We start from the raw sequence: 57127 nt of genomic DNA on the forward strand, positions 1-57127 counted from the left end.
TGCTCGACGACAGGCCTCCCTCGACCTCGAGGAGCGGCTGGCCGGACGGCGGTTCCGGGGTGGTCGACAGCGCGACGCCCGCGGCATCGACCAGCGTGTAACCGGCCTCGCCCTGCACGGCGCCGACCGGTGTCCGCTCGACGATGCGAACCACGAGCTCGTGCGGCGGACGCGCTTCGAGGCTGTACGACTCGACCAGCGGGAAGGAGACGAGTGCTGCCTTCACAGCGCTCTCGTCGACGAGGGGCATCGGCGTCCCGATCTGACCCTCGAGCGCTGTCTCGACCGCGCCGGCGTCGAGTTGCGAGGTTCCCACGATCGTGACGCGTTCGACCGCGAACAAGGGGCTGTAGGCGGCACCGATAGACCCGAGCACGAGAGCCGCCAGAACGCCGGCGGATATCAGCCAGATACGTCTGCGCCGACGCTGACGTGCCGTGAAGCGCCGCACCTCGCGACGCAGCGCCCGCCGCCTCGCACGCGCCGCGCCCCACAGATCGCGCGCCGTGAGCGGCCGGTCGGGCTCGCCGACATCCGAGACGTCGGATGCGGGCGGCGCCGCCGACTCTCCGCGGGCGGGCGGATCGAACGGGATGATCGGCGCTATCCCGTAGTCGCGGCCGCGCTGGTGCCACAGCTCCTCGACGGGCTGGGTCTCGGTGGCGTCCGGCGAGACGCTTTCCGCCACGCCCGCACTCCGCTCATCGGCGTCGCGCCGCGGTGGGTCCACCCGCCGCGGAGCCGACGTGGGACGGTCGGCCGGCGCACTGGCGCCGTCCTGCCCGCCGCGCGGCCGCGGGGACGGTGGCAGCGGACTCGGGCGACGCACCGGCTACCCCTCCGCCCGGGCGAGCGACTCGAGCACCTGCGGGATGATCAGGTTGACGTTGCCGCAACCGAGGGTGACGATGAAGTCGCCCTCGCGCGCGACGCCCGCCGCGTAGTCGGCGGCCTCCTGCCAATCGGCGACGAAGTGCACGTGCCCGGGGTCGGTGAACGCGCCGCTGACCAACTCGCCCGTCACTCCCGGCACCGGATCTTCGCGCGCTCCGTACACATCCAGGACGACCGTGTGGTCGGCATGGGTCTCGAGCACGTCGGCGAACTCGCGGAACATCTCCTGCGTGCGCGAGTACGTGTGCGGCTGGTGCAGGGCGATGATCCGCCCGCCGCCCACGACGGTCCGCGCTGCGGAGAGCGCCGCAGCCACCTCGGTCGGGTGGTGCGCATAGTCGTCGTAGACGCTGACGCCCCGGGTGACGCCGTGGAGCTCGAACCGTCGGGCCGTGCCGCCGAATCCTTCCACCGCTCGGAGGGCGCGCTCGAGCTCGTATCCGAGGGCGACGAGCACGGCGACGGCGCCCGCCGCGTTGATCGCGTTGTGGGCGCCCGGCACCGAGAGCCGGCCGTGGGCCGTCTCTCCCCCGGCGGTGAGCGAGAACGACACCGGCCCGTCCGTCACGATGTCGGAGACGCGGACGTCGGCGTCGGCGGCCTCACCGAAGGTGACGACGCGGCGGTGGCTGAGGGCGGCCGCGACGCGTGCTGCACCCGGGTCGTCGGCGGAGATGACGACGGCCTCGCGCGCGCCATCTGCGAAGCGGACGAAGCCGTCGTAGAACGCCTCTCGGGTCTGCCAGTGATCGAGGTGATCCGGATCGACGTTCGTGATGAGGGCGATGGAGGTGTCGTAGAGCAGGAAGGTGCCGTCGGACTCGTCGGCTTCGATGACGAAGACATCGTCGTCTCCGGTCGCGCTCGAGACACCCAGGTCGGCGATGACACCGCCGTTGACGAAGGTCGGCCGCGTCCCGAGACCACGGAGCGCCGTGACGATCATGCCCGTGGAGGTCGTCTTGCCGTGCGCACCCGCCACCGACACGAGTCGGCGGCCGCCGACGAGCCAGTGCAGGGCCTGCGAGCGGTGGATGACGTGCAGGCCGCGCTCCTTGGCGAGGAGGAACTCGGGGTTCTCGGGCCAGATCGCCCCGGTGTGGACGACCGTGTCGGCGTCGTCGGGAAGATGCGCCGCGTCGTGTCCGATGTGGACGTCGGCGCCGCGGGCGGCCAGCGCGCGCATCGCAGGGCTGTCGGCCCGGTCGGATCCCGAGACGCGGATGCCGCGGTCGAGGAACATCCCGGCGAGGCCGGACATGCCCGATCCACCAATGCCGATGAAGTGCGCGGCGGTGATGTCGGCGGGGATCGGGAGGCTCAAGTCGGGTCTGATCATGACCCGTCAAGTCTAGGTCGCCCGGCTGACAGCACCGCCCGCCACGCCCTCAGCGTCGCTGGGCGGCATCCAGGAGGGCCACCACGTTCGCCGCCCCCTCGCGTGTGCCGACGGCGCCGGCTGCGCGCCGCATCCGCTCCAGTTCGTCGCCGTCGCTCAGCAGGGGCACGACCTCGGAGCGGACGCGCTCGGGCGTGAAGTCGGCGTCGTCGATGATGCGCGCGGCTCCGGCGCGCACGGCTCCCGCGGCGTTCAGCGCCTGCTCGCCGTTGCCCACCGCGTAGGGCACGTAGACGGCGGGGATGCCGAGCGCGCTGATCTCGCTCACCGTCGCCGCCCCCGAGCGCGAGACGACGACGTCGGCGAGGGCGAACGCCAGGTCCATTCGATCGAGATAGGGCACGACCCGGTAGTCCGGCGACGCGGCCTCGGAGACCTCGTTGCGCTCGCCCGACGCGTGCAGCACCTGCCAGCCGGCATCGACGATGTCTCGCCACGAGCCCGCGAGCGCCTCGTTCAGCCGACGAGCGCCCAGCGAGCCTCCGAAGACCAGCACGACGGGGCGCGCGGGGTCGAGACCGAAGGCCGCCGCAGCCTCGGCACGACGCGCCGCCCGGTCGAGGTCGACGATCTCGCGGCGAAGCGGCATTCCGACCACCTGCGCACCGCGCAGCGGGGTGCCGTCGAACACGATGCCCGTCGCGGCCGCGCGTCGGGCGCCGAGCACGTTCGCGAGCCCGGGACGGGCGTTCGCCTCGTGGACGACGTAGGGCACGCCCTCGCGGCGCGCCGCGACGTAGGCCGGAGCGGCGGCGTAGCCACCGAAACCGGCGACGACGTCGACTCCTCGCTCGCGGATATATGTGCGCACCTGCGCGACCGCACGCAGCCAACGGGCCGGGAAACGGATCGCGGCACCGTTCGGACGCCGGGGGAAGGGCACCTTGTCGACGATCAGCAGTTCGTAGCCCCGTTCGGGGACCAGCCGGGACTCGAGCCCCTCGCGGGTTCCGAGTACCAGAACCGTGTCGTCGGGTCGTCGGTCGCGCAGGGCATCGGCCACGGCGAGAAGCGGATTGACATGGCCCGCCGTGCCGCCGCCTGCCAGAAGGTAGGTCGTCACTGCACCGAGCCTACCGGCGGGCCGAGCGTGCCTCGGCGCCCGCGGGACGCACCGGTCGCGCCCCTGAGGCGGCCTCGAGCGCCGGAGCGCGAACGGGCAGCGTCCGCGCGAACGAGAGCAGAACCCCGGTCGCCAGCAGACCCGACACGAGAGAGGTCCCGCCCTGCGACATGAAGGGCAGCGGCACGCCCAGGACCGGGAAGATGCGCAGGACGACGCCGATGTTCACGAGCGCCTGACCCACGATCCAGATCGTGATGCCGCCCGAGACGATCCGCACGAACGGATCGTGGGTCTTGCGCACGATGTGGAAAGCCCCGACGGCGTAGAGCGCGAAGAGAGCGAGGACGACGGCGCAGCCGATGAGGCCGAGCTCCTCCCCCACGATCGCGAAGATGTAGTCATTCGCGGCGGCGGGCAGCCACTGGTACTTCTCGCGCGAGTTGCCGAGCCCCAGACCGAAGATGCCGCCGCTCGCGAGCGCCCAGATCCCGTGGAGGGGCTGGTAGCACGAACCCGCATCGGCGAAGTAGCAGTCGGTCGAGTCGACGTTGAGGAAGCTCATGATGCGCGCCATGCGGTTCGGGCTCGTGACCGCGAACACCGCAGCAGCAGCCACGACCAGGATCAACGGGATCACGAAGAGCCGAAGCTTGACGCCGGAGAAGAAGAGGCAGCCGAGGAGGATCGCCATGAGGATCATCGCCGTGCCCAGATCGTGACCGCCCATGACGGTGCCGATCACCAGAGCGCCGACGGGAACGACCGGGATGAACACGTGCTGCCACTTCGACAGGAGCGTCTGCTTCCGGTAGAGCACGAAGCCCAACCACACGGCGAGGGCGAGTTTGAGGAACTCCGACGGCTGCGCCTGGAACCCGAAGACCGAGATCCAGTTGGTGTTTCCATCGTTGCGGACGCCGAGGCCGGGCACGAAGACGAGCAGCTGCAGAAGGATGCCGGCGACGAGGGCCGGCCACGCGATGCGTTTCCAGAACCGCAGCGGCATCCGGCTCGCGATGAACATCAGCGGGATGCCGAGCAGCGCGAACACCGCTTGCTTCAGCACCGTCTCGAAGGGGCTCGCGTTGGCCGTCGCCATCGTCGCCGACAGCACCATCACGAGGCCGAAGCCGGTCAGGATGAGGGCGGTCGAGGCGAGCAGCAGGAATTCGCTGGGCACCGGCGCGAACACGCGCCCCAGCGACACACGCGCCGCGAAGCCGCTCCGCGTCTGACCGTCGTCAGCGAGCTTCGTCGGCGGGGGCGTCGGGCGGCTCGGCGTCGTGGTCACCGTCTCCCCTTCCGATCCGTTCGCGCACGGCCTCCGCGAAGCGACGACCGCGGTCTGCGTAGGAGGCGAACTGATCGAACGACGCCGCAGCGGGTGCGAGGAGCACGACATCCCCGTCACCGGCGACGCCGGCCGCCAGTTCGACGACCCGTGCCATGACATCCTCAGTCTGAGTCGCCTCGACCTCGATCACCGGAACCGCGGGGGCGTGTCGCGCGAACGCGGCGAGCACGGCGGTGCGGTCCTCGCCGATGACGATGGCCGCTTTGGTCGCCGCACCTCGTCCCGCGACGAGTTCGGAGATGTCGACGCCCTTGAGGAGCCCGCCCACGACCCAGATCGCGCCCGGGAAGGCGGCGAGCGACGAGGCCGCCGCGTGCGGGTTGGTCGCCTTCGAGTCATCCACCCAGGTCACGCCCGACACGCGAGCGACCACTTCGATCCGGTGCGGGTCGAGGCGGAACGCCAGCACCGCCTCGCGGATGGCGGCGGGCTCGACATCGAGCGAGCGAGCGAGGGCCGCCGCGGCGAGAATGTTCGCGACGATGTGAGGAGCCGCGAGGCCGCGCGCCGCGAGCTCGACGACCGTCGTCAGTTCGAGAGCCGACGAACGCCGGTCCTCATGGAAGGCGCGATCGACGAGGATGCCGTCGACGACCCCGAGATCGCTCGGGCCCGGAACCCCCAGGTCGAACCCGATGGCGCGGCAGCCCTCGACGACCTCGGCCTCCTCGACCATTTCGCGGGTGGCTGCATCCGACTTGTTGTAGACGCACGCGACGCGGGTGTTCTCGTACACGACGGCCTTCGCGTCGCGGTACGCCTCGAATGAACCATGCCACTCGAGGTGATCGTCCGCGAGGTTCAAGCACACGCTCGCGTGAGGCGAAAGCCGGTCGGGGCCCTCGGCCAGGCCGAGGTACCAGAGCTGATGGCTCGACACCTCGACGACGAGGACGTCGAAACCACCCGGATCGCGGACGGCGTCGAGTACCGGGACGCCGATGTTGCCGCACGGGGCGGCCCGCAGCCCGCCGGCGGCGAGCATGGCCGCGCTGAGCTGCGTCGTGGTCGTCTTGCCGTTCGTGCCCGTGATGAGCACCCAGTCAGCCGGGCTGCCGTCAGGACGGACGACCTTGTCGCGCACGCGCCACCCGAGCTCGATGTCGCCCCAGACGGCGATCCCGTTCTCGCGTGCCCAGCGGATCACCGGGTGGTGCGGGGGGAACCCGGGGGATGCGATCACGACCTCCGGCGCGTGCGCGACGACCGTCTCCGGCACGCTCTGCAAGGAGCCGTCATGGAGCGAGACGCCGATGACGGGCAGAAGCCGCGCGTACTCGGCATCCGCGCCCTCGGTGGCAACCAGCACATCGGCGCCGAGCTCGGCGAGGGTGTCAGCGACGGAGAAGCCGGTGACCGACAGCCCGAGGACGACGACGCGGAGTCCGCGCCAGTCAGCGTGCCAGCTCGTGAGGCTGTCCAGACGGGCGGTCATACCGCTGCCAGCCATGCGACGTAGAAGAGACCGACGCCGCCGACCGCCAGCATTCCGGCGATGATCCACATCCGGACGACGATCGTCACCTCGGGCCACCCCCGCATCTCGAGGTGGTGGTGGAACGGGCTCATGAGGAACAGGCGCTTACCGCCGGTGGCCTTGAAGTAGTAGCGCTGGAGGATCACCGAGCCGGGCGCGATGATGAACACGCCGGCGATGATGACCGCGAGCAGCTCGGTGCGCGAGAGCACGGCCATAGCGACGATGACCCCGCCGATCGCCATCGATCCGACGTCACCCATGAAGATCTTGGCCTTGGGCGCGTTCCACCAGAGGAACCCGACGAGCGCGCCGACGAAGGATGCCGAGATGATGGTGAGATCCATCGGGTCGTTGGTCGTGTAGCAGGCGGACTCGTACGCCGGCACGAGAGCACCGCTCGCGCAGCGCTGCTGGAACTGCCAGAAGGTGACGAGGCTGTAGGCCGACACGGTGAAGATGCCCGCGCCGGTCGCGAGCCCGTCGAGTCCATCGGTCAGGTTCGTCGCGTTCGACCAGGCCACCGCCTGGAACGAGATCCACGCGAGGTAGAGAAGCCAGCCGGCGACACCGCCGAGCGCCATGAACGACAACCAGTCGATGTCGCGGAACAGCGAGATGAAGGGGCGCCCGACCGGCTCGCCGCCGTCGTTGGGCACGAGCAGGGCGAGGATGCCGAAAGAGACTGCCACGATCACCTGGCCGGCGACCTTGCGCCATCCGGACAGCCCCAGGCTGCGCTGCGAGCGCACCTTCATGTAGTCGTCGATGAACCCGACGATCCCCAGCCCGACCATCATCCAGATGACCAGGAGACCCGACATCGATGGCGGCGCCCCGCCGGTCAGCGTCCCCACGAGGTAGCCGACGATCGTGCCGCAGATGAAGATGATTCCGCCCATCGTGGGCGTTCCACGCTTGGCGTGGTGACTCGGGTTCGTCGCGTCGTCCGGCGTGCGGATGACCTGGCCCCAGCCGAGCTTCTCGAAGATCCGGATGAACAGGGGCGTCAGGAAGAGTGTGAACGCGAGCGAGATCGTCGCGGCCGTCAGCAGAGATCTCACGAGAAGAATTCTCCCAGACGATCACCGAGGTGCCGCAGCCCCGCGGAGTTCGACGACTTCACCAGCACGCGATCGCCCGCCCGCAGCTCCTCGATGAGGTAGTCGTACGCGGCATCGGCGTCGGCGAAGAACACCGCCTCGCCGTCCCACGACCCCTCGCCGATCGCAGCGAGGTACAGGCGTCGCGCCTCGGCGCCGACGACCACGATCCGCTCGATGCGGAGGCGGACGGCCTGGAGGCCGACGCGATCATGCTCGTCACCGGCGAACTCACCGAGCTCGCTCATCGCACCGAGCACGGCCACCTTGCGCTCGCCGGGCTGCGTGATCTGCGCGAGAGTGCGCAGAGCTGCGGCCATCGAGTCGGGGCTCGCGTTGTAGGCGTCGTTGATGATGCGCACGGACTCCGACCCGAGCGGCTGCATCCGCCAGCGCTCTGCGAGCTCGACCGTCTCGAGCCGCGCGATGGCGTCTTCGAGCGCGACCCCGAGCTCGAGAGCCGCGGTGATCGCGGCCAACGCGTTCATGACGTGATGCTCGCCGAGGACCCGCAACCGCAACGGCATCCGCTGGTCGCCGACCACGACGACGCACGAGGTCCCCGATGCATCCACCTCGACGTCGTCCGCACGCACCTCTGCCGCGGCGCCCCGCCCGAACCAGCGGACGCGGACGTCGCGAGCCTCCGCGACCGCAGCCATCGTCGCGACGCGCGCGTCGTCGGCGTTGAGGACGGCCACGCCGCCGGGACGGACCGCCTCGACCAGCTCGGTCTTCGCCTTCAGCGTCGCCTCGACGCCGCCGAACCCGCCCGCGTGCGCCATGCCGACCATGAGGACCACTCCGACGTCGGGGGTCACGAGACCGGCCAGACGTGCGATCTGACCCGAGCCGTCCGCACCGAACTCGCTGACGAGGAAACGCGTGTCGTCAGCGACACGAAGCATGGTCAACGGCGCACCGACGGCGTTGTTGAACGACGCCCGCGGCGCGACCGTCGGCCCCTCCCCCTCGAGGATGCGCGCGAGGAGGTTCTTCGTCGTGGTCTTGCCGTTGGAGCCGGTGATCCCCACGACGCGGAGATCACCCGTCGCGCGCACGCGTCCGACGACCTCGCGAGCGAGGTCAGCCAGCGCCGTCACGGCGTCGGCGACGACGATCTGCGTGATCTCGGCGTCGACGAGGTGCTCGACGACCGCCAGCGCGGCTCCGGCCTCGGCGGCCGCCGGCACGAAGAGGTGCCCGTCGGTCGCCTCGCCCGGCTTGGCCACGAAGACGTCGCCCGGACCGATGTTCCGCGAGTCCGTGTCGACCATCCCTTCGACCCGGGTGTCGGGAGCGTCGCTCCCGGCGAGGTGGAGGGTGCCGGAGAGCACTCGAGCGATGTCGGACAACGGAAGGGAGATCATGTTCAATCCTCGGACGCGCTGATGCGCATCACTGGGTCACGGGGAGCAGTGGCGTCTGTGAGTCGGACGGCATGATCCGGTAGTGCTTGAGCACCTGGGTCATCGCCTTCTGGAACGCCGGCCGGTTCGCTGCCGAAAGGCGCAGGGTCTTCGGCTCGTCGAACGCCGTCAGGACAACATACTTCGGATCGTCGGCGGGTGCGTAGCCGACCAGCGACGTGTAGTACAGGTTGTCCTTGTACGCGCCGGTGTTCGGATCGACCTTCTGAGCGGTTCCCGTCTTGCCCGCCATACGGTACCCGGGGATCGCGATGTCGTCCGCGAGGGTCCCCTGAGCGAAGACGTTCTCGAGCATCTCGCTCACCTGGCTGGCGGTGCTCTCCTTGATCACGCGCACCGGCTCGGGAAGATCCGGCTCGGTCACTGTTCCGTCCGACGCCGTGCAGGACTCGACGAGGCTCAGCGGCTCGCGCACACCGCCGTTGGCGATCGTCTGATACACCGATGCCACCTGCGGCGCCGTCACGGTGAAGGCCTGGCCGAAGGTCGTCGTGTAGTAGGTCTGGTTGTCCCACTGGTCGGTCGGGATGTACGTGCCCTTGGGTTCACCCGACCAGTTGAGCGCGGTGCCCTCTCCGACACCGAACTTCTTGAGGTACTCCAGCCGGGTCTCGGGGTCGACCTGCGAACCGAACTGCGACAGGGCGACGTTGGACGACGTGACGAGCCCTCCCGTGAGCGTCAGGTTCTGGGCCTCGTGGTGCTCCGAGTCGTTGACGACGGCTCCGTTGGGGAATTCCATCCGATCGGGTGACCATGCGGTCGAGAGCGGGGTCAGCCCCGCCGCTTCGATGGCGGTCGCGGCCGTCACCGGCTTGAAGGTCGATCCCGGCTCGTACGAGTCGCGGAAGAGGCGGCTGCCCCGGTCCGCGGGATCGGATGCCGCGATGTCATTGAGGTCGACGCTGGGGTACTCGGCAGCGGCGCGGATCTTCCCCGTGGCGACCTCGACCACGAGGATCGAGCCGCTCTCGGCGCCGAGGTTCTGCGTCTGCTCGGCGATGAGCTGCTGCATGTACCACTGCAGGTCGCGGTCGATCGTGAGACGGAGCGTCCCGCCGTTCACCGGGGCGGGGTCTTCGATCTCCGTCCCGGGGATGACGACGCCGTCGAGGCTGCGCATGTAGCGGACCTTGCCGTCGCTGCTCTGCAGGCACGAGTTCTGCAGAGCCTCCATGCCCTCGAGCGGCGCTTCGTCCGAGCCGACGAAACCGATGACGTTGCCCGCCACCGCCCCGTCGGGGTAGGTCCGGTGGGGGTGGGGGTCGAACCCGACGAACGGGAGCTTCAGATCGGCGAGAGCGCGGTACTGGGCCGTCGAGATCCCCCGCTCGAGGTACGCGAATCGCGACTCCGGGTCGGCGGCGACGGCCGTCGTGACGATGCCCTCGACCTCGGCGGCATCCTGCCCGGTCACGGCGGCGATCTCGGCGGCCAGCTCGGGCCAGGTGACCGTGACCGTCTGACCGTCGTCGTTCTTGCGCTTGATCCCCTCGATCGCCAGCTTCGGGTCGATCTTCGCGTCGTAGACGGAGGTCGTCGTGGCGAGGGTCGCGCCGTTGGTGTCGGTGATGTCGCCGCGCGTCCCGAACAGGTCGGTCCCGGCCTCCATCGCGAGGTTGCGGGCGTCGGCCTCGTGCTCCTCGGCGTTGACGACCTGGATGTCGACGAGCCGGACGATGAACGCGACGAGGACGGTGAGGACGACGAGGAGTGCGACGACCGTACGGCGGCGCGGACTGCGGGTGGCTCGTGTCGTCATGTGTCTCAGTGTGTGGTCGGGGCGGGCAATCCGTCGGCGATGGGCGGGGGTGTCGCTCGATCGGCACCGACCAGCTCGTCGGTGCTCGTGCCGGTCTCGAGGCTGGCAGCGGGATCGGTGACCAGCGGGACGCCGGCGACGAGCGAATTGGCGACGGCGGCGCGGCCGAGGGCGTCGACGTTCGAGTGCGCGCCCGCGGCGCTGGCGGATCCGAGCACGGCGCCGTCGCTGAGTCGCAGATAGTTCGGAGACTCGGCGATCACCATGCCCAGGGCGGTCGCATTGGCCGCGAGGTACTGAGGTGAGGCGAGTCCCGCGAGATCATCCTCGATGATCTGCTTCTGCCAGGTGAGCTGCCGCTGCTGCTGCGAGAGCGAGGAGATCTCATACGAGGTCTGGGTCGTGAGGATCGACAACCCCATCTGCACCGCCCCGATGAGCACCGCGCCCGACACGGCGATGACGCCGTAGAGCATGCGCGGGCGACGCCGACGGGAAGCGCCGGCGACGAGGCGCAGATCGCGCTGACGCTCCCGCTCCCCCTCGCGCGGCAGGCGACCGGGAACGCTCGCGAAGAAGTCGTCGCCGAGCGGCGATGGGATGCGGGCGGTGTTGTCGGCAGTCACGAGGCCTCCCTCATCCGTTCCGCCGCACGCAGCCGGACCGGCGTCGCGCGGGGATTGCGTTCACGTTCTTCCGCGGACGCCAGTTCCGCGCCGCGGACCAGCAGCCGGAACCGCGGCGCATGCTCGGGGAGCTCGACGGGCAGGCCGCTGGGGGCAGTCGATGACGACGCCTCGGCGAGCACGCGCTTGACCGCGCGGTCTTCGAGCGACTGGTACGACATCACGACGATGCGTCCACCGAGGGCCAGCGCGTCGAGCGCCGCCGGCAGCGCGCGCTCGAGCACGGCGAGCTCGGCATTGACCTCGATGCGCAGGGCCTGGAACACGCGCTTCGCGGGGTGCCCGGAACGGTCGCGCTGCACGGCGACCGGGGTCGCGGCGATGAGGACGTCGACGAGCTGACCTGATCGTGTCAGCGGCGCCCGGCCCCGCGCCTCGATGATGGCCCGCGCATACCGCCCTGCCAGCTTCTCCTCGCCGTAGCGCTCGAAGATGCGCCGCAGGTTGCCCTCGCTGTAGGTCGCGAGGATCTCTGCCGCGGTCGTGCCCGCAGTCTGATCCATACGCATGTCTAGAGGAGCATCCTGGGCGTAGGCGAACCCTCGCTCTGCCTCATCGAGCTGGAGGGACGAGACACCCAGATCGAACAGGATGCCGTCCACGCGCCGGATGCCGAGCGAATCGAGGGCCTCGCGGATGCCGTCGTAGACGGTGTGGACGAGGTCGACGCGGTCTCCGAACCGGGCGAGGCGCTCTCCCGCGATGCGCAGGGCGTCGGTGTCACGGTCGAGCCCGACGAGCCGAACGCCGGGGAACCTCTCGAGAAGCGCTTCTGAGTGACCGCCCATGCCTTCGGTCGCGTCGACGACGACGGCGCCCTCGCGGTCGAGCGCGGGCGAGAGCAGCTCGACGCAGCGGTCGAGCAGGACGGGGGTGTGGATGTCGTCGTTCGTCATGGTCGTGGCGGGACGGGTCCCGGAGCCCTGATCCCCCTCCGCTGCGACCTGACACCGGGGAAGTGCGTCAGGGCCAGCGGCTGAGGATCACGGCCACGGGTCAGAAGAGTCCCGGGATCACCTCCTGCTCCATGTCGGAGTAGGCGTCTTCGTTGCCTGCGGCGTAGGCGTTCCAGGCATCTGCGTCCCAGATCTCGGCGTGCGCGCCGACACCGGTCATGACCAGTTCGCGCCCCAGCCCGGCGTAGGTGCGCAGGTGCGGCGGAACGGTGATGCGGTTCTGGCTGTCGGGCTTCTCCGCGCTCGCGCCGGAGAGGAACATCCGCTGGAAGTCACGCGCCTGCTTGTTCGTGAGAGGCGCTTCGCGGATGCGCTCGTAGACACGCTCGAACTCCACCGTGCTGAACACGTAGAGGCACCGCTCCTGTCCGCGCGTGACGACGACACCGGGGCCGAGGTCGTCGCGGAATTTGGCGGGGAGGATGACGCGGCCCTTCTCGTCGAGCTTGGGGGTGTGCGTGCCGAGAAGCATGGTGCTCCACCACCCCCTCCCGGCCCGTCGGTGGCCACCACTTTACTCCACTTTCCTCCACTTCACTATGGCCACAGCACCCATTCCTCCCCCAGGGCACAAAAAAGAGCACCGACCCGAAGGTCGGTGCTCTGAGAAGAAGCGGGATGCGTCAGCGTTCGCCGTTGCGGCGGTCCCAGCGGTCGTTCATCCGGTCCATGAAATTCGAGGACCGGGCGGCGGGCTTTCGCGTGCCGGTGGTCGCCGTCGGTCGGCTCGCTGTTCCGTTGCGAGAGGGCGTCAGCGCCAGCACGACCCCGCCCACCATGACGAGGAAGGCCACGACGCCGATCGCGATGATGCTGCTCGAGACGCCGGCGATGAGACCGCCGAGACCGAGGAGGACGAGCACCGCACCGTAGACGATGTTGCGGTAGCTGAGGGACTGACCTTCGCGCGGAGCACTGACGACGTCTGCTTCATTGCGCATGAGATGGCGTTCCATCTCGTCAAGCAGCCGCTGCTCCTGTTCTGACAGTGGCATGCATCCCCCTCTGTTCGGGTACCGATGCGCCCGATTCTACGCGCGCTGATGAGAACTAGGCTAGGCCTGTGACGAGCTCCGCCGACCCGATCTCGACCGTTTCCCAGCGACTGGAAAGCTTCGCGGCGGAACGGCGGGCCGAGGCCGCCGATCTCGGGGCCGAAGCGGTCGATTTCGTCGACCGCGCCTTCGCCGCCGTCGCCGGCGGCAAACGCCTCCGCGCGCGGTTCCTCACGGCTGGGCACGCGGTGGCCGGGGTCTCTTCCGACGACGCCGACATCGCAGGTGTCGCCGCTTCCCTGGAGATCTTCCATGCGGCCGCGCTCGTGCACGACGATCTGGTCGACAACTCGGACACGCGACGAGGACGCCCCGCCGCCCATCGCGCCCTCGAGGAGGCGCATCGCCGATCCGGCTGGCTCGGTGACGCCGACGCGTTCGGACGGGCCGCCGCGATCCTGCTCGGCGACCTGCTCATCGCCTGGAGCGACGACCTCCTCGAAGAGGCCGTCGACGGACACCGCTTCGCGTCGGACGTCCGCCGCCAGTACGCGACGATGCGGCGCGATGTCACGGTCGGGCAGTATCTGGACGTGGCCGAAGAGGCCGCGTGGGCCACGGCACCCGACCACGAGCACGCCGCCCGAGCACTGCGGGTCGCGTCCTACAAGTCCGCTCGATACAGCGTGCAGCAGCCCCTCCTGATCGGCGCGGCACTCGGCGGCGCCACCGCGGCCCAGCGCGAGGCCCTCGCTGAGTTCGGCCACTCCGTCGGTCTCGCCTTCCAGCTGCGCGATGACGTATTGGGCGTCTTCGGCGACCCCGCGGTGACGGGCAAGCCGTCCGGCGACGATCTCCGCGAGGGCAAGCGGACCGTCCTCATCGCTTACGCGCGCGAAGCGATGGACGCCGACGGCCGCGCCGACCTCGATGCTGCGCTCGGCGACCGGGCACTCGACGAGGCGACCATCCGACGCCTGCAGCGGGTCATCGACGAGAGCGGCGCCGTCCAGCGCCTCGAACAGGAGATCGCGCAGCTCGCCGCCGCAGCCGATGCGGCGCTCGATGACGCGCCGATCGGTGGTGCCGAGATCGCAACGCTCCGAGAGATCGGACAGGCCGCGATCCAGCGGACCGCCTGAGCGTCCGGAGCCTCTGCTCCGGTCAGGCGAGCGTCTGCGCGACCCTGCGGACCTCGGTCTTCCGTCCTGCGCGCAGGGCGGCGATGGGAGCGGCGCCGATGGAGTCCTCGGTGGCGAACAGCCAGTCGATCGCCTCGTCGTCCGAGAACCCGGCGTCGTGCAGCACGGTGATAGTGCCCCGGAGCGACGACAGCGGCGCGCCGTCGAGGAAGAAGGCCTCCGGCACGCGAAGCGTTCCGTCCCGACGCGAGCCGATGAGGTGATTCTCATCCAGCAGTCGCCGGACGCGGCTGAGCGTCTCGCCCGTCAGCTCGACGACCTCGGGCAGTGTCAGCCAGGACAGGGGAACGGCGGGGTAATCGGGAGTGCTCACCCCTTCACTATGTCACTTCCGATCGGCGTCCTGGCCCGCCTCCGGGTCGGCTTTCACAGGAGTCACAGCAGTCACTTCGGTTGACACCTCTCACAGCAACATGTCAGCGTTTCCGAGACCTCCGAGAAGGGACCCTCCGTGCGCCGCGACTCGAACTCTCCCCCGCACCGCCCGCGACCACGCCTGCGTGGCGCCGTCGCGCCCGCCGTCGTCGGTTCCATCGCGCTCAGCCTGACCGCGCAGCCGGCGACGGCAGCGCCGATGACCGAGACCGCCCAGCGCGACGCGGTCCCCGGCGCGTCGCTCCGAGCCGCCACGGTCGGCACCGCGAGCCCGGTGCGCCCGCTCTCGGCACGTCCCGCAGAGCACACTGTCGTGCTCGGCGACACCGTCAGCCGTATCGCGTCCGCTTACGGACTCCGCACGGTCGATCTCCTGGCCTGGAACGGCCTGGACTGGTCGTCGGTCATCCGCCCCGGCGACCGCATCCGGTTGAGCGCGGAGCCGGGCGCCTCCGCGACGCCGGCTGCGGCCCCCGTAGCCCAGACCACCTCGACGGGACTCACCCATACCGTCGCGAGCGGCGACACCCCGTGGTCGGTCGCTCAGGCGCACGGCGTCGACGTCGCCGCACTCCTGGCGGCGAACGGGCTCGCGGACGGCGCCGTGATCTTCCCCGGTCAGACGCTCGCGGTGCCGGGGTCGCCCTCGGCCGCCCCGACGCCGGCGCCCGCAGCCGCGGACGCCTCGCAGTCCGTGCCGATCGCCGCCGCGGCGCACACCGTGTCGGCAGGCGACTCGCTGTCGGCGATCGCCGCCGCTCACGGTCTCGGCCTCGACGCCGTACTCGCGGCGAACGGGCTCGACCGCTCCTCGATCATCTATCCCGGCCAGCAGCTCGTGATCCCGGCAGCCGCCGCAGCACCCGCCGTCCAGACCGCCGCTCTCCCCGACCTCGGCCTCGACGCGGAGCAGATCGCCAACGCGCGGCTGATCATCCAGGTCGGTCGGGAACGCGGTGTGCCCGACCGCGGGATCGCGATCGCCCTGGCGACTGCGATGGTCGAGTCGTGGATCCGCAACCTCGACTGGGGCGACCGCGACTCGCTCGGCCTCTTCCAGCAGCGTCCGAGCACCGGGTGGGGCACCCCCGATCAGGTGCGCGATCCCGCTCGCTCCATCGCCACGTTCTACGGCGGCGCGGCCGATCCCAACGGCACCGCGACGCGCGGACTGCTCGATATCCCGGGGTGGGAGAGCCTCGCCTTCACCGACGCCGCGCAGGCCGTGCAGATCTCCGCCTACCCCGAGCGGTACGGCGAGTGGGAACAGCAGGCCTATCGCTGGCTCGCCGCACTCGGCTGACTCCGAGAACGCTCGGAAGCCATGTCGCCGACGCACGAGGGTGAGCCGTTGCCCGGGCTCGCAGCATCCGCTCCGTAGAATCGCTCCGTGAGCATGAGCCAGCAGACCGACCCGCTGATCGGCCGACTGGTCGACCAGCGGTATCGCGTCCGCGCTCGCATTGCCCGTGGCGGCATGGCCACGGTCTACGTCGCGACCGACCTCAGACTCGAGCGACGCGTGGCACTCAAGGTCATGCACGGGCATCTGTCGGACGACTCGGTCTTCCAGAGCCGCTTCATCCAGGAGGCCCGCTCTGCGGCGCGTCTGGCCGATCCGCACGTGGTCAACGTCTTCGACCAGGGCCAGGACGGCGAGATGGCCTACCTGGTGATGGAGTACCTCCCGGGCATCACTCTGCGTGAGCTGCTGCGCGAGCAGAAGCGTCTGACGATCCCTCAGACGATCACCATCATGGATGCGATCCTGTCCGGTCTCGCCGCCGCCCACCGCGCCGGGATCGTGCATCGCGACGTCAAACCGGAGAACGTCCTGCTGGCCGAGGACGGTCGCATCAAGATCGGCGACTTCGGCCTCGCTCGGGCCACGACGGCGAACACCGCGACCGGGCAGATGCTGCTCGGCACGATCGCCTACCTGGCACCTGAACTCGTCACCCGGGGCACGGCCGACGCCCGCAGCGACATCTACGCCCTGGGCATCATGCTCTACGAGATGCTCGCCGGCGAGCAGCCCTACAAGGGCGAGCAACCGATGCAGATCGCCTACCAGCACGCGACCGACTCGGTCCCGCGCCCGAGCGCGAAGAACCCGGGGGTGCCCGAGCAGCTCGACGAGCTGGTGCTGTGGGCGACCGAACGCGAGCCCGACGAGCGTCCCCTCGACGCCAAGGTCATGCTCGATCGGCTGCGAGAGATCGAGCGTGAACTCGGGGTGTTCCCCCAGGTCGTGCGCACGGCGCCGTCCGGCGCGCCGGTGGTGGTCATCGACGACGACGGCGAAGGTTCCGGCGAGCTCACGAAGGTGATGCCCGGGACGTTCACGGCGCCCCCCGTCACGACGGATGTCGACAACGCGACCCGGCTGCGCCGACACGCACGTCGCAACCGGACGAAGGGCGCCTGGCTCGTCACGATCGTGCTTCTGCTGGCGGCTCTCGCCGGCGGCACGGGATGGTGGTTCGGCTCGGGGCCGGGCTCGCTGGTCGCCGTTCCCGATGTGCGCGGAACGAGCTTCGCCGATGCGCAAGCCGCCATCATGGCACAGGGACTCCAGGCCCAGGAGACCGGCGAGAACAGCCTCGACGTCGCAGAGGGGCTCGCCATCCGCACCGACCCCGACCCCGGCTCCCGGCTCGATCGAGAGGCGGTCGTGACGGTCGTGATCTCGCGGGGCCCGGCGGAAGTCTCCATACCCGCGTTGTCGGGTCAGACCGAAGACGCAGCGCGCGAGATCCTCCGCCAGAACGTCATCGCCGTCTCGGACGATGCCGACGCGGAGTTCGATCCGGATGTCGCCGACGGCACCGTCATCCGCGCTTCCGGCACGCCTGCGGGGGGTGGCGAACCGGTCGACTGCTCCGGTGGATGCACGCTGCGCCAGGGCGATTCAGCCGCACTGCTGGTCTCTCGGGGTGCCGTGCCCGACGTCGCGGGCCAGAGCGTCAACCGTGCCACCGGAATCCTGACGGACGCCGGACTCGAGGTGTCGGGCGAGACCCGCACCGAGGCGAGCGAGCGCATCGCGAAGGGCGATGTGATCGGCATCGCCGACCGCGGTGAAGAAGGCAACTGGCGGCCGGGCGACGTCGTCACGCTCATCGTCTCGAGCGGCCCCCCGCTGTTCGAGGTGCCGAGCGTCGTCGGACAGACCCGCGATGCGGCCGCACAGACGCTCCGCGACGCCGGCTTCGAGGTCAGCTTCTCGGCGCTGTGGAACATCTGGCCGGACGGACTGACGAAGGTCACCGCTCAGGACCCCGCCGGTGGCAGCAAGCACGTGCGCGGCACCACGATCACGCTGCAGATCACCGCGACCGGCTGACCCTCTCCGCCGCCGCGCGCCGATGACCCGGTACCCGGCATCCTCGAACAGCTGAACGCGCGTGAGGTCGTCGAGCCACCGTCGCCGCAAGGTGCGGTGCTCGACCCCCTGGTACTCGAGGGGCAGCCGGTGCGCGACGCGCAACAGCGACTCGCGGGCGGGAGCAGGCCTCGCCGACCCAGCGCTCTCCACAGCCGGGAACGGCGAGAGCGCACATCTGCACGGTGGGGAGACCCCACAACCGTGCGGATGTGCGCTCTCGCGCGGCCGCGGAGCCCGGAGCTCAGCGCTTCTCGAGCTCCTCGGCGACCAGGAAGGCCAGTTCGAGGCTCTGCATGTGGTTCAAACGCGGGTCGCACAGGCTCTCGTACCGCGTGGCGAGCGTCGCCTCGTCGATCATCTCGGAGCCGCCGAGGCACTCCGTGACGTCGTCACCCGTGAGCTCGACGTGGATGCCGCCCGGGAAGGTGCCCACCGCGCGGTGCGCCTCGAAGAAGCCGCGCACCTCGTCGACGACGTCGTCGAAGCGACGCGTCTTGTAGCCGGTGGGCGTCGTGATGCCGTTGCCGTGCATCGGGTCGGTGACCCACAGCGGCGTCGCGCCCGAGTCCTTCACGGCCTCGAGCAGCGGCGGCAGCGCATCGCGGATCTTGCCCGCCCCCATACGAGTGATGAAGGTGAGGCGACCCGGCTCGCGCTCGGGGTCGAGCTTGTCGATCAGCGCCAGCGCGGTGTCGGTCGACGTCGTGGGGCCGAGCTTCACCCCGATGGGGTTGCGGATCTTCGAGAAGTAGTCGACGTGGGCGCCGTCGAGCTCGCGCGTGCGCTCGCCGATCCAGAGGAAGTGCGACGACGTGTTGTACGGCGTGTTCGTCCGCGAATCGATGCGCGTCATCGGGCGCTCGTAGTCCATCAGCAGGCCCTCGTGGCCCGTGTAGAACTCGACGCCGCGCAGCTCGTCGAAGTTGGCCCCGGCCGCCTCCATGAACTTGATGGCCCGGTCGATCTCTCCCGCGAGGCCCTCGTAACGGGCATTCGCCGGGTTCGACGCGAAGCCCTTGTTCCACGAGTGAACCTCGCGCAGGTCGGCGAACCCACCCTGCGTGAACGCGCGGATGAGGTTCAGCGTCGACGCGGCCGTGTGGTAGCCCTTGAGCAGCCGGGCGGGGTCGGGCTGACGCGAGGCGGCGGTGAAGTCGTAGCCGTTGACGATGTCGCCGCGGTACGCCGGCAGCGTGACGTCGCCGCGCGTCTCGGTGTCGCTCGAGCGGGGCTTGGCGAACTGCCCGGCCATGCGACCCATCTTGACGACGGGCATCGAGGCGCCATAGGTCAGCACGACCGCCATCTGCAGCACCGTCTTGATGCGGTTGCGGATCTTCTCCGCGGTCGCGCCGGCGAACGTCTCGGCGCAGTCACCGCCCTGCAGGAGGAAGGCTTCTCCGGATGCCGCGCGCGCGAGGCGCTCGCGGAGGATGTCCACCTCACCGGCGAAGACGAGGGGCGGGAGCGTCGCGATCTCGGCCGACACCGCAGCCACGGCGTCGGGGTCGTTCCACGCCGGCTGCTGCTTGATGGGAAGATCGCGCCACGAGTCGAGTGAATCCAGCGTAGGCACGCGCCAAGTCTAGTGCTCGGCCGACACCCCGCCGGCCGTGTGACGATCAGGCCTGCTGCTGCGCTGCGCGCTCCTTGACCGACGATGCGTACACGTCTTCGTACTCCTGCTCGCCCAGCCGCTGCAGCGCGACCATGATCTCGTCGGTCACCGAGCGCAGCACGTACCGGTCGCTCTCCATCCCCTGGAAACGAGAGAAGTCCAGCGGCTCGCCGATGACCATTCCCACCCGTCCGACCCGGGGGATGCTGCGCCCGATGGGCATGACCGCGTCGGTGTCGACCATGACGACGGGGATCACGGGCACGCGGGCCTCGAGCGCCATGCGCGCCAATCCCGTGCGTCCGCGGTAGAGCTTGCCATCGGGGCTCCGCGTGCCCTCGGGGTAGATCCCGAGCAGATCGCCGCGGCCCAGCACCTGGAGTCCCGTGTTGAGCGAGGCTTCGGACGCCTTGCCGCCCGTCCGGTCGATGGCGATCTGACCCGTCGCCTTCATGAACACCCGAGTGGCCCAGCCCTTGAGGCCCGTTCCGGTGAAGTAGTCGCTCTTGGCGAGGAACGACATGGGCCGGTCGATCATGAGCGGCAGGAAGATCGAGTCGCTCACGGAGAGGTGGTTACTGGCGAAGATCGCCGCACCGGATGCCGGGACGTTACGGCGCCCCACGATCCAGGGCCGGAAGATCGCCTTCACGACGGGTCCGATGAAGATGTACTTCATCAGCCAGTAGAACACCGGTCACCGCCCCCCGGCCAGATCGGCGACGCCGATCAGGCCCGCGTCGTTGCCGAGCGTCGCGATCGCGAAGTCGGCGGGGGCCGCGTTCTCGCCGCCCGGGAGCGCGTCACGGTAGGCCGCCCGGACCGGCGCGAGGAGCGTCTCGCCGAGCTGGGCGACGCCGCCGCCGATGACGAAGATCTCGGGGTCGAGCGTCGCCTGGAACCCGCCCGCGGTCTCACCGAGCGCCGTCGCGACCCGGTGGAGCGCCTCGAGCGCTCCGGGATCGTCGGCGAGGATCAGGCGCGAGATCGCGTCGCCCGGGATCGAACCGTGCTCGTCGCGCACCTGCGCGAGCCCGGCACCGAGCTCGGGGTCGTCAGCGATGGCCACCGCCTCGCGCTGCAGCGCGCGTCCCGAGGCGTACTGCTCGAGGCATCCCTTCAGGCCGCACCCGCACGGGCGCCCGCCGCGCTCGAACCGCACGTGGCCGAGCTCGCCCGCCGCTCCTCGACCGCCGATGAGGAGCTGCCCGTCGATGATGACCGCTCCCCCGACGCCGGTGCCGAGGGTCAGCATCACCATGTTGGAGCTGCCGCGGCCGGCGCCGAAGCGGTACTCGGCCCACCCCGCGGCGTTGGCATCGTTCTCGAGCACGACGGCGACGCCGACGCGCGCCTCGAGCTCGGCTCGCAGCGGGTGCTCCACCCAGTCGATGTTCGGGGCGTGGCGCATGATCGACCGGGTGCGATCGAGGAACCCCGCAGCAGCGACGCCGACAGCGGTGACCTCGTGCGATGCGCGGAAGTGCCGCACCATGTCGGCGACGGCGTCGGCCAGCGCGTCGGTGTCGGCGGGGGTGTCGACGCGGATGCGGTCGACGATCGTCCCGTCGGCGGAGACGACACCTCCGGCGATCTTGGTTCCGCCGATGTCGATGCCGATGTTGAGCACGCGTGGTCCTTTCCGTCGGCCGTCCGGCGGCGACCCGCAAAGTCTAATGGGGCACCGCGTTCGCGCGCGGGCTCGGCGGCCGGGCGGCCGATAGAGTGTCTGTACCCTGCCAGACGCTTCCGGTACCGAAGGAGTTGCCGCCCATGAGCGCCGTCCAGTTCGAAGTCCCCGCTGTCGTTCCAGCCGACCCTGACGCGAACATCACCGATCTCCTCGTCGACCGGGTCGCCGCGACCCCGTCGCGAGCGCTCTTCGCCGTGCCGCACGACGGTGGTTGGCGAGACATCTCCGCGGCCGAGTTCCAACGCGAGGTCATCGCGCTGGCGAAGGGTCTCGTCGCCGCCGGTGTCGAGCCCGGCGACAAGGTGGCGTTCATCGCCCGCACCACGTACGACTGGACGCTCGTCGATTTCGCGATCTTCTTCGCCGGCGCCGTGATGGTCCCCGTCTACGAGACGAGCTCGGCGTCGCAGATCGCCTGGATCCTCGGCGACTCGGGCGCGACGTTCGCGATCGCGGAGTCGGCCGACCACGCGGGTCGCATCGACGCGATCCGGTCGACCGTGCCCCTCGTCCGCGAGGTGTGGGTCATGGCTTCGGGACATCTCGACAAGCTGCGCTCGAGCGGGGGCGGCGTGTCCGACGAGGAGATCGAGCGGCGACGGAACCTCGCCGTCGGCTCGGACATTGCGACGCTCATCTACACCTCGGGATCGACCGGGCGCCCGAAGGGCTGTGTGCTGACCCACAGCAACTTCGTCGAGCTCGCCCGAAACTCCGGCGAAGCGCTCAAAGAGGTCGTCAACCACCCCGGCGGCGCATCGACGCTGCTGTTCATCACCACGGCCCACGTCTTCGCTCGCTTCATCTCGATCCTCAATGTCCATGCCGGGGTCAAGACCGGGCATCAGCCCGACACCAAGCAGCTGCTGCCTGCTCTCGGCACGTTCCAGCCGACCTTCCTGCTCGCGGTCCCGCGCGTGTTCGAGAAGGTCTACAACTCGGCGGAGCAGAAGGCCGAAGCCGGCGGCAAGGGCAAGATCTTCCGCGCCGCCGCGCAGGTCGCGATCGATCACTCGCGGCTGAAGCAGGAGGGCAAGAGCATCCCGCTGCTGACCAAGCTCAAGTTCCGTGTCTTCGACAAGCTGGTCTACGGCAAGCTCCGGGCCGCCATGGGCGGCCGCGTCACCTACGCCGTCTCGGGATCCGCTCCCCTGGGCCCGCGCCTCGGCCACTTCTTCCACAGCCTCGGCGTCACGATCCTCGAGGGCTACGGACTCACCGAGACGACGGCTCCCGCGACGGTCAACCTCGCGACGAAGTCCAAGATCGGCACGGTCGGGCCGGTCCTGCCCGGCGTCGGAGTCCGCCTCGGTGAGGACGGCGAAGTCGAGGTGCGCGGCATCAACGTGTTCGCGGAGTACTGGCGCAACCCCGAGGCCACCGAGGCGGCGTTCAACGACGGCTGGTTCAAGACCGGCGACATCGGATCGTTCGACGACGAGGGCTTCCTCACGATCACCGGACGCAAGAAGGAGATCATCGTCACCGCCGGCGGCAAGAACGTCGCCCCCGCCGTGCTGGAAGATCCCATCCGCGCCAATCCGATCGTGGGCCAGGTCGTCGTCGTGGGCGATCAGAAGCCCTTCATCTCCGCGCTCGTCACGCTCGACCCGGAGATGCTGCCGACCTGGCTGACGAATAACGGCCTCTCCGGAGACATGTCCCTCGCCGACGCGGCGAAGAACGCCGAGGTCCGCGCCGAGGTCCAGCGCGCGATCGACGAGGCGAACCGCAACGTCTCGCGCGCAGAGTCGATCCGCAAGTTCACGATCCTCGACACGGAGTGGACCGAGGCGAGCGGCCACCTGACGCCCAAGATGAGCATCAAGCGCAACGTCATCCTCACCGACTTCTCGGACGCCATCTCCGACATCTACGACGAGCCGGTGAAGACGAGCAACGTCCCGCTCGGATGATCGGATGACGCAGAAGCGGGGCCCGGCTGGTGATCACCGGCCGGGCCCCGCTTCTGCGTGACGGATCAGAACCAGGACGACTCGCGCACCTCGCGCATGGCGATCCGACGCTCGGCGGGCGAGAGCCGGTCGAGGTACAGGATGCCATCGAGATGATCGCACTCGTGCTGCAGGGCCTGCGCCATCAGCCCCTCGCCCTCGAGGACGATCTCTTCGCCATCGAGATCGATGCCCACGGCGCGCGCGTACGGGTGCCGGAGCGTGTCATGCCACAGGTTGGGTACCGAGAGGCATCCCTCGCCGATCAGAGACGGTTCACCGGAGACCTCGACGAGACGCGGATTGAGGATGTAGCCGATGACGCCGTCCACGTTGTAGCTGAACGCGCGCAGGCCCACGCCGATCTGCGGAGCGGCGACGCCCGCACGACCGGGCAGCTCGACGGTGTCGAGGAGGTCCTGGACGAGCGAGCGCACACCGTCGTCGATCGTCTCGATCGGAGCTGCCGGCGACTTCAGGACCGGGTCGCCGAAGAAGCGGATCGCGCGAACCGTCATGTCAGGCCGCCCCTCCCAGACGCAGACCTTCGACCACGCTCGCCGCGAGTTTGCGCGCCGCTTCGCGGGTCGCCGGCTCGAGGTCGCGGAACGAGACCGCGCTCCCCGCCGCCAGGTGCGGGTCGTACGGAACGCGCAGGACGGAGCGCACGCGCGTGGCGAAGTGCGTCTCCAACTCTTCCGCGCGAACCATCGGCGTTCCCGGACGGGATGTGTTGAGCACCACGACGGCGTTCTTCACGGCGTCGGCGAAACCGTTGGATTCGAGCCACGTCAACGTCTCGGAGGCCAGCCGGGCCTCGTCGACCGAGAGACCGGCGACGACGACGATCTGGTCGGACAGTCCGAGAGTCGCGCCCATCACGGAATGCACGATCCCGGTGCCCGTGTCGGTGAGGACGATGGAGTAATAGTGCGCCGCGATCGCGGCCACATCCTCGTAATCGTGATCGCTGAACGCTTCGGATACGTGCGGATCGGCGTCGGAGGCCAGCACGTCGAGCCGGGTTTCGTCGCGCGCGACGATGGCGGAGAGGTCGTTGAAGCCGACTACCTCACCGCGTGCACGCGCCAGATCGCGCACGGTCTTCCCGCTCGTTCGGCCGATGCGATCGGCCAGCGTGCCACGGTCGGGATTGGCGTCGATGGCGATCACGCGGTCATCGCGGGCATCTGCGAGAGCCATGCCGAGGAGGGTCGTCACCGTCGTCTTGCCGACGCCGCCCTTGCGCGAGAGCACGGGGACGAACTTCGCGCCACCGACCAGCGGCGCGGCGATGCGTCGGTCGAGCTCCTTCCGCGCCCGCGCGCGCTTTCCGTCGCCGAGGTTGATGCGATGGCCGGAGACGCTGTACAGCAGCCGCTGCCAACGGCCTTCCGGCTCGGCTCGCACGACCTGCGAGGGGTCGAGCAGACGTTCGGCCGTGAGGAGGTCGGCGGACTCGCGCCCGGGCTCGAGGTCGCCGATACGTCGCGATTGGAGGACGGGCTCGGTCGTACGTGCCACGGACACGCGCTCGCTGGCGTGACGCACCTGCTCGGCGGCCTGGTGCGCTTGCCGGCGCGTCGTCGGCACGGTCCCGGTGATCGGGGTGGAGGTCGGCACGACCGTCGCGACGACGGCACCGCCCTCGAGCGTTTCTCCGACGTCGGGCCTCGGGGCGTCGTGCTCGACGGCGGCGTCCGTCGCGTCGCCGGACTCATCACGCACGTCCAGAGCCTCGCCGGCTGCACCCGCGGTCATCGGTTCCGAGTCGTCCTGACCGTCGGTCTCCGCGTCCTCGTCGTCGATCGTGGCGGTGACGACCTCGTCGGCCGGCTCGGCTGCGTCGTCATCGGTCGCGACGTCGTCGTCGGTCGCGACGTCCTCATCGGTCGCGACGTCGATGTCGTCGTCGTCGACGACGAGGTCGGCTGCTTCGGCCTCCGTCACCTCGTCGTCCGGCTCGCCGTCGCTCGACCGATCCGGCGCCGCGAGGTCGTCGTCGTGGTCTGGAGTCGCGTGCTCGCCGACGCCCGCCTCGTCGTCGGAAGCACGCGATGTGTCATCCTCTGACGCGTCGGCATCGTCGTACGGCTCGCCCGGTCCCGCCCCGAGGGGGATGTCGCCGGTCGTCAGCTGCTCGTCGCCGACCTCGCCGTCGATGACGTCGTCGTCATCGAGGTCGTCTTCCGCGACGGGAAGCGCGACGTCGACCTGCGCGGTGCCGCCGATGATCCCGATCGCCGTCGTGTGAATGCTCTCGCTGTCGGCGAGGACCGCGGGATCGGTCTCTTCGGGCTGATTCTCGTTGCGCTCAGGCATGTTTTGCTGCGTCCACTCCCAGGTCTCGAGCTCGCGCCCGACCCCTTAGGCTACCCGCCGGGCCGGACGACGACCAAAAGGTCACCGGCTTCGACCGCTGCGGTCGGATCGACGACGAGCCGCTCGACGACGCCCGCCACGGGCGCCGTGATGCCCGCTTCCATCTTCATCGCCTCGATCGACGCGACGGGCGCCCCGGCCTCGACGGCATCGCCGACGGCCACCTTGAGCGTGACGACGCCCGAGAACGGAGCCGCGACCTGACCGGGAATCGCGGTATCGGCCTTCTCTGCTTGGCGGGCCTCGACGCTGATCCCGCGGTCGCGGACGAAGACCGGCCGCAGCTGCCCGTTCAGGGTCGCCATGACCGTGCGCATGCCCTTGTCATCGGCCTCGCCGATGGCCTCGAGCCCGACGTAGAGCTGGACGCCCTTCTCGATCTCGACGACGTGCTCGGCGCCGGGAACGAGCCCGTACAGATAGTCCGCGGTGTCGAGCACGCTGAGGTCACCGTACGTCTCGCGTACCCGGTCGAACTCCTGGGTCGGCGCGGGGAAGAGCAGCGCGTTCAGCGTGCGCCGTCGTGTTGCGGAATCCGCGTCGAGGTCCGCCGCCTGCGCTGCCGACAGGTCGGTGACAGCGGGTCGCACGGTGCGCCCGGCGAGCACCTTCGACCGGAACGGTTCGGGCCATCCGCCCGGCAGGTCGCCGAGCTCGCCCGCCATGAAGCCGACGACCGATTCCGGGATGTCGTACGCACCCGGGTCGGCGGCGAAGGCTTCGGGATCGGCTTTGACGGCTGCCAGATGCAGGGCGAGGTCGCCCACGACCTTCGACGACGGCGTGACCTTCGGAACCCGGCCGAGGATCCGGTTCGCCGCGGCGTACATGTCCTCGATGAGCTCGAAATCGTCGGCGAGCCCGAGGGCGATGGCCTGCTGCCGCAGGTTGGAGAGCTGGCCGCCGGGGATCTCGTGGCGGTAGACCCGGCCGGTGGGGCCGGGCAGACCGGACTCGAACGGCCGGTACATGTGCCGCACGGCTTCCCAGTAGGGCTCGAGGTCCGACACCGCATCGAGGTCGAGCCCCGTGTCGCGGTCAGTGTGCGCGAGGGCGGCCACGAGAGCGGAGAGCGACGGCTGGCTGGTCGTGCCCGCCATGGGCGCGGACGCCGCGTCGACGGCATCCGCCCCCGCTGCGCTCGCGGCCAGAAGGGTCGCCAGCTGCCCGCCGGCGGTGTCGTGCGTGTGGACGTGGACGGGGAGATCGAACCGTTCGCGCAGCGCCGAGACCAGGCGCGACGCTGCGGCCGGCCGCAGCAACCCGGCCATGTCCTTGATGGCGAGGACGTGCGCTCCCGCTTCGACGATCTCCTCGGCGAGACGGAGGTAGTAGTCGAGGGTGTAGAGGTCCTCGCTCGGGTCGAGCAGATCTCCCGTGTAGCAGAGCGCGACTTCGGCGATCGTCGTTCCGGTCTCGAGGACGGCGTCGATGGCGGGCCGCATCTGCGTGACGTCGTTCAGTGCGTCGAAGATCCGGAAGATGTCGACACCCGCATCCGCCGCTTCCCGGACGAAGGCTTGCGTGACGGCTGTCGGGTAGGGGGTGTACCCGACGGTGTTGCGGCCGCGCAGCAGCATCTGCAGCGCCACGTTGGGAAGCGCGTCACGGAGCTTGTCGAGCCGTTCCCAGGGGTCTTCGCCGAGGAAGCGGAGCGCCACGTCGTAGGTCGCTCCGCCCCACGCCTCGACGGAGAGAAGCTGAGGAGTGAGCCGCGCAACAGCGGGGGCGACCGCAACGAGGTCCTTTGTCCGCACGCGGGTCGCGAGAAGCGACTGGTGCGCGTCGCGGAAGGTCGTCTCCGTCACGGCGAGCGAGGTCTGGCGGCGCAGGGCTTCGGCGAACCCCACTGGCCCGAGTTCGAGGAGGCGCTGACGCGAGCCCGCCGGTGGCGACGCAGCGAGGTCGATCCGCGGAAGCTTGCTCCGGGGGTCGACGCTCGTCGGAGCAGAACCGTGCGGGCGGTTGACGGTGGTGTCGGCGAGCCAACCCAGGATCTTCGATCCGCGGTCCTTGGACGCGCGTCCCTCGAGCAGCTCGGGGCGCTCGTCGATGAACGACGTGCTGAGGTCACCGCGAGCGAAAGACGGGTCGTCGAGAACCTGCTGCAGGAACGGGATGTTGGTCGAGACGCCGCGGATGCGGAACTCGGCGAGGGCGCGGCGCGAGCGAACGACCGCGGCGCCGAAGTCGCGGCCCCGGCAGGTGAGCTTGGCGAGCATCGAGTCGAAGTGCGGGCTCACCTGAGATCCGGCGGCGGTCGTGCCGCCGTCGAGACGGATGCCGGCCCCGCCGGGCGACCGGTAGGTGGTGATCTTCCCCGTATCGGGGCGGAACCCCTGAGCCGGGTCCTCGGTCGTGATGCGGCACTGCAGAGCCGCGCCGCGCAGCTGGATGCGGTCCTGGGTGAGGCCGAGCTGCGCGAGGCTCTCCCCCGCCGCGATCCGCATCTGGGACTGGACCAGGTCGACGTCGGTGACCTCCTCGGTCACCGTGTGCTCGACCTGGATGCGGGGGTTCATCTCGATGAAGACGATCTCGCCTGCCCGGGGGCCGGCGGTCTCGAGCAGGAACTCGACGGTGCCGGCGTTCACGTAGCCGATGGAGGTCGCGAAGGCGATCGCGTGCCGGTGCAGGTCGGCCCGCGTCTCGTCGTCGAGATTGGGAGCCGGCGCGATCTCGATGACCTTCTGATGGCGCCGCTGCACCGAGCAGTCCCGCTCGAAGAGGTGAACCGTCTCCCCCGTGGCATCGGCGAGCACCTGAACCTCGACATGGCGGGGTCGCTGCACGGCCTGTTCCAGGAAGACGCGCGCGTCGCCGAAGGCACTCCGGGCCTCGCGCATGGCCTCGGAGAGGGCCGGCGCGAGCTCGTCGGGGCTGGCGACGCGCCGCATCCCGCGTCCCCCACCGCCGGCGACGGCTTTGACGAAGACGGGGAAGCCGATGTCGCCTGCCTGGGCCACGAGAGCGTCGATGTCGTCAGAGGCGTCGGTCGATCGCAACACCGGCACGCCTGCGGCGACCGCGTGACTCTTGGCCGTGACCTTGTTCCCCGCCATCTCGAGCACGCGTGCGGAGGGACCGATGAACGCGATGCCCGCCTCGGCGGCGCGCGCGGCGAGTTCCGGGTTCTCCGACAGGAAGCCGTAGCCCGGATAGATGGCGTCTGCCCCGCTCTCACGCGCGACGCGGATGATCTCGTCGACGTCGAGGTACGCACGCACCGGGTGCCCCTTGACGCCGATCTCATAGGCCTCGTCGGCTTTCAGCCGGTGGAGCGAGTATCTGTCCTCATGGGGATAGACCGCCACGGTCCGGGCCCCCAGCTCGAACGCCGCACGGAAAGCGCGGATGGCGATCTCACCACGATTCGCGACAAGGATCTTCCGGAACATGCTCACCTCGCTGGAGTGAGTCGCGCGGCAACGGCGCCGCGCGGGGGCTCGAATACCCTCACAGCCTAGGGGAAGGTAACGTAGAGCCTCGTGCACGTACTTTCCGTCAGCTCGCTCAAGGGCGGGGTCGGCAAGACGACGGTCACCCTGGGGCTCGCATCCGCCGCGTTCGCCCGCGGTGTCCGGACGTTGGTTGTCGACCTCGATCCGCAGTCCGACGTGTCGACGGGGATGGACATCCAGGTCGCTGGCCGTCTCAACGTCGCCGATGTCCTCGCCAATCCGAAGGAGAAGGTGGTCCGTCAGGCCATCACCTCGAGCGGCTGGGCGAAGGTGCATCCCGGCACCATCGACGTTCTGATCGGCAGCCCGTCCGCCATCAACTTCGACGGACCGCACCCGAGCGTGCGCGACGTCTGGAAGCTCGAAGAGGCTCTCGCGACCATCGAAGCCGACTACGACCTCGTGCTCATCGACTGCGCTCCCTCACTCAATGCCCTGACCCGCACGGCGTGGGCGGCGAGCGACCGCGTGATCGTCGTGACCGAGCCCGGCCTGTTCTCCGTCGCTGCCGCCGATCGCGCCCTCCGCGCCATCGAGGAGATCCGACGCGGCCTTTCGCCTCGCTTGCAGCCCCTCGGGATCGTGGTCAACCGCGTGCGTCCGCAGTCGATCGAACACCAGTTCCGCATCAAGGAACTCCGCGACATGTTCGGTCCGCTGGTGCTCTCGCCCCAGCTTCCCGAGCGCACGTCGCTCCAGCAGGCGCAGGGCGCCGCGAAGCCGCTCCACATCTGGCCCGGAGACTCCGCGCAGGAGCTCGCGTCCGACTTCGACGCGCTGCTCGACCGCGTGCTGCGCACCGGCCGCATCCCGGTCGCGGGCGAGACTCCCACGGCCACCCCGAGCTGATCGGCTCGTCCCCACACGAACGAAACCCCGGCCGCACCGCAGGTGCGCCGGGGTTCTGTGTATCGGGAGCGACTCAGGCGCTGCGCGCCGAGCGTCGCGCGGCGAGCTCGTCGACGGGGTCCGGCGCCTGGGGGTCGAACTCCACGAGCGTCGACTCGACCTCGCGGAGGACCTTCCCGACCGCGATGCCGAACACGCCCTGACCGCGGCTGACGAGGTCGATGACCTCGTCGTTCGACGTGCAGAGGTAGACCGAAGCGCCGTCGCTCATCAGGGTCGTCCCGGCGAGATCACGAATGCCGGCGGCGCGGAGCTGATCCACGGCGACGCGGATCTGCTGCAGCGAGATGCCGGTGTCGAGCAGTCGCTTCACGAGCTTGAGGACGAGGATGTCGCGGAAGCCGTAGAGCCGCTGCGACCCGGAGCCACTGGCGCCGCGAACGGTCGGGACGACGAGTTCGGTGCGAGCCCAGTAGTCGAGCTGACGGTAGGTGATCCCGGCGGCGCGAGCGGCCTGCGCTCCCCGGTACCCGGCTTCGTCATCCATCTCGGGGAGACCGTCGGTGAAGAGCAGGTCGGTCGTGAACCGCATCTCGCCGAGCGAATCATGCGCGGTCATCTGGTCCTCCTGCCGGACGGTCGGGTTTCTTCCACGCTAGATGAGGGATGCCGCCGCGGCAACGACATCCGTTCCGAGCCCGCGGCGTGTCGCGTGCGGCTCACCGGACGAGTCGGTCGATAGCCGCCTGGACGAACGCCGAACGGACGTCGTCGAGCCGGCGCACCAGTTCGGGAGCGAGCTCGTGGGCGCGTCCACGAGACGAGGAGTCGGTTCGGCGGAGCAACGGCGCGAGCGCCGTCTCGACGAGCGCGACGTCACGCTCGGCCGCCTGGCGCACCGTGCGGAGGTGGCGAGGACCGATGCCGTGACGATCGAGGGCGACGAGGGTACGCAGCAGCACCAGCGCGCGTTCGTCGTAGGTGTCGGCGGCGGGCAGCAGGCCCGCTGACACCGCGTCGCCGAGCAGCGCCGCGGTGGCCTCGGCCTGATCGATCAGCTCGTCGCGCCGATAGCGCCGATGCTGGACGATCGACGCCGGCAGCGCAGGCGGAAGCCCCTCGACCCCCGGTGTGTCGAGGTACTCACGGATGCGTGCCAGGGGCATGTAGTGGTCGCGCTGGAGCGTCAACGCCGTGCGCAGGCGCTCCACGTCCGCGGGCGAGAACTTCCGGTATCCCGACCCGGTGCGCGTCGGTGTGACGATCCCCTGGTCCTCGAGGTAACGGAGCTTGCTCGAGCTCAGAGCCGGAAACTCCGGGCTGAGCCGGGCGAGCACCTGACCGATGCTCAGATGACCCGCCGTCGTGGACCGACTGCGGGCGGCGGGGGCCGCGCTCACGCGCCGGTCGCCGGTCCGCGATCGAGCGGTGAGACGAAGAAGTTCAGGCGGAACTTGCCGACGCGCAGTTCGGCGCCGTCCGAGAGCACAGCTCGGTCGACGCGCTCGCCGTTCACGTACGTGCCGTTCAGGGAGCGCTGGTCGACGATCTCGAATGCCGAGCCGGTGCGAGTGATCTCTGCGTGCCGGCGCGAGACCGTGACGTCGTCGAAGAAGATGTCGGCCTCGGGGTGGCGACCGACGGTCGTCACGTCGGTGTCGAGCAGATACCGGGCTCCCGCCGTCGGGCCCGAACGCACCAGAAGCAGGGCTGCCCGCTCCGGCAGAGCCTGGATGGCATCGCGCTCGACAGCGGTGAGGTCAGCCCCGAACGGCACGAATGACAGGTCCAGGTCGTGCCCGAACGTCTGCGTCGTGTCCGAGGACCCGCTGTGCGGCGCGCGGTCGGGGCCGCGTCGGATGTCGTCGACGTCTCGATCCTTTTCGTCCACAGTGTCCTCCTCTTCCGGGCCAGCCTAACGGATCGACGACGAGTCGCGAACGCGATTCCCGAGGGCTCTCACGACCTTCATATGCCTCGCGGATTAGGCTCGGGGCGATGTCTCAACGCACCCCCGCTCTCCGCACGCGCCTCCTCGCCGCCCTCGGCCTCGCACTCGGTCTCGCCGTCGCCGCACCAGCGTCCCCGGCCCTCGCACACGACGAGCTGCTCGCTTCGGATCCGGCCGCCGATTCGACGGTGACCGCGCTGCCCGACGAGCTGACCCTAACTTTCAGTGGCGTCCTGATCGACGAGGACGGGGTCAACGCGATCTCGGTGACCGACGCAGCCGGAACCGAGCTCGCCGAGGGCGCGCCGACCCTCGATGGGACCACGGCGACCCAGGCACTCAGCGGCGACAGCCAGGGCCCGATCACCGTGCGGTGGCGTGTGGTCTCGAGCGACGGCCACCCGGTCTCGGGCGAGTTCTCGTTCACCGCCGGCGACCCCGCGGCCGCGCCCACATCCTCCGTCGACGGAGAAGCCGAGACCACCACGGAGGAAGGTCTTCCCGCCGTGTTCTGGATCGTCGTGTCGATCGTCGTCGTCGCCGGCGTGATCGCGCTCGTCATCGCCCTCGTCGCGGCGTCTCGGCGACGCACCGAGGACTAGGCTGGGGGCATGCCTCACTACAACGTCGTCATCCTCGGCGCGGGCCCCGGCGGGTATGTCGCAGCTGTCCGCGCTGCGCAGCTCGGACAGTCCGTCGCGATCATCGAAGAGAAGTACTGGGGAGGCGTCTGCCTCAACGTCGGCTGCATCCCTTCCAAGGCGCTGCTGAAGAACGCCGACCTCGCCCACACCTTCAAGCACAAGGCCGATCTCTTCGGCATCAGCGGAGATGTGAACTTCGACTTCGGCACCGCGTTCGACCGCAGCCGCAAGGTGGCCGAGACGCACGTCAAGGGCATCCACTTCCTGATGAAGAAGAACAAGGTCACCGAGTACGAGGGTCGCGGTTCGTTCCTCGACGCCAAGTCGATCCAGGTGACCAAGACCGATGGCTCGCAGGAGACCGTCACGTTCGACAACGTCATCATCGCCACCGGCTCGACGGTGCGCCTGCTCCCCGGCGTTCAGCTCAGCGACAACGTCGTGACCTACGAGGAGCAGATCCTCACTCGCGACCTGCCGAACTCGATCGTCATCGTCGGCGCCGGCGCGATCGGCATGGAGTTCGCCTTCGTGATGTCGAACTACGGCGTCAAGGTCACGATCATCGAGTTCCTCGACCGCGCCCTCCCCAACGAGGACGTCGAGGTCTCGAAGGAGATCCAGAAGCAGTACAAGAAGTACGGCATAGACATCCTCACCTCGACCAAGGTCGAGCAGATCGTCGACTCCGGCGACAAGGTCACCGTCTCGTACTCGGCCAACGCCGACGGCGCGAAGGGGCAGATCGAGGCCGACAAGGTCCTCATGTCGATCGGCTTCGCGCCCCGCGTCGAGGGCTTCGGTCTGGAGAACACCGGCGTGAAGCTCACGGAGCGCGGCGCGATCGACATCGACGACCACATGCGGACGAATATCGAGGGCATCTACGCGATCGGTGACGTCACCGCCAAGCTGCAGCTCGCACACGTCGCCGAGGCGCAGGGCGTCGTCGCGGCCGAGACGATCGGCGGAGCCGAGACGCAGACTCTCGGCGATTACCGCAACATGCCGCGTGCGACGTTCTGCTCGCCGCAGGTCGCATCGTTCGGTCTGACCGAGCAGCAGGCGCGCGACGCCGGTCACGACGTCAAGGTCGCCAAGTTCCCCTTCTCGGCGAACGGCAAGGCGAACGGCCTGGGCGAGCCCGTCGGCTTCGTCAAGCTGATCGCCGACGCTGAGCACCTGGAGCTCCTGGGCGGACACCTGATCGGCCCCGACGTGTCGGAGCTGCTGCCCGAGTTGACCCTTGCTCAGAAGTGGGACCTGACCGCGCTCGAGGCCGCGCGCAACGTCCACACGCACCCGACGCTGTCGGAGGGCCTGCAGGAGGCCTTCCACGGTCTCGCGGGCCACATGATCAACCTCTGACGCTCGCGTCTCCAAGACGAACGCACCGCGCGGCTACGGCCGGCGGTGCGTTCGTCTTTTCGTCTGAGCGAGCTGCGGATACTCAGCGCCCGAGGGCGCGTCCGAGCTTGGATTCGGATGCCGCCGGCGCTCCCCCGACGGATGCCACGAGCTCATCAGCCGCCGCGAAGAGCTCGGCGACACCCGCCGCAGTGCTCGGGGCCGCAGGGCCCAGCTCGAGCTCCCACTCCCGCCACGAACTCGTGCGCCCCGAGCGCTCGTCGGTCGCCGTGACCCGGTCGTCGACGAACTCCGCGACCATGCCGCCCTCGGCATCGAGCAGAGCGAAGGCGGTGCGCGAGTTCCGGATGCGGGCGATGACCTCGAACGGCGGCTGCGCCACCTCGGCGAGCTCCGCGATGATCGCCTCGGGCACCTCGACCAGGGCCGACTCATCCGCGTCGTCGAGGGGCCAGTGCGTCTCGAGCTTGCCTTCCGGCGTCGAACGCTTGACGTGCCAGCCCGCGTCGGGACCGCCTGTACGTCGCCGCAGCGCGGTCAGCGCCTCGGCGAGTCGCCCGTCGGCGGTGTCGAGGTAACGCGCGTCGAGTCCGCGGGGCTCGGGCTCACCGACGGACGCGACTCCGGGAAGAGTCGACCAGTCGGGCACCGCCGTGCCGGCCTCGACGTCGTACTTGCGCTCGATCTCGAGCGAGCTGCGCGGCTCAGTCGTCACTGGTGACGCGGTCGTCGCGCTCGTCGGTCGAGGGGTCGATGTCGCCCTCCGCCTCGACGAAGTGGAACTCGGACGACGTCGGCCCGTCACCCTCGCCGGTGTGCTCCGGCTCGCCGGCGCGCTCGTAGACCACCTGGGTCTCGCTGTAGGGAAGGATGAGCCGGTCTGACGCGTCGTCGTCCAGCGGAAGGGTCTGCCCATCGAGGGGACCACCGTGCAGTCGTGCAATAGCCATGTTCTGACCTCCTGGGTCCGACGATACCCGCGCCGCCCGGACCGGCCGATACGCTTGCGCCATGCGTGCTCGGCGACTACGAAAGCTCCCCTCGGCGTGAAGCCGTTCGTGCTGCTCGCCACCCGCGCTGAGGACGTACCCGCAGACGAGGAGTACGAGCTCTTCCTCCGCCATACGGGCCTCGAGCCTGCTTCCCTCCGGCGCGTGCGGCTCGAGGCCGGGCCGATGCCCGACATCGACCTCGACGACGTGTCGGGCATCTTCGTGGGCGGCGGCCCGTTCAACGCATCCGATCCGTGGGAGCAGAAGTCTGCCGTGCAGCGCCGGGTCGAGGCCGAGTTCTCTGATCTTCTGGCGCGGGTCGTCACGCAAGACGCCCCGTTCCTCGGGGCCTGCTACGGCATCGGTACGGTGGGCGCCTTCCTCGGCGCCACGATCGACCGCCGATTCGGCGAGCCCATCAGCGTCGTCGACGTCGAGTTGATGGATGCCGGCAGGCGCGACCCGCTCCTGGCCGGGATGCCGCAGACGTTCTCGGCCTTCGTCGGGCACAAGGAAGCGATCTCAGAGCTCCCGCCGCGCGCCGTGCTGCTGGCTTCATCAGCCGGATGCCCGGTACAGATGTTCCGGGTCGGCGAGAACGTCTACGCGACGCAGTTCCACCCCGAGCTCGACCTCGAGGGCATCACCACCCGTATCCACGCCTACGCCGGCTACGGCTACTTCGCACCCCACGAGCTCGACCTCACCCTGAGCGCCGTGCGTCGCAGCCCGGTCACCCACACGGGGTCGATCCTGCGTGCGTTCGTAGAGCGCTACGCGCGGTAGGTCAGGCGTTCGCTTTCGCGCGTTCCTCGGCCTCGAGCTCGCGGGCCTTGTCGAGTTCCCGGGCGGCGGCGGAGACGGCATCCTCGGCACGCTGCACGCGCCGCTGCAGGAATGTCGCGGCGCCGAACCGAGCCCGAACGCGGTCTTCCTCTTCGCGCACGCCCGTGATGATGTACGCCGTGGCGATGAGGATGACCTGCGATGACAGGTTGAGCCACAGCAGCAGCGCGATGAGCGAGGCGAACGACGCCAGCAACGGGTTCGAGGTCGCGCCACCGACGAACAGCCCGGACAGCTGCTGCAGCACCGTCAGCCCTGCGGCACCGAGGAGTGCGCCGCTCCAGAGCGCACGCTTGCGCACCTGCACCCCGGACAGAACCCGGAAGAGCACGGCCACAGCGACGGCGTCGAGGGCGAACACCACCACCAGCGACACGGCCCAGCCGCCGAACTGCACGAGCGGGTTGTCGTCGGAGAAACCGAGGAGGTCGGCGAGCAGTCCCACCCCGGCCGTCCCGAGGAAGGTCACTCCCGCAGCGGCCACGAGGGCCCCGCCGATACCGATCGCGAGTGCGAGGTTGCGCAGCAGCACCCAGACGAACAGCACGTCGTCGGTGAGCTGGTCCGCGATCGCGCGCATCGCGGTACGGAGCGATCCGATCGCACCGATCGCCGCGCCGAGCAGACCGACGGTGGCGATGACTCCCGCGATCGTGAGTCCCGCGGGGGCGGTGATGTCGTCGAGCTTGATGAGGCCGTTCGTTCCGACGAGTCCCGGGATGACACGGTTCACCGCGTCGATGAGCGCCTGCCACGCAACCGGATCGCCGGCGAGCCAGAGCGCCGCGACGGAGAACCCCAACAGCACGCCGGCGAACACGCTGAACAGGGTGCGATACGTGACGCTGTCGGCGAGCACCGGTCCGCGATGTTCGCTGTAGAGCAGGAATGCGCGTACCGGCTTGCGCTGCAAGGCCCACGCGATCGAGCGGGAGATGAACGTGGACTCGGCCATGCGGCCACGATAGCGCGACGTCCACCTCCTCCCTCGCGCACTTGACAGGCATCAGCCCGCGACCCAGGAACCTCCGACGGCGACCCATGCGCCGGCGAGCATGAAAGGACCGAACGGGATCCGCGTGCGTCGGTCGCCGCGGCGCACGGCGATCATGACGACGGCGACGAGACCCCCGGATACGAAACCGAGCGCCGTTGCGACGAGCGGCGCTTGCCAGCCGTGCGGCCCGGTGAGAAGCCCGATCGCCGCCGCGAGCTTCACGTCTCCCCCGCCCATCCCACCGCCGGCGCGATGCAGGAGGTAGTACAGGACGAACAACGCCGCGCCACCGACAGCCGCCCCACCGAGCGGACGCATCGAAGCGTGCTCGATCGCCGCGAGCGTGGCGAGGCCCGCGGCTGTCCCGGCGAGTCCGAAGACGAGGCGGTTCGGAAGCCGGTGCGTCGCGATGTCGACCGCCGCCAGCGCGACACTCAGCACGGCACAGGCAGCCACGACCACGAGCGTCGCCATCGAGACCGCCGTCACGCGTCGAGGACCTCGAGCATCACCCGGACGACGCCGTCGGATCCGATCGATTCGGCGCGGCGGATCGCTTGCTTCAACGGGAGGACATAACCGCCGCGCCCTGCATCTGGAAAGATCGAGGTCTGCCACGTCGAACCACCGATCGTCGCCCGCACCCGCACGGACCCGAACCCCCGCGGCATCCGCGGGATCTCTCGGATGTCGGCGCTGGGCTCTGCCGGGACGGCCGCGAAGTACCAATCCTGGGTACGAGCCTCCCAACGGAAGACCTCCGCATCGAACTCCATTCTCACGCGATCAGCGTAGGCCGTACCTCGACCCGAGCGCCGGGGGTCTCCACAGGTGCTCGGCTAGGGCTGAATCAGGACCGGCGTCCCGGCCGGCAGCTGAGCCAGCCGGTCGACCGCGGGCCCGTCGAGGTAGATGCAGCCGAAGGATGTATCGCCCTCGCGCGCCCGGTAGTAGTGGAAGGCCGTCACAGCGACGTCTCCCCCGTCGAAGCCCGCCATCACGGGCGATTGGACCCCGAGGTAGACCATGGGATGCCCCTGGGTGTACCGGAACTCCGGCACGACCGTCGTCCACATGACGAAGGTCCGTCCGGTCGGTGTCGGTGTCGACGGCTTTCCCCACGCGAACTGGTCCGACACGCGTTCGCGTCCGGCGGCGCTGACGATGTCGATCGTGTTCCCCGCGAGGTGCACCTCGACGTACTGCGGGGTCGTGGTCAGCTCCACGTCGGCGACGCGCAGCCACCCGACGGTCTGCCCGCCGTTGCCCTCGGGCGGCACCCCCTGCCGACCCGGCAGGAGCACCTTGACCCAGTCGGCCTGGGCCTCGACGACGGGCACGGTCGTGCCGCCGTAGTGGTGGTCGCGAGGAAGGTGCCCGACCGGTTGCCCGGTGGGGTCGGCGAACACGGGCGCGCCCGCACCCAGCGGTCGCGCGAGCGATGAGGTCACCGGTCCCATCGGATCGTCGTCGACGGGCACCGCCGGGTTGACCGAGCGCACGTCGATCAACGGGAGAGCGGTGATGTCGTAAGCGATGTCGTTGCGGGCGTAGGGTGCCGGCCCAGCATCCGTCGCCTGCGCCACGGGCGTGGATGACGGAGCGTCACTGAGGGCGGCAGCGGCCGGCGGCTCAGCTGTGGCGGCCGCGAGGTCGCGAAGCGGGGCAAGCGCCCAGTACCCCGAGACGGCCAGGACTCCGACCGCGACGACGGCCACGAGGGCTGCGGGATGCGGTCGCCGAGTCATACGCCCATGCTCGGTCGCACACGGCGATGACGCAAGAGCGGGCCGCGGGTCACCAGTGCGGGTGGATGTCTGCTCGCAGGAGCTCGTCGTAGACGTCGACGACCGCATCGGCGAACGCCGTCACATCGGTGCCATCGTCGAGCAGATCCGCCGCGGCCGCGTTGGCGCGCGCCTGCTCTGTCGTCCGGGCTCCGGGGATGACGCTCGTGACGCCCGGGCGCGAGGCGATCCACGCCAGCGTCGCCGCCGGCAGGGTGATGCCTGCGGGAAGAGCGGCCGCGAGCCGGCGCGCAGCCGTCAGGCCGGTCTCGAAGTCCACCCCCGAGAACGTCTCGCCGCGGTCGAAGGCCTCGCCGTGCCGGTTGTACGAACGGTGATCGTCGGCCGCGAACTCGGTCTGCTCGGTGTAGCGACCGCTCAGCAGACCCGACGCCAGGGGGACGCGCGCGAAGATCGCGACGTCGGCGGCCTGGGCCGCGGGAAGCACCTCGTCGAGCGGCTTCAACCGGAAGGGATTGAGGATGATCTGGATGTTCGTGACGTTCGGCCGCGCGATCGCCGCGAGCGCCTGCGCCGTGGTCTCGACCGAGACGCCGTAGGCCGCGATCGCTCCGTCTGCGACCAGTTCGTCGAGGGCGTCGTAGGTCGCGTCCGACTCGATGACCGCCGACGGCGGGCAATGCAGCTGCACGAGGTCGAGCGTGTCGACACCCAGGTTGCGCCGCGATCGGTCGGTCCAGGCGCGGAAGTTCTCGCGCGTGTAGTTCTCGGGAACCTGCGCTTCGCGGCGCCCCATCTTGGTCGCGACGGTGATGCCGTGCCGCGGACGGCCGGCGAGGAATCGGCCGATGGTCGTCTCACTGCGGCCATCGCCGTAGACGTCGGCGGTGTCGAAGAGCGTGACGCCGGCATCGGCGGAGGCCGCGAGGACGGCCAGAGCCTGGTCGTCGTCGACCTCGCCCCAGTCGGCGCCGAGCTGCCAGGTGCCGAGGCCGATGGCCGAGACGGAACGGGAGGTCGAAGCGAGGCTGCGCTGCTGCATGGCTACAGCGTAGGCGCAGGGCCGGACACCTCGGTCCGGCCCTGCGCTCCGCGGATCGTCGTCAGGCGCCGTGCGCCGCCTTCGCCTTCCCGCCGTTCTTCTTCGTGGGGGCGTCCGAGGTCTCCGCGTTGACCGGCGCAGCCGGGAGGGCGGCATCCGCAGCCGCGACGGCCGCCGCGCGGGTGGTGCGCACCGCGGCGAACGACGTGCCGTAGTACGCGGCCTCCATGAGCGTCTTCATGTCATCGATCATCGGCATCCGCGGGTTCGCCGGTGCGCACTGATCCTCGTACGCAGCCATCGCGAGACTGTGCAGGTTGTCGAGGAAGCGGGCTTCGTCGACGCCCTGCGCCTGGAACGAGCGCTCGATGCCGACGCGGTCGCGCAGCTCCTCCACCGCGCGGGCGTAGCTCTCGACACCTTCCTCCGGCGTGGCAGCCGGAAGCCCGAGGTGCTGCGCGATCTGCTGGAAGCGCTCGGGAGCGATGTACCGCTCGTACTTGGGCCAGCTCGTGAGCTTCGTCGGCACCGTGCCGTTGTACCGGATCACGTGCGGCAGGTAGACCGCGTTGGTCCGCCCGTGCACGAGCTTGTACGTCGCGCCGGTGACGTGAGCCATCGCGTGCACGATCCCGAGGAAGGCGTTGCCGAAAGCCATCCCCGCGATGGATGCCGCGTTGTGCATCTTCTCGCGAGCCTTGCGGTCGGCGCTGTCGGTCGAGCCCGGCTGAGCCTTCGTGCTGCGCTCGATGTTCTCGAAGATGAGCTTGATCGCGTGCAGGCAGAGCCCGTCGGTGTAGTCGTTGGCGTACACCGACACGTACGCCTCGGTCGCGTGCGTCAGCGCGTCGAAGCCGGCATCCGCCACGAGGAACCCCGGGAGCACCCGCGTCAGCTCGGGATCGATGATGGCGACGGACGGCGTGAGCGCGTAGTCGGCCAGGGGGTACTTCATCCCGGTGGCGTCGTCGGTGATGACGGCGAAGGGAGTCATCTCCGAGCCCGTCCCCGACGTGGTGGGAACGCAGACGAGCTTGGCCTTCTTGCCCATCTCGGGGAACGTGAACGCACGCTTGCGGACATCGAAGAACTTCTCGCGCATGTCGGAGAACTCGATCTCGGGGTTCTCGTACAGCAGCCACATGACCTTCGCGGCGTCCATGGGCGATCCGCCGCCGAGCGCGATGATCGTGTCGGGCTGGAACTGGCGCAGCTGTTCCGCCCCGGCCACGACCTCCGACACCTTCGGCTCGGGGCGCACCTGATTCAGCAGCTGCACCTGGACCCGGTTCTCGCGACGGTTCAGGACATCGGTGATGCGGTCGACGTAGCCGAGCGAGGTCATGGTCTCGTCGGTGATGATGCTGACGCGTTCGACTCCCCGCATGTCGGCGAGGTAGCGGATCGCGTGCGGCTCGAAGTACGTCTTCGCCGGGATCTTGAACCACTGCAGGTTGTTGTTGCGTCGTCCGACGCGCTTGACGTTCACGAGGTTCACCGCCGAGACGTTGTTGGAGACGGAGTTGTGACCGTACGAGCCGCAGCCGAGGGTCAGCGAAGGCAGAAAGGCGTTGTAGATGTCGCCGATGCCGCCAAGGGCCGACGGCGAATTCTCGATGATGCGGACCGCCTTGACGACCTCCGCGAAGCGGGCGATCACGTCCGCATCGTTGGAGTGGATGGCGCCGGAGTGACCGAGCCCGTCGAACGCCACCATCTGCCGCGAGAGCTCGATGCCCTCATCCGGAGTCGAGGCACGGAGAACGGCGAGGACCGGGGCGAGCTTCTCGCGCGTGAGCGGCTCGTGCGGGCCGACGCCGGAGACCTCGGCGAGGAGGATCGAGGTGTCGGCGGGCACGGTGAAGCCCGCCTGCTCGGCGATCCACACCGGCGACTGGCCGACGACCCGCGCGTTGAGCTTCGCGTCGGCGCAGTTCACGCTGTCGGCTGTCACCCCGAAGATGAACGCCTCGAGCATCGCCTTCTCCCCCGTCGTCACCCGGTAGGCGTGCAGGCGGGCGAACTCGTCCAGCGCCTCCTCGGCGACGGGCTCGTCGAGGATGACCGCCTGCTCGCTCGCGCAGACCATGCCCATGTCGAACGACTTCGACAGCACGATGTCGTTGACGGCGCGACCGACGTCGGCGGTGCGTTCGATGAAAGCGGGCACGTTGCCGGCGCCGACGCCGAGGGCGGGCTTGCCGCACGAGTAGGCGGCGCGGACCATGGCGTTGCCGCCGGTGGCGAGGATGAGGGCGACGCCCGGGTGGTTCATCAGTTCGCCGGATGCCTCCATCGACGGCTCTTCGATCCACTGGATGCAGTCGGCGGGCGCGCCGGCCGCCACCGCGGCCTCGCGCACGATGCGGGCAGCTTCGGACGAGCAGCGCTGTGCGGACGGGTGGAATCCGAAGACGATCGGGTTGCGGGTCTTGAGCGCGATGAGCGACTTGAAGATGGCGGTCGAGGTCGGGTTGGTGACCGGGGTCAACGCACAGATCACCCCGACGGGGTCTGCGATCTCGGTGATCCCCGTCAGCTCGTCGTGCGCGATGACGCCGACGGTTCTCTGGTCGATGATCGAGTGCGTCACGTGCTCGCACGCGAACATGTTCTTCACGGCCTTGTCTTCGAACAGGCCGCGGCCGGTCTCTTCGACGGCCATGACGGCCAGCTCACCGTGATGGTGCAGCGCCGCGACCGATGCCTTGCGGACGATGTGGTCGATCTGTTCCTGGGTGAAGTGCGCGTACTCGTCGAGGGCACGCTGTGCCCGGGTGACGAGGGCGTCGACGGCGATGGACATCGTGAGCCTTCCCGGCGCGGACGGTCGCCGCGTCTGTGTCCGAATCCGGGATGGAGGGACCTCGACCCCGTGATCACAGCGTGCGCCATGTGGTCTGACCACAGCGTCCACGCGGGCCGGAACAAATCAGAACCGCGACTTTTCCCGATCCGACACCAGTCCGTCACGGACACCGCGGAGCAGACTGACCCCGTGGCGCAACTCCCGGTGTACTTCTTCTCCTCGACCTCGAACCTCATCCGCCGCTTCGCGAGCAACCTCCACGCCACCGACGGCCGCCCCGTGCGCGACCTCTCCGAGCGGACCATTCGTTCGAGCGAGGCACCGGGACCCTGGATCCTGCTGACGCCTTCGTACAAGGCGGGGAACGACGCTCACGCGACCCTGCCGGCGGCGGTTCGCGCCTTCCTGCGCTCCCCCGCGAACCGCCGGCGCCTCGTCGGGATCATCGGCTCCGGCAACCGCAACTTCGGCGACCACTACCAGGCGGCGGCACGCGAGCTCGCTCGGGTGTCGGGACGTCCGGTGGTGTTCGAGTTCGAGCTGGCGGGCACCCCGGAGGATGTCGCGGAGTGCGCTCGCATCTTGACGGCTTTCGATGCGCGCTTCGGGAACGCTCCCGAGGCGCACGATCGATGAGTCGTATTGCGTCTTTCGGTGACGTTGCACGACGCGTCGCCCCACAAGCGTCCGAAATCGCGTAGCATTCGAGAGTCGGTGCGTCACGGCGCGCCTCTCCGTCGGTTCACTCCGACGTGCACTTCGTTTCATTCCGCCGTCGATCTCATGCACCCGGGCCGTGCTCTCGGCCCCGCGACCGCACCTATCTGGACAGGTCGCCCACACCGGCGAGTGTCTGCTCGCCCCCACACACTCCGCGGCGGCCCCGCCGCAGCGGTATCCGGATCATCACAGCGGTGGTCCCAGAACACAGAAGGAAAATGACGACATGGCCACTGGCACCGTCAAATGGTTCAACTCGGAGAAGGGGTTCGGCTTCATCGCTCCGGACGACGGCACCGCGGACGTGTTCGCGCACTTCAGCGCCATCGCCGGCACTGGACACCGCAACCTGTTCGAGAACCAGAAGGTTGAGTTCGACGTGGAGCAGGGCCAGAAGGGCCTGCAGGCGACGAACATCCGCGCTCTCTGAGCGTTCGACGCAGTGAAGGGGCCGGTCCGAAAGGGCCGGCCCCTTCCGCGTGCCTAGCGGGCGCCGCTGCCCGCGGGCAGATCGACGCGGCGCGCGACGTTCGCGGTGACGGACTCGAGTGGTCCCCGGCCACGGCTGAGCGCCCACATCGTGCATCCGGCGAGAAGGACCACCACGCATCCGATCCAGAAGCATCCGCTGACGGCAGGATCGCCATCCCACGACGAGAGATCGGGGGCGAGCCCGAGCGGGGAGATCAGGACCGCGAACGAGACGACGTGGGCTGTGTAGGCCGTCAGCGGCATGGAGCCGACTGCCGCGACAGGCACGAGCAGCGCACGGAGCGGACGCGCGAGGAGCAGGCAGGCGCCGACGACGGCGAGCGCGAAGCCGCCGGACCCGATGATCTCCCACGTCCCTCCCGAGTGCGGCGCCACGCCCCACGCCTGAGACAACGCGGCTCCCAGATCGACCTCGCTCAACCGTTCCAGATAGCCGCGCCCGTCGGGACCCATCGACGAGGACGATGCCACCAGCGAGGACGCTCCCGATGATGACAGCGCGGATGCCGACGACGAGACGCTCCCCCACCCCGAGAGCCACCCGCGGACCGTTCCGTTGAACGCGTCGCCCAGGCCGTAGCCGAAGGCGGCGAGCCCGACTCCCGACCCGAACAGCACCGCCGCGGTCCGCCGCCGGTCGAGTCGCAGCCTCCCGAGCGCCATCCCGGCGAGAACCAGGGGCAGCCACACGGTCAGCGGATACGAGCCGCTGATGAGGAAGTCGACCGCGGTGCCGCCGATCCCCTGCGGGATGCCGGCGCCCGAGAGCGTCATCGCACGCAGGAGCGCGACGACGGTCGGCCCCGCGACGGCGATCGCGGCCGCGGTGAGCGCGAGGGTACGGCGACGGAGACCCAGGAACGGGATGAGGATCAGGAAGAGGATGCCGTAGATGGGCAGAATGACGGCGATCCCGCTCCCGAGCATCTCCAGCGCCAGGCCGAGGGCGAGAACGACGAGGGCGCGGCCGGCCATGCGCAGACGCGCGGACCGCAGCGCCTCTCCCCGGGGGAGCTGCTCACGCCCGGTCGCAAGCGCGACGGAAATGCCCGCGACGACGGCGAAGAGGATGGACGACCGCCCCTGGACGATCGCGGCGAGGTCGGGCCCGTCGGGCCCCGCGACCATCCACGAGATCCCGACGTGCGCGCCGATCATGCCGAAGATCGCGAGGCCCCGGGCGACGTCGATGCCCATGAGCCGGGGCGGGCGGCCGAAGTAGCGCCACCGGTTGCCGACGGAACGGCGGACGGGCTCAGCGGATCGAACGGTCGGAGTGGACGGCAGGGACACGACAGGCTCTCCTCGGCGATGGGCCGGACGACGACACGGGCGCGTGCGGCACGTGCCGCGCACCCGGTCGACGGTAGGTCTCGGCCCTGTGCGCGGATTAAGCGCGCGGGCGGCATCCGCCGGTCAGGCGGCGTTCGACGGGATGCGGATCCCGAAGCGCGTACCCGTGCTCGAGCTGGCCACCGACACGTCGTAGCCCGAGGCTGTCGCCAGCGCCTGCACGATCGCGAGACCGAGTCCGACCGTCGTCCGCTCGCGCGTCTGCGTCCGGCTGCCTGCCTGGGTGAAGCGATCGAAGATGGTCGGTAGTGCCTCGGGATCGATTCCCGGCCCGTCGTCCTGGACGACCAGTTCAACGGAAGTCGCCGTCGTCTCGAGAGAGACGGTCACACTGGTTCCGTCCGGAGTGTGGTGCCCCGCATTGGCGACGAGGTTCAGCAGCATCTGACGGATCGCCCCCTCGTCCCCGACCACGGAGACATCTTCGTCCGGCAAGGCGATGCGCCAGATGTGCCCGGGATATGCGAACCGCGCGTCGGATGCGGTCTCCGCGACGATCATCGACAGCTCGACGTCATCGTGCGCGACCACCGGGTCGGCGTCGAGACGCGCGAGCAACAGCAGGTCGTCGATCAGCGTGCTCATCCGCGACGCCTCCGACCCGATGCGCTGAAGCGCGCCCTGCGTCTCGAGGGGGTCGGCGTCGGCATCGGGATGGGCGTAGAAGTCGGCGTAGCCTCGGATCGAGGCGAGGGGGTTGCGCAGCTCGTGGCTCGCCTCGGCGATGAAGCGACGCATCGATTCCTCGGCGCGGTGACGCGCGTTGAGCGAGAGCTCGACGTGGTCGAGCAGGCGATTGAGCGCGTCCGCGACGCGGTCGGTCTCCGACCCCAGATGCCGCACGTCACGGGGAACGCGGCGCTGCGGGGCGATCTCGCCGGATGAGAGCGGGGTGGCCGCCACTTCGTCGGCGATCTCGGCGACCCGTTCGAGGGGGTCGAGCTGCTGCCGGGTCCACCGCCAGCCGAACACCGCAGCGAACGCGGCGATCGCGATTCCGACGACCGCGAGCCAGAGGGCGTAGGTGCGAACGACCGTGTCGGTGTCGGTGAGGCCCACACCGCTGACGACGGTGAGCTCCTGCCCGTCTGCCGCCGCGACCTCGGAGGTCGTCACGAGGTACCCGCCGTCGTCGGCCACGTCGATCGTCGTGGTGAACCCGCTTTCCGCCATCCCGTCCCGAACGTGCGTAAGCTCGCGCTCGGTCATCGGGCGGTAGGTGTAGTCACGGGTGAAGAAGGCCGAGACCGCGACGCGGTCGCCCTCGACGACGAAGAAGAACCCGTCGGAGGGAACCGCCAGTGACACGTCGTCGAACGTCGGAACGCTTCCGGTCGCATCCACGACCGAGAGAGTCTGCCCGATGGCGGTGTCGTTCGCCAGGTACAGCGTCGACTCAGCCTGGGTGACGAGATTCTGCCGGAGGATGGCTACGGAGACGACGCCGAAGACGGTGACGGCCGCGAGAAGCAGGCCCGACATCATCGCGACCGAGCGGCCGCGCAGCGTGCGCAGGCCTCCCGGTCGCGCCGACCTCACGACGATGCCGGCACCGTTGGTGCCGCGCGGAGGATGTAGCCGACCCGCCGCAGCGTGTGGATCATCGGCTCACGCCCGTGATCGATCTTCTTGCGCAGATACGAGATATAGATCTCCACGATGTTCGACTCCCGTCCGAAGTCATACTCCCAGACACGATCGAGGATCTGCTCCTTGCTGAGGACGCGATCGGCGTTGAGCATCAGGAAACGCAGCAGCGAGAACTCCGTCGCGGTGAGCCGGATCTGCTCCCCCGCGCGCGTGACCTCGTGGTTGTCTTCGTTCAGTCGCAGGTCGCCGACCTCGAGCATCGGGGTCGGTGCACCCTGCATGAGCATGGGGCTGCGTCGCAGCAGCCCGCGCAGACGCACCACCACCTCTTCGACGCTGAACGGCTTGGCGACGTAGTCATCGCCGCCGGCGGCGATGCCGGTGATGCGATTGGCCACGGTGCCGTTGGCGGTGAGGAAGAGGACCATGGTCTCGCTCAGCTCGCTGCGGAGCGTGCGCAGCACCTCGACCCCGTCGATGTCGGGCAGCACGACATCGAGGACCATGAGATGCGGCCTCATGCGACGCGCGGTCTCGATCGCGCTCGCGCCGGTCGCAGCGACCTCCACCTGCCAGCCCTGCCGTGACAGCACCGCCCCGAGCAGATGGCGGAGGTTCGGCTCGTCATCGACGACGAGCACGCGGATCGCGGGATCGGACAGCGGAGACGACGAGAGCGACATGGCTTCATGGTCGCGCGTGAGAATATGCGCCCGTTAAGAAAACCCGAGACGAGTCTCAGGCGAGCACGAGGTTGACCTCGGGGTGGCCGGCGAACACGTCCAGCACCAGGTCGAAGTAGGTCTTCCCCGCGCCCCGGTCCAGTTCGTCGAGCGCCGCGCGCGCGGGCCGTGCCGCGTAGGTGTCGGGGCGCTCGAGCTTTGCGGCGAGGTAGGCCCGGGTGAGCGGGATGCCCAGCGCCTGTCGCGAGATCGCCGAATCCGCCCACACGACGCGAGCGGACGAAGCGTGCGCGAGGACGCCGAACCCGCCGTAGAGCAGATCGTCGAGGGCGTCCAGGCTCTCCCCGAGAGTCCACTCCTCGTCGGGCATGAAGACACGGTTCAGCTCCGCGTAGAGCGACGGGATGTCGCGGACGCGCGCGCCCTCGATCCGCAGGTCGACGGCGGCGGACGGCGGGCGATTCACATGCCGAGGCTAGCCGCCGCGACGATGACGAGCGCGCGCGGCACCGCCGAGAGACAGCGTCGCAGGAGACGCGTGACGTTCGTGATCACGACGGGGATGCTCGTTGGAGCCACGATGACCGCCGCCCCGCTGGTCGCTGCAGCGGCCCTGGCAGAACTGATCCGGAACGGGGACTTCTCGACGGGTCACGAACCCTGGTGGTCGGTCGGTGTCGACGGCTTCGACACCGCAACCGGCGCCTTCTGCGCCGGCGTGCCCGACACCGAGAACCCCTGGGATGTGCTCATCGGCCAGAGCGACCTCGCGCTGGCCGATGGGGCCACCTACACGCTGACGGCGAGAGTTCGCGCCGATGCGCCCGGCACGCTCATCACTCAGGTGGCGCCGAAGGTCCCGGATACCGCCTACACGACGTACCTCGCCGAGAGCACGCCACTCGCCGACACCTGGCAGCAGATCAGCGCGGAGTTCACGGCACACGACCTGGGCCAGGGCACCGTGTCCGAGCTGCAGTTCCGCCTCGGCGCGAACGGCGCCACGCGATTCTGCGTCGATGACGTGAGCCTCGTCGCCCGCGACGCCGCGACTCCCCCGGTCACCCCGATCGGCGACGACGAGCTGCTCGCGAACCCGACACTGGACGAGAGCACGAACCCGTGGTGGACGAGCGGCCCCGTGGCGCTGTCGAACCCCGCCCAGCGGATGTGTGCGACGGTGACCGAGCGATCTGTCGAACTCGGCACCGAACCCCAGTCGTACGACCTGCCGTTCACCACGTCGCCGGCCGGCGACTATCACCTCGGGCAGGTGCAGTTCCGCCTCGGCGCGGTCGCAGCCGACACGGAGGTCTGTTTCGACGAGATCTCCCTCCAGGGAACCGCCTACTCCTACACCGCCGACCCCGGACCGGCCGTCAAGGTCAACCAGGTCGGGTATTCGACCCGGGGCCCCAAGCTCGCGACCGTCGTGTCCGATGCCAGCGCACCGTTGCCGTGGACCCTCGAAGCGCCGGACGGTACTGCCCTCGCCACGGGCGAGTCTCAGCCGGCAGGCTTCGACGCCTCCGCAGGGGCTTCCGTTCACACGATCGACTTCAGCGACGTCACCGAGGAAGCGGTCGATGTGAGGCTCCGCGTCGGCACGGACGTCAGCCATCCCTTCACGATCTCCGCCGACGTCTTCCGATCGCTGCGCGCGGATTCGATGCGGTTCTTCTACACGCCGGTGGCAGCATCGCTGTGCACCCGCTCGCCAACGACGTCGCCGGCGATGCCGACATCCCGCTCGATGCGGCGTCGCTCGCCCTCCTCGACGCGGCGGGCGTGCCGACCACCTCCGTCGTCACCGACGGACAGGGTCGATACGAGCTGAACGGGGACGTCGTGTCGTTCATCGCGGATGCCGGGTTCGAGGGAACGGCGGCCCCGGTGAGGTACCGGGTGGCGGATGCGCGTGGCACCGAGGTGACCGCGACCATCACGGCCACGGTGACGGCACAAGCCGGTGAACAGCCCGACGAGCCGGGCTCGGCGGGCTCGGCCTCTGCGGGCGCGGCGCGCAGCGTCCTCGCGAGCTCGGGCATGGACCCGCTGCCACTGTGGATGCTGGTCGGCGCGGGCGCGGCGCTGATGGCGGCCGGCGTCTCGTTGCTGCGTCGGCGACGGCTCGGCTGAGTTCGGGCGGGCCGCTCGGGACACGCTTCCGAGCGGCCCCCGTCGTCCGTGTTAGCTTTCGAGAACCGCGACCAACAGCCGGAACGAGATATGACCGGCACTCCCCCCACCCGAAGGGCACCCCGGGTGACGCTGCGGGAGGTCGCGGAGCGTGCGGGCGTCTCGCGCTCGGCCGTCTCGTTCGTGATGAACGGTCGCACCGACCAGCGCCTGTCCGACGACATGTTCGAACGCGTCCGTCGCGCCGCGGACGAGCTCGGCTACCGCCCCAACATCACCGCGCAGACCCTGCGCACCGGCCGCTCCGGCACGGTCGCGCTGGTCTCCGACTTCGTCAGCAGCACCTCGTTCGCCAACTCGATGGTCCGCGGTGCGATGCAGGAGCTACGCGAGCGCGACACCCTCCTGTTCACCGTCGACACGCAGGGCGATGCGGAACTCGAGGAGCAGCTGCTCCAAAGCCTCCTGGGCCGCGACATCGACGGTGTGATCTACGCGTCGATGTTCACGCGGACCATCGCGCTTCCGCGGGCACTCGAAGGCGTCCCGACGGTCCTGTTGAATTGCGTGACGGCAGACGGGTCGATCGACGCGGTCGTGCCCGACGAGCTCGCGGCAGGGCGTGACGCCGCGCGGATGCTGCTCGATCACGGTCACCGTGACGACATCTGGTTCGTCGGAGCGCTGCCGGCAGGCTCGAGAGGCGGGGCCGCCTGGCCGGAGTGGGACCCCATCGCTCTGGCCGAGCGTCGCGCGGGCATCGACGCGGTGCTCGCCGCGGCGGGAACGAGCCTCGCCGGCGTCACCGCAATCGACGACGACTGGGACGTCGCGAACGGGCGCCGGGCGGTGTCGCGGATGCTCGCGGAGCCCCGGGTCAGGCCGACCGCGCTCGTGTGCGCAAACGACGCGCTCGCCGTCGGCGCCTATCAGGCGCTCCATCATGCCGGGCTCGGTGTCCCCACCGACGTGTCGGTGATCGGCTTCGACGGCAGCCCCTACGCCCGCGCCGTCGAGCCCGAGCTCACGTCGATCGCGCTCCCGCACATCGAACTCGGGCGGCGAGCGGCGGCGATGCTCGCTGCCCCCGGCGATTCGCCGCGCCTCGAACGCGTGCCGATGCCGATCCGAGCGGGCGGGTCGGTCGGGGTCGCACCCTCCCGGTAGCGGCTCAGCGCCCTAGCGCAGCGGCAGGGCAAGCGGGGCGCCGTCGCGTCAGCGGAAGCCGCCCGGCGCGAAGAGGTCGGGGCGTTCGGCCTTCAGATGTGCCAGGAGCTGTCCGTAGCCCGTCATGGCCGAGGTCGCCGTGAAGGCCGTCCGCCGGCCGCGCTTCGCGAGAACCCCGCTGTAACGATGAGCCACGTGCGGGCGCAGCCGGGTGATGTCCGCCAGCTCGACCCGGATCGGCGGCATGAAGCCCCGCGAGACGAAGACCACCTGCGGGGCGACCTCGAGCCGCATCCGACTCATCCCGTGCGCCAGCCACAGGAGCGCCGCGCCGATGAGCAGAGCGCCCAGCCCGACGATCCGCCTTGCGGGCGAGTCATCCGGACGGGTGAGCGGACCGACGAGATTGATGACGCCGATGATCGCCATCATGCAACCCCCGACGCGCACCATGATCCGCCGCCAGCGCTGCGTCGATACGACGAAGAGCACCGTGGCGCGTTCTTGACGCCACGCCGCAGCGACGTCGGACGATCGCGCCAGTACGGCGCTCGCGCCCGCGATCGCCAGCATGACGACAGCGACCGCGAAGCCGACCACGGAGAACAGAGCGTCCATGGGCGACGGGCCTCTCGTCGGGATCGGGCGACCCTCGACGGTATCGCATCAGCCGATCCGCTCGACGCGGACGTCGTCGATATTGAGCCAGTTACCGCCGGCAGCCTCGGTGTAGAACCCGAACTCGAGAGTTCCGTTCGAGACCGGCACCTCCAGAGACACCCGCTTCCAGTCGTTCGGACTCACCGGCAGCGCTGCCTGGCGCTCCGGCACGCCGGAGTTCTTCGCGTACAGATAGGCGGAGGTCTGGCCGCCGCTGTTGAGCGTCCACGCGGAGACCCGGTAGAGCCCCGACGGCAGCCCGCCGAGCGCCTGATAGGCCGACGCGGTGTAGGGCGTCGACTTCCAGAACGTGAGCTTGAGCGCACCGACGACCGCCGGGTCCTGAGTGAAGACCGCGTTGGCGTGGGCGCCTCCCGGCGACCACACACCCCAGCCGGTCGGATCGTTCGTGTAACCGTCCTGCTCGAAGCCGCCGTTGACGACGAGGTTCGGCGGCGGCGCCTCCCCGAACACGTCGAGTGTCGTCAGGGCCGCGCCGCTCCAGTCGAACAGCGTCTGGTTGTCCCAGGGGTTGGAGAGGACACCCGGGTCATCGTTGTCGATCTTTCCCGCCTCGGTCCCCCAGTTCGCGCCCGGGACGGGAAGCCAGCCCGGCTCCCACCAGATGAGTCCGCGCCCGCGCCCGTCAGGCACAGCACGGACGATGTCGCGGAGGTCTCGCAGAAACGCCGTCTGGCCCGCGACGGTCGCCGGATACCCACCGGTCGCCGCCTCGGCGGTGTAGAACGAGTTGCCGAGGCCGTCGGCGTCGCCGAGAGTCCACCCGTAAGCGGTCTCGACGATGAGGACGTCCTTGCCGTATCGCGCACTGATGTCGTTGAGATTGGCCGCGAGCTGGCCCATGGTCCCGTGCCAGAACGGGTAATACGACAGCCCGATGATGTCGAACGGAACACCCTGCGCTGTGATCGCGTCGAACCACCAGCGGTAGAGGGCGTTGTCGCCGCCGTGGTCCAGGTGCAGGACGATCTCGATGTCCTCCCCCGCTCGAACCGCCGCGTCGACCCCCGCGATCCCCGCTTTCAGCAGGCCCGCGAGCTGAGTGAAGTCCGAGACGCCGTTGCCGACCCGACCGTGATCCCACAGGATGCCGCCGGGTATCTCGTTGCCCATCTGCACCATGTCGGGCACCACCCCGGCCGCTCGCATCGCGTCGATGACGTCCTCGGTGTACGCGCGAACGGTCGACACCAGCTGCGGATAGGACAGCCCGCGCCACGCCTTCGGCACGGTCTGCGTTCCCGGGTCGGCCCACCAGTCGCTGAGGTGGAAGTCGAGCAGGACGTCCATCCCCGCGGCCTTCGCGCGCTGCGCCGTCGCGATGGTCGTCGCGAGGTCGTTGGTGCCACCGCCGTATGGTTCGCCGGCAGCCGTGTAGGGGTCGACCCACAGACGGAGCCGAGCGAGGTTCATGCCGGCATCGCCCATGATGTCGATCGGATCGCCCACGACTCCGCCCCGGGAGAACGTCCCGCCACGCGTTTCGACCTCGTGGATCATCCCGAGGTCACCGCCCATCACGAAGTCGTCCGGATCGAAAGCCGCGCTCGCGGTGGTCGCCGGAAGGAACGCCGCGACCAGGACGGCTGCGGCCGCGGTGGCAAGCGCCGTCGCTCGCCGCCGTGCTCGGTTCGTCATCTGTGTTCCTCTCTCGTGACTGTGGGCCGACCGGAGGTCGCCCCGAGTGCGCTCAGTGACGCGAGAACGCGCCCCCGCTCATCGAACAGCGTCTGGTTCGCCCAGCCGTTGCCGGGCTCGGCCACGTCGTTTCCGTAGTCCATCCCCGCCGCCGACGCCCAGGAGGTTCCGGGCACGGGCAACCAGGCGGGCTCCCAGTACACGATCCCGAGTCCCCGACCACCGGGCACTCCCCGCACGACCCCCGCGAGGTCGTCGAGATACCCGGCCTGACCCTCGACGGAGGCCGGGTAGATCGCCGCAGGCGAGCTCGCGTCGAACATCGAGGTCCCGCCGGGGTTGTCGGGCCGGTACGCGTACGCCGTCTCGACGACGATGAGGTCCTTCTCGTAACGCTCGACGAGCTGGTGGAGGTTGTCGCGCAGGTCGTCCAGCGACCCGTGCCACAGCGGGTAGTACGACAGTCCGACGGCATCGAAGTCGACGCCTCTCATGGTGATCTCGTCGAACCACCGGCGATAGAGATCGGCAGCACCTCCGGCGTCGAGGTGAAGGACGATGCGCGAACGGGAATCGGCCGCGCGCACCGCACTCGACCCCGCCTGCAGCAGTCGGGCGAGACGGTCGTACTGCTCGGACGCCTCATCCGGCGACACCTCCTCGAAGGCACGGCTCTCGAGGTCGTACCGCGGCGTGCGGCCGTGCGGCCACAGCATCCCGTTCGTCGTCTCGTTGCCGACCTGCACCCATTCCGGGCTGCCCGCGCTCGACTGCACGGCGGTGATGACCTCCGCCGTGTGCGCGGCGACGGCATCGCAGACACCGTCGAGGTCGAGGCCCTCCCAAGACCTCGGCAGCGACTGCTTCTTCGGATCGGCCCAGAAGTCGCTGTAGTGCAGGTCGATCATCAGGTCGAGTCCGGCTGCCCGCGCGCGCTCGGCCAAGCGCAGCGTCGTCGCGAGGTCGTTCGTGCCGCCTTGGTACGGCCGTCCTGCGCTGTCGGTCGGGTCGACCCAGACCCGCAGGCGCGCGAGGTTCACGCCGTGGTCGGCCAGGATGCGAAAGAGGTCCCTCGTGCCCGCGGCATCCGAGAAGCTGCCGCCCAGCGCCTCGACCTCCGCGGTCATCGACACGTCGGCCCCGCGAATCGGTAGTGATGTCGTCGTCATTCCTTGTCTCCTCCTTGCGCTAGCCCCGCGACCAGGTATCGCTGGAGCACCATGTAGAGCACCGTGATCGGCACCGCGACGAGGATGGCCCCCGCCGCGAACGTTGTGAAGTCGTTCCGCGTCTGGTCGGAGATCAGCTGGAACAGCCCGATCGCGACGGTGTAGTTCTGCGGGCTGCTGATCAGAAGACGCGGGAGGATGAAGTCCATCCACGGCACCGCGAATTGGGTGACCGCGACGAAGGTCAGCATCGGCGTCATCAACGGCAGCAGAATGCGCGTGAAGATCTGCAGATGCGAGGCCCCGTCGATCACGGCCGCCTCGTCGAGGCTGGTGGAGATGCCGTCGAGGTATCCCTTGAGCAACCAGATGTTGTACGGCACCGCCGCCGCCACGCTCGCGATCACGAGACCGGTGAGACTGTCGAGCAGGCCGAAGTTCAGATAGAGGATGTAGATCGCGATCGCGGTCATGAACGTCGGGAAGATCTGGATCACCAGCATCACGAGCAGTCCCAGGCGCCGCCCCGCGAAGCGCAGCCGAGCGAACACATAGGCGGCGATCGCCGACAGCAGCACGCTGATCACCATGTTCGACACCGCGACGAAGAGCGAGTTGCCGTACCAGGTGGCGAACGGCGTCTCAGCGAACAGCCTGATGTAGTTGGCGAGAGTCGGATCGGCCGGGATGGCCGACGCCTGCGCGAGTGAGCGCCCCGAGCCGAAGGAAGAACCGACGATCCAGGCCAGCGGGTAGAGGACGATGATCGCGACGATCAGCAGCTCGACATGGATCAGGACGGTGAGAAATCGGTTCCGAGTTCTATGCATCGGTGAACGCCTTCGAACGACGCAGGCTCCAGATCGAGAAGCTGCCGACGATGACGAAGATCAGGATCGACATCACCGAGGCGATGTCGTACAGACCGTTGTCGAGCGTGAGCTTGTAGAGCCAGGTGATGAGGATGTCGGTACCACCGGCGTACCGGTAGTCGGGATTCGCAGGGCCACCTTGGGTGAGGAAGTAGATGACCCCGAAGTTGTTGAAGTTCGCCACGAACGACAGGACGATCAACGGTGCCGTGGCTCGCAGGACGATGGGCAGCGTGAGGTAGCGCACCTGTTGCACCGCCGACGCGCCATCGATGCGCGCGGCCTCGTAGTAGCTCGGCGAGATGTTCGTCAGGGCACCGCTGATGAGAGCCATGAAGTAGGGGAAGCCCAGCCACAGGTTCACCAGAAGCGCGATGAGCCGCGCGAGCCAGGGGTTCGCCGGATCGGTCAACCACATCACCCGCTCGGGCGTGATGCCGAGGTCGACGAGCGCCTGACTGATGGGCCCGAACTGACCGTTGAACATCGAGCGGAAGACGAGAGCCGAGATCATGGCGGGCACCGCCCACGGCAGGAAGAAGATGCTCCGCCACAGGCGCGGCAGGCGTACGCGCCTGCTGGAGACGAAGACGGCCTGCAGAAAACCGAGCGCGTACGTCGTGGTCGTCGCCAGCGCCGCCCACAGCACCGTCCATCCGAGCACGCCGAAGAACGTCGCGCCCCAGGCGCCGGCTCCCAGCAGCTGCCGGAAGTTGGCGAGGCCGACCCAGTCGACCAGCTGCATCGGCGGCAGGTTGTCGCTGCTGTAGTCGGTGAATGCGATGAGGATGCCGAAGACCACCGGCAGGGCGGTGACGAACAACAGCAGGATCAGGGTGGGTGCGAGCACGAGGTAGGGGAACGCCGTCTGCCGAGCGGCGCGCACCCACTCCCCGACGGTCAGCCGCTCTCCGCTCGTGATGAGTCGGCGCCGCGTCCGTGCTGCGTCGCGCACGGCCCAGACGGTGGTCGCCGCCATGAGCCCGAGGACGAGGACCGCGATGATGCCGTTGATCATGAGGACGATCGAGTGGTCGCCCGGCGACAGCCCCGCGACCGTCATCGTGCGCGGTTGCGTGCCGAGGGTGACGAGACCCCACAGACCGCGGACGAAGAACCCGCCGTGGGTGCGCGGCGTGTAACCCGAGAGGTCGGCGTAGTGGCCGGTGAGCAGCTCAGCGATCACCGCACCGGCGCCGACGACACCGAGTGCCAGACCCTTGCCCCACTCCCGGTTGAGGAACTGCCCGAGACCGGGCACCAGCGCGGAGGCGAGCCCGAGCGTCCAGGGCGCCACGGGGTCCGCTCCGCGTCGGTGCGGGCTCACTCCCCCAGCCCGGTCAGGTCGGCGTAGCCGGCGACCGCCTGCTGCTGCGCTGTCGCCGGATCGAGGACGCCGTCCCACACGCCCGCGACGAGGTTGTTGCCGACCGTCCAGAGCGCGTCGCTCACGTCCGCGACGAGGTCGGAGCGCTCGGCCTGAGCGAGCACCCCGTTCGCGTGCGGATCGTCGGCGAGTCCGGGGATGGCTTGGGCGTTGAGCCTCGTCAGCGCCGGGATGCCGCCCGTCGTTCGATAGAGCGCAGCGGCCGCCTCGTCCGACGCGAGGAAGGCCGCGAACACACGCGCGGCGCCGGGATACTCGGAGTAGCCCGAGACGACCCCCACTCCCAGACCCGCGAGCGTCGCTGCGTCGCCTCCCCCTTGGGCCGACGGGAGGGTCGTCACGCCGTATTCGAAGCCGTTCTCCGCCGCCGCCGCGGTGAAGTCGCCGATCGACCAGGGCCCCGTGATCGCATAGGGCGTCTGGCCCTTCGCGAACTCCATCTCGATGGAGTCCCAGGTGGCGTCCGCCGAGTTGACCGGCCAGAGGTCGCGCAGCGCGCCGTAGTATTCGAGGCCGGCAGCGAGAGCCGGCGCATCGAGACCGGGATCGCCCTTATCGGTGCCGAGATGCCACCCGAGCGAGCTGAGCACCGGGTACGCGTAGTAGAGCTGCCCGCTCAGCCAACGAATGGTCCACCGGTTCTCCCGGGGGTCATTGTAGGTCGCGGCGAGCTCGCGGATCTGCTCCCAGGTCGTCGCCGGTTCGGTCGAACCCGTGAGCTGCTGCAGGAGGGTCTTGTTGTAGAACAGCGCGATCGACTCGGTCGACACCGGCACGCCGTACAACTCGCCGTC

52 protein-coding genes and 1 pseudogene (2 of these 53 only partly in view) are annotated in these 57127 nt (G+C 69.4%); 13 read left to right on the top strand and 40 right to left on the bottom strand.

From position 1 onward, the window contains the following. From ABIC53_RS07310 to ABIC53_RS07365, 12 genes are all read right to left on the bottom strand, one after another. A protein-coding gene (locus tag ABIC53_RS07310) for a cell division protein FtsQ/DivIB (RefSeq protein ID WP_274177636.1) crosses the window boundary here: on the bottom strand, positions 1-688 show its 5' portion. It extends 242 nt beyond the left edge of the window; 688 of the gene's 930 nt are visible here — the first part of the coding sequence; the start codon lies at positions 686-688; its stop codon lies off the left edge, out of view. Between the two features lie 144 nt (positions 689-832). Further along, the gene (gene murC, locus ABIC53_RS07315) at positions 833-2233 is read right to left on the bottom strand and encodes a UDP-N-acetylmuramate--L-alanine ligase (RefSeq protein ID WP_114587904.1); all 1401 of its coding nucleotides are present in this window, start codon (positions 2231-2233) and stop codon (positions 833-835) included. 49 nt (positions 2234-2282) lie between these two features. After that, positions 2283-3356 carry a UDP-N-acetylglucosamine--N-acetylmuramyl-(pentapeptide) pyrophosphoryl-undecaprenol N-acetylglucosamine transferase gene (locus tag ABIC53_RS07320; RefSeq protein WP_354450886.1) on the bottom strand — a complete coding sequence of 358 codons (1074 nt, stop codon included), beginning with the start codon at positions 3354-3356 and terminating at the stop codon, positions 2283-2285. Positions 3357-3366: 10 nt separating this feature from the next. After that, positions 3367-4650, bottom strand: coding sequence for a putative lipid II flippase FtsW (gene ftsW, locus ABIC53_RS07325; protein WP_282502378.1), 1284 nt, complete (start codon positions 4648-4650; stop codon positions 3367-3369). Next, positions 4601-6148: a UDP-N-acetylmuramoyl-L-alanine--D-glutamate ligase gene (gene murD / locus ABIC53_RS07330; protein WP_354450888.1), complete on the bottom strand. Its 1548-nt coding sequence runs from the start codon at positions 6146-6148 to the stop codon at positions 4601-4603. The genes ftsW and murD overlap by 50 nt, the downstream gene beginning before the upstream one ends. Continuing rightward, on the bottom strand, positions 6145-7254 hold the full coding sequence (gene mraY / locus ABIC53_RS07335; protein ID WP_354450890.1) for a phospho-N-acetylmuramoyl-pentapeptide-transferase: 1110 nt from the start codon (positions 7252-7254) through the stop codon (positions 6145-6147). Before mraY ends, murD begins: the two co-directional genes overlap by 4 nt. Then, the gene (locus ABIC53_RS07340) at positions 7251-8663 is read right to left on the bottom strand and encodes a UDP-N-acetylmuramoyl-tripeptide--D-alanyl-D-alanine ligase (protein WP_354450892.1); all 1413 of its coding nucleotides are present in this window, start codon (positions 8661-8663) and stop codon (positions 7251-7253) included. The genes mraY and ABIC53_RS07340 overlap by 4 nt, the downstream gene beginning before the upstream one ends. Positions 8664-8691: 28 nt before the next feature. Then, positions 8692-10485 (bottom strand): peptidoglycan D,D-transpeptidase FtsI family protein, encoded by a 1794-nt coding sequence (locus tag ABIC53_RS07345; RefSeq protein WP_354450894.1) that lies wholly within the window; start codon positions 10483-10485, stop codon positions 8692-8694. A 5-nt stretch (positions 10486-10490) separates the two neighbouring features. Next, positions 10491-11111 carry a cell division protein FtsL gene (gene ftsL, locus ABIC53_RS07350; protein ID WP_112613940.1) on the bottom strand — a complete coding sequence of 207 codons (621 nt, stop codon included), beginning with the start codon at positions 11109-11111 and terminating at the stop codon, positions 10491-10493. Beyond that, entirely contained in the window at positions 11108-12067 is a 960-nt protein-coding gene (gene rsmH / locus ABIC53_RS07355) for a 16S rRNA (cytosine(1402)-N(4))-methyltransferase RsmH (protein ID WP_354450896.1), read from the bottom strand. Before rsmH ends, ftsL begins: the two co-directional genes overlap by 4 nt. A 100-nt stretch (positions 12068-12167) precedes the next feature. Continuing rightward, on the bottom strand, positions 12168-12599 hold the full coding sequence (mraZ, locus tag ABIC53_RS07360; RefSeq protein WP_023951570.1) for a division/cell wall cluster transcriptional repressor MraZ: 432 nt from the start codon (positions 12597-12599) through the stop codon (positions 12168-12170). 151 nt (positions 12600-12750) lie between these two features. Further along, positions 12751-13122 (bottom strand): SCO2097 family morphological protein, encoded by a 372-nt coding sequence (locus ABIC53_RS07365; protein WP_112613936.1) that lies wholly within the window; start codon positions 13120-13122, stop codon positions 12751-12753. 68 nt (positions 13123-13190) lie between these two features. Here ABIC53_RS07365 and ABIC53_RS07370 point away from each other — a divergent pair, with 68 nt between their 5' ends. After that, positions 13191-14264: a polyprenyl synthetase family protein gene (locus ABIC53_RS07370; RefSeq protein ID WP_282502373.1), complete on the top strand. Its 1074-nt coding sequence runs from the start codon at positions 13191-13193 to the stop codon at positions 14262-14264. A 22-nt stretch (positions 14265-14286) separates the two neighbouring features. On the opposite strand, the gene ABIC53_RS07375 is transcribed toward ABIC53_RS07370, so the two are convergent. Continuing rightward, entirely contained in the window at positions 14287-14637 is a 351-nt protein-coding gene (locus tag ABIC53_RS07375) for an Rv2175c family DNA-binding protein (RefSeq protein ID WP_274177629.1), read from the bottom strand. A 261-nt stretch (positions 14638-14898) separates the two neighbouring features. Between ABIC53_RS07375 and ABIC53_RS07380 the strand changes: the two genes are divergently transcribed. Next, positions 14899-16002 (top strand): LysM peptidoglycan-binding domain-containing protein, encoded by a 1104-nt coding sequence (locus ABIC53_RS07380; RefSeq protein ID WP_502915547.1) that lies wholly within the window; start codon positions 14899-14901, stop codon positions 16000-16002. A gap of 87 nt (positions 16003-16089) precedes the next feature. Further along, positions 16090-18045: a Stk1 family PASTA domain-containing Ser/Thr kinase gene (gene pknB / locus ABIC53_RS07385; RefSeq protein WP_274177627.1), complete on the top strand. Its 1956-nt coding sequence runs from the start codon at positions 16090-16092 to the stop codon at positions 18043-18045. A 283-nt stretch (positions 18046-18328) separates the two neighbouring features. On the opposite strand, the gene ABIC53_RS07390 is transcribed toward pknB, so the two are convergent. From ABIC53_RS07390 to ABIC53_RS07400, 3 genes are read right to left on the bottom strand one after another with little or no spacing between them, the layout of a single operon-like run. Next, positions 18329-19663 (bottom strand): class II 3-deoxy-7-phosphoheptulonate synthase, encoded by a 1335-nt coding sequence (locus tag ABIC53_RS07390; RefSeq protein WP_112613926.1) that lies wholly within the window; start codon positions 19661-19663, stop codon positions 18329-18331. 46 nt (positions 19664-19709) lie between these two features. After that, complete coding sequence (locus ABIC53_RS07395; protein WP_112613924.1) at positions 19710-20399, bottom strand: lysophospholipid acyltransferase family protein; 690 nt, start codon at positions 20397-20399, stop codon at positions 19710-19712. Between the two features lie 3 nt (positions 20400-20402). Next, positions 20403-21335 carry an ROK family protein gene (locus tag ABIC53_RS07400; protein ID WP_274177626.1) on the bottom strand — a complete coding sequence of 311 codons (933 nt, stop codon included), beginning with the start codon at positions 21333-21335 and terminating at the stop codon, positions 20403-20405. A 143-nt stretch (positions 21336-21478) separates the two neighbouring features. Here ABIC53_RS07400 and ABIC53_RS07405 point away from each other — a divergent pair, with 143 nt between their 5' ends. Continuing rightward, positions 21479-23314, top strand: coding sequence for an AMP-dependent synthetase/ligase (locus tag ABIC53_RS07405; RefSeq protein WP_354450902.1), 1836 nt, complete (start codon positions 21479-21481; stop codon positions 23312-23314). 65 nt (positions 23315-23379) lie between these two features. Here ABIC53_RS07405 and def read toward each other — a convergent pair whose 3' ends face one another. Genes def through ABIC53_RS07420 form a run of 3 tightly spaced genes read right to left on the bottom strand, consistent with a single transcriptional unit; the run spans position 23380 to position 29133 of the window. Beyond that, on the bottom strand, positions 23380-23871 hold the full coding sequence (gene def / locus ABIC53_RS07410) for a peptide deformylase (RefSeq protein ID WP_112613918.1): 492 nt from the start codon (positions 23869-23871) through the stop codon (positions 23380-23382). 1 nt (position 23872) lies between these two features. Next, positions 23873-25675 carry a MinD/ParA family ATP-binding protein gene (locus ABIC53_RS07415; RefSeq protein WP_282502367.1) on the bottom strand — a complete coding sequence of 601 codons (1803 nt, stop codon included), beginning with the start codon at positions 25673-25675 and terminating at the stop codon, positions 23873-23875. 50 nt (positions 25676-25725) lie between these two features. Next, a complete protein-coding gene (locus tag ABIC53_RS07420) occupies positions 25726-29133 on the bottom strand; it encodes a pyruvate carboxylase (RefSeq protein WP_274177623.1) in 3408 nt (1135 codons plus the stop codon). Between the two features lie 90 nt (positions 29134-29223). Between ABIC53_RS07420 and ABIC53_RS07425 the strand changes: the two genes are divergently transcribed. Beyond that, positions 29224-30045, top strand: a complete 822-nt coding sequence (locus tag ABIC53_RS07425; RefSeq protein WP_112613912.1) for a ParA family protein — start codon at positions 29224-29226, stop codon at positions 30043-30045. A gap of 73 nt (positions 30046-30118) precedes the next feature. On the opposite strand, the gene ABIC53_RS07430 is transcribed toward ABIC53_RS07425, so the two are convergent. The 3 genes from ABIC53_RS07430 to ABIC53_RS07440 form a co-directional block, all read right to left on the bottom strand. Further along, entirely contained in the window at positions 30119-30664 is a 546-nt protein-coding gene (locus tag ABIC53_RS07430) for a MerR family transcriptional regulator (protein WP_023951592.1), read from the bottom strand. A gap of 100 nt (positions 30665-30764) precedes the next feature. Further along, complete coding sequence (ftsR, locus tag ABIC53_RS07435) at positions 30765-31445, bottom strand: transcriptional regulator FtsR (protein ID WP_274177622.1); 681 nt, start codon at positions 31443-31445, stop codon at positions 30765-30767. Then, the gene (locus ABIC53_RS07440; RefSeq protein WP_112613910.1) at positions 31442-31936 is read right to left on the bottom strand and encodes an FHA domain-containing protein; all 495 of its coding nucleotides are present in this window, start codon (positions 31934-31936) and stop codon (positions 31442-31444) included. The genes ftsR and ABIC53_RS07440 overlap by 4 nt, the downstream gene beginning before the upstream one ends. 107 nt (positions 31937-32043) lie before the next feature. Here ABIC53_RS07440 and ABIC53_RS07445 point away from each other — a divergent pair, with 107 nt between their 5' ends. Together ABIC53_RS07445 and lpdA are read left to right on the top strand one after the other, a co-directional pair. Beyond that, the gene (locus ABIC53_RS07445) at positions 32044-32598 is read left to right on the top strand and encodes a copper resistance CopC family protein (protein ID WP_354450906.1); all 555 of its coding nucleotides are present in this window, start codon (positions 32044-32046) and stop codon (positions 32596-32598) included. A 9-nt stretch (positions 32599-32607) separates the two neighbouring features. After that, complete coding sequence (lpdA, locus tag ABIC53_RS07450) at positions 32608-34008, top strand: dihydrolipoyl dehydrogenase (RefSeq protein WP_354450908.1); 1401 nt, start codon at positions 32608-32610, stop codon at positions 34006-34008. Between the two features lie 82 nt (positions 34009-34090). Here the strand turns inward: lpdA and ABIC53_RS07455 are convergent, their stop codons facing one another. Next, entirely contained in the window at positions 34091-34723 is a 633-nt protein-coding gene (locus ABIC53_RS07455; protein ID WP_354450910.1) for a CYTH domain-containing protein, read from the bottom strand. Then, positions 34713-34958: a response regulator gene (locus ABIC53_RS07460; protein WP_112613902.1), complete on the bottom strand. Its 246-nt coding sequence runs from the start codon at positions 34956-34958 to the stop codon at positions 34713-34715. Before ABIC53_RS07460 ends, ABIC53_RS07455 begins: the two co-directional genes overlap by 11 nt. 96 nt (positions 34959-35054) lie before the next feature. Between ABIC53_RS07460 and ABIC53_RS07465 the strand changes: the two genes are divergently transcribed. Further along, positions 35055-35786: a glutamine amidotransferase gene (locus ABIC53_RS07465; RefSeq protein WP_274177619.1), complete on the top strand. Its 732-nt coding sequence runs from the start codon at positions 35055-35057 to the stop codon at positions 35784-35786. A 1-nt stretch (position 35787) separates the two neighbouring features. On the opposite strand, the gene ABIC53_RS07470 is transcribed toward ABIC53_RS07465, so the two are convergent. From ABIC53_RS07470 to adhE, 6 genes are all read right to left on the bottom strand, one after another. Beyond that, positions 35788-36801 (bottom strand): YihY/virulence factor BrkB family protein, encoded by a 1014-nt coding sequence (locus ABIC53_RS07470; protein ID WP_354450912.1) that lies wholly within the window; start codon positions 36799-36801, stop codon positions 35788-35790. Positions 36802-36852: 51 nt separating this feature from the next. After that, positions 36853-37332, bottom strand: coding sequence for a prepilin peptidase (locus tag ABIC53_RS07475; RefSeq protein WP_354450914.1), 480 nt, complete (start codon positions 37330-37332; stop codon positions 36853-36855). Continuing rightward, positions 37329-37619, bottom strand: a complete 291-nt coding sequence (locus ABIC53_RS07480; RefSeq protein ID WP_337994948.1) for a DUF1905 domain-containing protein — start codon at positions 37617-37619, stop codon at positions 37329-37331. Before ABIC53_RS07480 ends, ABIC53_RS07475 begins: the two co-directional genes overlap by 4 nt. A gap of 63 nt (positions 37620-37682) precedes the next feature. Beyond that, a complete protein-coding gene (locus ABIC53_RS07485) occupies positions 37683-38591 on the bottom strand; it encodes a L,D-transpeptidase (protein ID WP_354450916.1) in 909 nt (302 codons plus the stop codon). Between the two features lie 49 nt (positions 38592-38640). Then, positions 38641-39633 (bottom strand): aldo/keto reductase, encoded by a 993-nt coding sequence (locus ABIC53_RS07490; protein WP_354450918.1) that lies wholly within the window; start codon positions 39631-39633, stop codon positions 38641-38643. A 61-nt stretch (positions 39634-39694) separates the two neighbouring features. Further along, entirely contained in the window at positions 39695-42439 is a 2745-nt protein-coding gene (adhE, locus tag ABIC53_RS07495) for a bifunctional acetaldehyde-CoA/alcohol dehydrogenase (protein ID WP_354450920.1), read from the bottom strand. A gap of 192 nt (positions 42440-42631) precedes the next feature. On the opposite strand from adhE, the gene nrdI reads away from it, so the two are divergent. Continuing rightward, a complete protein-coding gene (gene nrdI, locus ABIC53_RS07500) occupies positions 42632-43078 on the top strand; it encodes a class Ib ribonucleoside-diphosphate reductase assembly flavoprotein NrdI (protein ID WP_274177612.1) in 447 nt (148 codons plus the stop codon). Positions 43079-43388: 310 nt separating this feature from the next. Further along, positions 43389-43592: a cold-shock protein gene (locus ABIC53_RS07505; protein WP_023951622.1), complete on the top strand. Its 204-nt coding sequence runs from the start codon at positions 43389-43391 to the stop codon at positions 43590-43592. A gap of 53 nt (positions 43593-43645) precedes the next feature. Here the strand turns inward: ABIC53_RS07505 and ABIC53_RS07510 are convergent, their stop codons facing one another. From ABIC53_RS07510 to ABIC53_RS07525, 4 genes are all read right to left on the bottom strand, one after another. Continuing rightward, a complete protein-coding gene (locus tag ABIC53_RS07510; protein ID WP_354450923.1) occupies positions 43646-44947 on the bottom strand; it encodes a heparan-alpha-glucosaminide N-acetyltransferase domain-containing protein in 1302 nt (433 codons plus the stop codon). A gap of 123 nt (positions 44948-45070) precedes the next feature. Continuing rightward, positions 45071-46546, bottom strand: a complete 1476-nt coding sequence (locus ABIC53_RS07515) for a sensor histidine kinase (protein ID WP_354450925.1) — start codon at positions 46544-46546, stop codon at positions 45071-45073. After that, a complete protein-coding gene (locus ABIC53_RS07520) occupies positions 46543-47280 on the bottom strand; it encodes a response regulator transcription factor (protein ID WP_323987476.1) in 738 nt (245 codons plus the stop codon). Before ABIC53_RS07520 ends, ABIC53_RS07515 begins: the two co-directional genes overlap by 4 nt. A 55-nt stretch (positions 47281-47335) precedes the next feature. Then, positions 47336-47746 (bottom strand): barstar family protein, encoded by a 411-nt coding sequence (locus ABIC53_RS07525; protein ID WP_354450927.1) that lies wholly within the window; start codon positions 47744-47746, stop codon positions 47336-47338. A gap of 114 nt (positions 47747-47860) precedes the next feature. On the opposite strand from ABIC53_RS07525, the pseudogene ABIC53_RS07530 reads away from it, so the two are divergent. The 3 genes and pseudogenes from ABIC53_RS07530 to ABIC53_RS07540 form a co-directional block, all read left to right on the top strand. Beyond that, a pseudogene (locus tag ABIC53_RS07530) lies at positions 47861-48874 on the top strand (cellulase N-terminal Ig-like domain-containing protein); the annotation flags it as partial. A gap of 110 nt (positions 48875-48984) precedes the next feature. Next, positions 48985-49419, top strand: a complete 435-nt coding sequence (locus tag ABIC53_RS07535) for an Ig-like domain-containing protein (RefSeq protein ID WP_502915516.1) — start codon at positions 48985-48987, stop codon at positions 49417-49419. A 126-nt stretch (positions 49420-49545) separates the two neighbouring features. Then, the gene (locus ABIC53_RS07540; protein WP_354450931.1) at positions 49546-50586 is read left to right on the top strand and encodes a LacI family DNA-binding transcriptional regulator; all 1041 of its coding nucleotides are present in this window, start codon (positions 49546-49548) and stop codon (positions 50584-50586) included. A 48-nt stretch (positions 50587-50634) separates the two neighbouring features. Here ABIC53_RS07540 and ABIC53_RS07545 read toward each other — a convergent pair whose 3' ends face one another. The 6 genes in view from ABIC53_RS07545 to ABIC53_RS07570 are tightly spaced (at most 48 nt apart) and all read right to left on the bottom strand, a layout consistent with a single transcriptional unit that may run on beyond the window. After that, positions 50635-51204, bottom strand: coding sequence for a hypothetical protein (locus tag ABIC53_RS07545; protein ID WP_274177606.1), 570 nt, complete (start codon positions 51202-51204; stop codon positions 50635-50637). Positions 51205-51252: 48 nt separating this feature from the next. Then, positions 51253-52905: a glycoside hydrolase family 53 protein gene (locus ABIC53_RS07550; RefSeq protein ID WP_274177605.1), complete on the bottom strand. Its 1653-nt coding sequence runs from the start codon at positions 52903-52905 to the stop codon at positions 51253-51255. Then, positions 52902-54074 carry a glycoside hydrolase family 53 protein gene (locus tag ABIC53_RS07555; RefSeq protein WP_274177604.1) on the bottom strand — a complete coding sequence of 391 codons (1173 nt, stop codon included), beginning with the start codon at positions 54072-54074 and terminating at the stop codon, positions 52902-52904. Before ABIC53_RS07555 ends, ABIC53_RS07550 begins: the two co-directional genes overlap by 4 nt. Next, positions 54071-54904: a sugar ABC transporter permease gene (locus ABIC53_RS07560; RefSeq protein WP_282502354.1), complete on the bottom strand. Its 834-nt coding sequence runs from the start codon at positions 54902-54904 to the stop codon at positions 54071-54073. The genes ABIC53_RS07555 and ABIC53_RS07560 overlap by 4 nt, the downstream gene beginning before the upstream one ends. Then, entirely contained in the window at positions 54897-56243 is a 1347-nt protein-coding gene (locus ABIC53_RS07565; protein ID WP_282502353.1) for a carbohydrate ABC transporter permease, read from the bottom strand. The genes ABIC53_RS07560 and ABIC53_RS07565 overlap by 8 nt, the downstream gene beginning before the upstream one ends. A 26-nt stretch (positions 56244-56269) precedes the next feature. After that, a protein-coding gene (locus ABIC53_RS07570) for an extracellular solute-binding protein (RefSeq protein WP_274177601.1) crosses the window boundary here: on the bottom strand, positions 56270-57127 show its 3' portion. 462 nt of this gene lie beyond the right edge of the window; the window shows 858 of its 1320 coding nt (coding positions 463-1320); its start codon lies beyond the right edge, outside the window; its stop codon occupies positions 56270-56272.

It is taken from the genome of Microbacterium sp. 1262 (assembly GCF_040544895.1).
Classification (GTDB): Bacteria; Actinomycetota; Actinomycetes; order Actinomycetales; family Microbacteriaceae; genus Microbacterium; species Microbacterium plantarum.

Excerpts from the sequence above, each read along its gene's own strand:
- ABIC53_RS07380 (WP_502915547.1), top strand. The coding sequence starts at position 14,899 with ATGACCGAGACCGCCCAGCGCGACGCGGTCCCCGGCGCGTCGCTCCGA.
- ABIC53_RS07550 (WP_274177605.1), bottom strand. The coding sequence starts at position 52,905 with ATGACGAACCGAGCACGGCGGCGAGCGACGGCGCTTGCCACCGCGGCC.
- ABIC53_RS07485 (WP_354450916.1), bottom strand. The coding sequence starts at position 38,591 with ATGACTCGGCGACCGCATCCCGCAGCCCTCGTGGCCGTCGTCGCGGTC.
- ABIC53_RS07545 (WP_274177606.1), bottom strand. The coding sequence starts at position 51,204 with ATGGACGCTCTGTTCTCCGTGGTCGGCTTCGCGGTCGCTGTCGTCATG.
- adhE (WP_354450920.1), bottom strand. The coding sequence starts at position 42,439 with ATGTCCATCGCCGTCGACGCCCTCGTCACCCGGGCACAGCGTGCCCTC.
- ABIC53_RS07560 (WP_282502354.1), bottom strand. The coding sequence starts at position 54,904 with ATGCATAGAACTCGGAACCGATTTCTCACCGTCCTGATCCATGTCGAG.
- ABIC53_RS07470 (WP_354450912.1), bottom strand. The coding sequence starts at position 36,801 with ATGGCCGAGTCCACGTTCATCTCCCGCTCGATCGCGTGGGCCTTGCAG.
- def (WP_112613918.1), bottom strand. The coding sequence starts at position 23,871 with ATGACGGTTCGCGCGATCCGCTTCTTCGGCGACCCGGTCCTGAAGTCG.
- ABIC53_RS07415 (WP_282502367.1), bottom strand. The coding sequence starts at position 25,675 with ATGCCTGAGCGCAACGAGAATCAGCCCGAAGAGACCGATCCCGCGGTC.
- ABIC53_RS07520 (WP_323987476.1), bottom strand. The coding sequence starts at position 47,280 with ATGTCGCTCTCGTCGTCTCCGCTGTCCGATCCCGCGATCCGCGTGCTC.
- ABIC53_RS07480 (WP_337994948.1), bottom strand. The coding sequence starts at position 37,619 with ATGGAGTTCGATGCGGAGGTCTTCCGTTGGGAGGCTCGTACCCAGGAT.
- murD (WP_354450888.1), bottom strand. The coding sequence starts at position 6,148 with ATGACCGCCCGTCTGGACAGCCTCACGAGCTGGCACGCTGACTGGCGC.
- rsmH (WP_354450896.1), bottom strand. The coding sequence starts at position 12,067 with ATGACGAACGACGACATCCACACCCCCGTCCTGCTCGACCGCTGCGTC.
- ABIC53_RS07460 (WP_112613902.1), bottom strand. The coding sequence starts at position 34,958 with ATGGCTATTGCACGACTGCACGGTGGTCCCCTCGATGGGCAGACCCTT.
- lpdA (WP_354450908.1), top strand. The coding sequence starts at position 32,608 with ATGCCTCACTACAACGTCGTCATCCTCGGCGCGGGCCCCGGCGGGTAT.
- mraZ (WP_023951570.1), bottom strand. The coding sequence starts at position 12,599 with ATGCTTCTCGGCACGCACACCCCCAAGCTCGACGAGAAGGGCCGCGTC.
- ABIC53_RS07340 (WP_354450892.1), bottom strand. The coding sequence starts at position 8,663 with ATGATCTCCCTTCCGTTGTCCGACATCGCTCGAGTGCTCTCCGGCACC.
- ABIC53_RS07505 (WP_023951622.1), top strand. The coding sequence starts at position 43,389 with ATGGCCACTGGCACCGTCAAATGGTTCAACTCGGAGAAGGGGTTCGGC.
- ABIC53_RS07405 (WP_354450902.1), top strand. The coding sequence starts at position 21,479 with ATGAGCGCCGTCCAGTTCGAAGTCCCCGCTGTCGTTCCAGCCGACCCT.
- ABIC53_RS07490 (WP_354450918.1), bottom strand. The coding sequence starts at position 39,633 with ATGCAGCAGCGCAGCCTCGCTTCGACCTCCCGTTCCGTCTCGGCCATC.
- ABIC53_RS07345 (WP_354450894.1), bottom strand. The coding sequence starts at position 10,485 with ATGACGACACGAGCCACCCGCAGTCCGCGCCGCCGTACGGTCGTCGCA.
- ABIC53_RS07430 (WP_023951592.1), bottom strand. The coding sequence starts at position 30,664 with ATGACCGCGCATGATTCGCTCGGCGAGATGCGGTTCACGACCGACCTG.
- ABIC53_RS07555 (WP_274177604.1), bottom strand. The coding sequence starts at position 54,074 with ATGACGACGACATCACTACCGATTCGCGGGGCCGACGTGTCGATGACC.
- ABIC53_RS07445 (WP_354450906.1), top strand. The coding sequence starts at position 32,044 with ATGTCTCAACGCACCCCCGCTCTCCGCACGCGCCTCCTCGCCGCCCTC.
- ABIC53_RS07420 (WP_274177623.1), bottom strand. The coding sequence starts at position 29,133 with ATGTTCCGGAAGATCCTTGTCGCGAATCGTGGTGAGATCGCCATCCGC.
- murC (WP_114587904.1), bottom strand. The coding sequence starts at position 2,233 with ATGATCAGACCCGACTTGAGCCTCCCGATCCCCGCCGACATCACCGCC.
- ABIC53_RS07365 (WP_112613936.1), bottom strand. The coding sequence starts at position 13,122 with ATGCCACTGTCAGAACAGGAGCAGCGGCTGCTTGACGAGATGGAACGC.